This is a genomic window from Bacillus sp. FJAT-27231 (assembly GCF_001183975.1).
Taxonomy (GTDB): domain Bacteria; phylum Bacillota; class Bacilli; order Bacillales; family Domibacillaceae; genus Pseudobacillus; species Pseudobacillus wudalianchiensis.
Genome location: NZ_LFZU01000001.1, coordinates 1,073,448 through 1,131,118 on the forward strand (window position 1 = coordinate 1,073,448; position 57,671 = coordinate 1,131,118).

The following is a 57,671-nucleotide window of genomic DNA, read 5'->3' on the forward strand; positions in this document are numbered from 1 at the left end:
TATGACCAATTTACATGAAGTCGCCTCCAATATAAAAGAAAACACAAAATTAATTTACATGGAAACACCGTCTAACCCTTTGTTAAAAGTGACGGACATCAAAGGAATTGTTAAATTGGCAAAAGCAAACAACTGTCTGACATTTGTCGATAATACATTTTTGACACCAGCTTTACAGCGTCCGCTTGATCTTGGTGTTGATCTTGTTCTGCACAGTGCTACGAAGTTTTTATCCGGTCACAGTGATGTACTAGCTGGACTTGCTGTCACAAAGGATAAAGAGCTTGGCGACCGCTTGTACGCTCTGCAAAATTCATTCGGCGCTGTACTTGGTGTTCAAGATGCTTGGCTCGTGCTTCGAGGGTTAAAAACTCTTCACGTGCGTCTTGAGCAATCTTCTAAATCAGCGCAAGCCTTGGCCGAATTTTTACAACAACATGAGCTAGTAGAAAAAGTGTATTACCCTGGATTGTCCGATCATGAAGGGCATGTTGTTCATTCTTATCAATCCACTGGACCCGGAGCTGTCCTTTCCTTTGAATTAAAGGATGAAGGGGCCGTACGGAAGTTTGTTAATCATGTGAAAATCCCGGTGTTTGCGGTGAGCCTTGGGGCGGTAGAGTCAATCTTATCTTATCCGGCAAAAATGTCCCATGCTGCTATGCCGAGAGAAGAGCGATATAAAAGAGGGATTACGGATGGCTTGTTAAGGCTGTCAGTCGGCTTGGAATCGGTGGAAGATTTAATCGCTGATTTTGAAGAAGCCTTTAAAGCAGTAGAATCACCTGTTTCTTTATAATAGAAAAAACCGGAAAGCCGATGCTTTCCGGTTTTTTCTATTATCATTATTAAGCACGGTCACGGCTCATACTTCTCATAATAAAGCTAACAACAAACACAAGGATAATCGCACCGATTAACGCTGGGATAATCGCCATACCGCCGATATCTGGACCCCAGTCGCCAAGAAGTGCACCACCGATCCAAGCACCGATAATACCAGCAATAATATTACCAATAATACCTCCAGGAATATCCTTACCTAAGATTAGACCGGCTAACCAGCCGATAATTCCTCCAACGATTAAAAACATTATAAAGCCCATTTTGTTTCCTCCTTACTTTACTTTATTAAAATAGTTAAGCACGGTCACGGCTCATACTTCTCATAATAAAGCTAACAATAAACACAAGGATGATCGCACCGATTAACGCTGGGATAATTGCCATACCGCCGATATCTGGACCCCAATCGCCAAGAAGCGCACCACCGATCCAAGCGCCGATAATACCAGCAATAATATTACCAATAATACCTCCAGGAATATCCTTACCTAAGATTAGACCGGCTAACCAGCCGATAATTCCTCCAACGATTAAAAACATTATAAAGCCCATTTTGTTTCCTCCTTACTTTTTTTATTATTCCGTGCTTGGTTTATTTATTCCCGAATAGATGCATATGAAACATGAAAAGTCAACTAAAAGAATAAAAAACTTTTCCAAAACTGGTTTATTATTTCACAAAGTGGGAAGAAACAACGGATTTATTTCCTGTAATCGTATAATGGAGGAGATGACTGCTTTTGCAAGAAAGTAGAATGAGATTGTAATTCTTCTGCCAATTCAAAAATAGAGAGCCATTCATAAAGAAGAGAAATCTCAATAGAAAAAAGCCGGTTCATTTCCCCAGATTCAATTCCTGCCTCTGCCTTCGCATACCAAAATTCTTCCATAATAGGCTTCATGCTTTCATGTAGAGAGACGTCTGCCTGTTTATTAGGATGCTCAATAAAAGAAGCTAACATCCGTATGGATTGTCGAATACGATCTTTTTGCTCTGGACTCCAGAAGAGGGGATCAGGTTCCAAAGAAATCATGTTCCCAAGATGAAAATGAATTTGCTGTAACGTTTCTAGTTTTTTGAAGTTAAAATGAACGTTACGCCTGTCTTCTTGTGTAAAGCGATGATAGCGCCACTCTTCTCTTTGAAAATGGCACAGTGCTTCTGCTTTTTCGAATAAATGCTGATCCGACTGATAGTTGAACTTAAAATGATCGGCACTTTTTTCCTCTAAAAGAGCACTAGTTACATCTATTAAAAGCTGTGCTGTTCTCGCATGGAGCATATCCACCTTTTTTGCAATTTCTGTTGAATAATTAGGCGGCATGATCAATAAGTTAACAAGCGTAGAAACGATCAGACCGATACTGGTCGTGCCTAATCTTGTGAAGAAAGCATAAGCAAAGTGGGCCTCTGTTACTTCAATCATCGCAATAGCTGACAAGGTAGCGACAAGCAGGCCAGCATCCAGCTTTAGTTTTGAACACGTAAAAATAGTCAGTACGGCTGCTAGTGTAAAGGTAAGAGCGCTGTGCCCAAATAAGTATGTAAACAGCATAGCGTAGCCGGCTCCAATAATAGAAGCGGGAAAGCGAATGAAGCTTTTTTGAATTGAAGCAGCTGCTGTTGGTTCAATTGTGACGATTGCCGTAATAACAGCAAAAACGGGCGGCCAGCCGAGTGCTTCACATACAAGAGCAGTAATGAAAACAGCTGCCCCTGTTTTAATGATCCGGCTGCCGGGAAGTCGGAAAATATGCATAAAACCACCTGTATTCTTTTATTTCTTTCGTATATCCGAGTATAGCATACAGGCAAGATTGTTTTGGAAGGAAATATAACTGTCCAGAAAATACCACGAAGATCATTTATTTTTCCGTTATCTTTTCTTGCCAGCCCTGCAAGTGTATAGTTTATAATGAAATAATGAGTAAATAGCCCGGCAAAACATCAAGTTTCCTATATAATAGACAGGGCAGAGTCTTAATTGAGGGTGGTTAAACATGAAAATCAGAAAAAGCTATTCAGATGGTCAGGAAACCAAAGTATTTATTTATGAAAATAAAAAGGAGGAAACATTTGTAGTCGCAGTTCCTTCTATTGAATGGTCTAATTCTTTTACTTATGAGGAGGCAGGAGAGAAGCTGATCGATCGTCTGGCTGCTTCTTTGAATAAAACAGCTTTGGACGAACAAGCTGCCTCTGAAATGGCTCATCGTATCTATCAGTGGACTTGTGAAATGTAATGGACGTATAGCACTTTTTCCGTTATATTAATTTTTTAGAGAAAGTGAAACGACAGGCGAACGGATTTTATTTTTGAAAGGATTGGCTGCCATATGGCTTCATTAAAAGAAGAAGTTCTCTCCAGGAGAACATTTGCAATTATCTCCCACCCGGATGCAGGGAAAACAACATTAACAGAGAAGCTGCTCCTATTTGGAGGAGCAATTCGTGATGCGGGTACAGTTAAGGGGAAAAAAACTGGCAAGTTCGCTACATCTGACTGGATGGAAATTGAAAAACAACGGGGGATTTCAGTTACCTCTTCTGTTATGCAATTTCATTATCATGACTGTCACGTTAACATCCTTGACACACCAGGACATGAGGATTTCAGTGAAGATACGTACCGGACGTTAATGGCAGTAGACAGTGCCGTGATGATCATTGATGCAGCAAAGGGGATTGAGGCACAGACCAAGAAATTATTTAAAGTATGTAAAATGCGGGGTATCCCGATTTTTACGTTTATTAATAAATTAGATCGTCAAGCAAAGCCGCCGCTTGAGTTATTGGCGGAGCTTGAAGAAGTGCTTGGTATTGAATCTTATCCGATGAACTGGCCGATTGGGATGGGGAAAGAGTTTTTCGGTATTTATGACCGTTTTAATGAACGGATCGAGCAGTTCCGTACGGAAAAAGAAGAAGACCGCTTTCTTCCGCTTAATGAAGAGGGAGAATTAGCGATTGATCATGAGATTAAAAAATCTGCTTTGTATGATCAGATGCTTGAAGAAATCATGCTGCTAGAGGAAGCTGGCAATGAATTTTCTGAAGGGAGAATTGCGGAAGGGGAGCTGACCCCTGTCTTCTTTGGAAGTGCTTTGACAAACTTCGGTGTTCAGACGTTTTTAGAGACGTATTTGCAATTTGCTCCTCCTCCTCAGCCGCGCCAGTCGGATCAAGGAGAAATTGATCCTGTTAATGAACAATTTTCTGGATTTATCTTTAAGATCCAAGCGAACATGAATCCTGCTCACCGTGACCGGATTGCATTCTTCAGGATTTGCTCTGGAAAATTTGAACGGGGCATGAGCGTCACGCTGACAAGAACGGGTAAAACATCAAAGGTATCTCAATCAACACAGTTTTTAGCAGACGACCGCAGCACGGTAAATGAAGCAGTTAGTGGGGACATCATTGGTTTATACGATACAGGAAATTATCAGATTGGCGATACACTTGTAGGCGGAAAACCACTTTTTCAATATGAAAAGCTTCCGCAATTCGCTCCTGAGCTGTTCGTTAAAGTAAGCGCTAAAAATGTGATGAAGCAAAAAAGCTTTCATAAAGGAATTGAACAATTAGTGCAAGAGGGAGCCATCCAGCTATACAAGACGCTGCATACGGAAAATTATATTCTTGGCGCAGTTGGCCAGTTGCAGTTTGAAGTATTTGAACATCGGATGAAAGGTGAATATAATTCTGAAGTCGTTATGGAGCCGATGGGCTCTAAAATTGCCCGCTGGATTGAGAATGAAGAGGATGTTAAGGAAAGCCTATCAAGCTCACGCAGCTTGCTCGTAAGAGACCGGCACGGAAAGCTCGTCTTTTTATTTGAAAATGACTTTGCGCTTCGCTGGTTCCAGGATAAGAATGAACACATTAAACTTTATCATCCACTAGATGAGAAATCATATTAATTATAACGTTTTATTAAAAACCAGTTTGTCTTTAGGGCAGACTGGTTTTTCTAAAAGTTATTATGTTGAAAAAATGATTGACAGTGAAATCATCGTCGTTAATAATGAATAGTGTTACTTCAACGCATAAAAGCGTTCAAGTGAAAAAGTTAGTGACAACATTGAGGTGGACATAATGTTTAAGATTCAACCAAGAATGAGGCCTTCTTTGCCAGCGGCACTTTTTTTAACAGCTGTTATTGTGGCCTTGATTAGCTTCTCCATTATAAAGCTCGAATCGGTGCCCCATATTCCTATTTTGCTGTCTATATTTGTTCTGTTATCATTCGGTGCTCTGAAAAAAGTTCCGTTAAAAACGATGGAAGAGGGCATGATGGAAGGGGCAAAAAGCGGAATAGGAGCTGTTTTCATCTTTTTTCTTATTGGCGTATTGATTAGCAGCTGGATCATATCGGGAACCATTCCTACGATGATTTATACCGCTTTCGGTCTCGTCACACCGAATTTTTTTTATAGCATCGTTTTTATCGTGACGGCTATTGTTGGACTTGGGATTGGAAGCTCTTTAACAACGGTCGCAACGATAGGGGTGGCTTTTATCGGGGTAAGCCAGGCAGTGGACGCTTCAGTTGCTATTACAGCCGGAGCGATTGTGTCTGGAGCTTTCTTCGGTGATAAAATGTCCCCATTGTCAGACACAACCAACTTGGCGGCTTCGATCGTCGGCGTTGATTTATTTACACATATTCGAAACATGTGTTGGACAACCGTTCCGGCTTTTCTGATTACGCTCGTCTTATTTGGGATTGTTTCTCCAGAAGTTGAACAGACACAGTTTCCAAAAGTAGAAGCGATTAAAGCCGCATTAAGTGAAATGAATTTAATTCACTGGGATGCATGGCTGCCGCTCGTGCTGCTTTTCTTCTTATCTATAAAGAAGGTATCGCCGATTGTGACACTTGCCTTAAGTTCAGCATTTGGTGTCCTTTTATCCTTTTTTCATTCTGACAGGACGCTTGCTGAAATATGGAATATCTTGTTTTCCGGTTTTGTTTCTAAGACAGGCAATGCAGAGGTTGATGCTTTGCTCACAAGGGGCGGAATGGACAGCATGATGTTTACTGTTTCACTCGTTTTGTTATCTTTGGGTCTCGGTGGATTGCTATTCTCCCTTGGTATCGTGCCCCGTCTTTTTGAAGCGATTGAACATTATTTAAGAAAAGTCGCCAGCACGGTAGCTGCCGCCGCCTTTGCTGCCATTGGTATTAATTTTGTTATTGGTGAACAGTACCTATCGATCTTACTGACAGGAGAGGCTTTTCAGCGGCAGTTTGAAAAAGTCGGATTGGCTCGGAAAAATTTATCTAGAACACTAGAAGATGCTGGGACAGTGATTAACCCGCTTGTTCCTTGGGGAGTATGTGGTGTATTTATCACAAAAATGCTTGGCGTGGCTACGGTCGATTATGTGCCATTTGCCTTTTTCTGTTTGCTAAGCCCGCTGCTCACTATTTTATATGGAATGACAGGGTGGACATTAACGAAAAAGGAATAGTTTTAGTGAAAAGAGAATGTATTTGAATGAACTGCACCCGACACAACAGTTGGAGGGGCAGTTTTTTTATGATCTTTGAAGTAAATCCTTTTTCTTCCGTTTAAAGTTGAACAGTGAATAGCGGTGCATTATAGTTAAAAGGGTGACTATAAAAAAGCGAAGAAAACCGTGAAAGGAGATTTATTTTGAGAATCAGTAACTTTTCTATTAAGAGGCCTGTTTTTACAACAGTTGTGATGTTTCTAGTTATTATTCTCGGTGTGGTCTCTTTATTAAAAATACCACTTAAATTGATTCCGGATATTAATCCCCCTGTTGCTGTTGTCGTCACTTCTTATGAAGGGGCTAGTCCGGTCGAGATCGTTGAAAAAGTGACAAAACCTCTGGAAGAAAGTTTATCTACACTCCCAGGAATTAAAAATATTACATCGACAACGAGGGAAGGCTCTAATTTAATTTTAATGGAATTTTCCTGGAGTACTAAAATTGACGATGTTCAATCAGATGTTCTCCAGCGAATTGACCAAACACCTCTTCCAAAGGATGTACGCAAGCCGCAATTTCTGAAGTTTGACCCTTCTCAATTCCCCATTATTCAATTGTCTTTGCAGTCTGTTAAAAATGAAGATGAATTGCAGAAACTAGCCGATCAATTAGAGAAAGATCTTCTGACAGTAGAAGGAGTCGCCAGTGTAAATGTTTCCGGTACGCTAGAGGAAGAAATTGTGATTCAGCTTGATGAGCAAAAGATGAAACAATATAACGTAGCTCAGTCGGATATTGTACAACTGATCCAGGCTAACAATGTTTCGCTTCCGGGAAGTCCTGTTGAATCGAACGGCATGTCCTTAACGACGAGGATTGTCAGCCAGCTGACAAGCATGGATGATGTGAGAAAATTAGTAGTGACGGTTAACCCGCTTACTGGAGAAGAAATTACTGTTGGCGATGTAGCTGCAGTGGAGTCGAAAAGAAAAGACACTGGCAGTTTAACAAGGGCTAATGAGCATCCAGCTGTTCTTTTGAGTGTCTTGCAGCAGGCGGATGCTAATACCGCAGAAGTGTCCAAGCAGTTTCAAAAGAAGTTGGATGAATTGATGAAAGAAAAGCGCTATGAAAGTATCCAGTCAGATATTCTATTTGACCAAGGGGATTACGTTCGTCTTGCGATTGGAAATATCGGCAGCTCGCTTCTTCTTGGTGGATTGTTAGCGATGCTCGTGTTATTTGCCTTTTTAAGGAATGTAAAAAGCCCTCTCATTATTGGTGTCGCCATTCCTTATTCGGTCATTGTCACGTTTGTACTAATGTATTTCGCTGACTTTAACTTAAATATTATGACGCTCGGAGCGCTGGCATTAGGGATCGGAATGCTTGTGGATAATGCGATCGTCGTCATTGAAAATATTTACCGCCACTTATCGATGGGAAAAGACTCCCGGCAGGCAGCCCGAGACGGTGCCAAGGAAGTAGGGGCAGCCATTACGGCTTCCACCTTAACGACAGTAGCCGTCTTTTTACCGGTTGTTTTCATTTCCGGGATTCTTGGACAAATATTTAAAGAATTCGCTTTAACGATTTCTTTCAGTCTCGCGGCCTCTTTAATTGTCGCTTTAACCGTTATTCCGATGATGGCAAGCCGCTGGCTGAAACTGCCTGAATCCCAACATAATGTAAAGAGAGAACCGAAGATTGCCCAGCGTTATGAATCAGCGATTCGCTGGTCATTGCATCACCGGCCGCTCGTTATTGTCGTATCCCTTGTCATGCTGATTGCTGGGGGATGGGGATTGACAACGGTTGGATCTCAATTTCTCCCAGCAACAGATGAAGGTTTTTTTAACATTAGATTGGACGTTGAGCATGGTACTTCTTTAAAGGAAACGAATAAAGTCGTAAAAGCAGTGGAGAAAGAGCTTGGCAAGGAAAAAGACGTAGACGTATATGTCAGTCTTGTCGGTTCGACTCAAGAAGATTCGTTTAGAGGAACCGGCTCATCTAATAAAGCAGAGCTATATGTAAAGCTAAAGCCGCTTGGAAAAAGAGACCGTTCTGTCTTTGCGTTTGTTGACGATGTAAAGCCGGATGTTGAAAAAGCAGCCCATGAGGTAAATCCTACGGCAGAAGTCACTTTTAACATGCAGTCAGCTTCTGGGTCTAGTCCACAAACGTTAACGTTTAACGTACGGGACGTCGATCCAGAACGCTTTAATAGGACCGTTAAAGAGGTCGAGAAAGCAGTTAAGGATATAGATGACATAACAGAGGTGTCAACGAATAGAGAAGAAACGGTAAAAGAAGTACAAATAAAGGTAAAACGAGATCAAGCACTCGCGGCCGGTCTTGCTCCAGCGCAGGTAGCTTCTATTGTGAATGACGCGACAAGAGGGGTGCCCGCTACCCAAATTATTAGTGAAAATTCAGCCGTCCAAACCGTTGTTGTCCGTTATGATGAACGAATAACAAAAAAGATAGAAGCATTAAAGAAATTACTTATAAAAACGCCGGCCGGCAATTTTTATCCGCTTGAGCAATTGGCAGATATTGAAGTGAAACAAGGACCGGTCGTCATCCAGCGTATTAATCAACAGGAGGCTGTCCAGTTTTCGACGAAATATCTATCCGACACGAATTTAGGAGCCGTTTCGGACAAGGTAGATGAAAAGATTGCTGCACTCGACTTGCCTGAGGAAACGACCATTACGTTTGGCGGTGACCGAGAATTGCTGGAAAGCTCTATTGATGATATGATGTTGGCGCTTGTTTTGGCTATCGTCTTGATTTATATTGTAATGGCTGCTCAATATGAGTCGTTTAAATATCCATTTGTCATTATGTTCACCGTTCCATTGATGGTCGTTGGCGTTGCGCTTGCACTGACGATTACGAGAACGCCTATTAGCATACCAGCTGTAATCGGTGTCCTTATCCTTGCTGGTATTGTTGTGAATAACGCGATTGTGATTGTGGATTACATTATTCAAAGAAAACGAAGCGGCCTGAGCAGTTACGAGGCGATTATCGAATCAGCTAAAGACCGGGCTCGCCCTATTTTAATGACTGCTTTAACGACTATTCTTGGCCTCGTGCCGCTCGCAGCCGGCATTGGCGGCGGAACAGAAATTAATCAGCCGATGGGAATCACCGTGATTGGCGGACTGCTGTCAAGTACGTTTCTAACGCTGTTTGTCATTCCTGTCGTCTACAGCTTTTTTGATAAAGAGACAAGAAAGATAAATAAAAAGGCAAATAAGTAGATGAAAATTGTTTACAAGCTGGGCAGGAAGATTTATACTAAAGATACAAACAACAGAATCTTCAATGACGAAAGTCAAAGGGGAGTAGCGTTAGGTATTTTACCTAAAACAAAGTCGTCAATTCATGGATCGTATCCATCGGCTTTGTTGACATGAGTGTAAGCATGTCCAGCAAGACCTTTGCCTATTATAGGCAAAGGTCTTTTTTGTTGTTTAAATTTGGTAAGCTTGGAGAAAAATACTAAAAGATTACAGGAGGAGATTTACTTATGGATGCAGCAATGTTACTAGAGTATGGCTGGGTGCTGCTCGTGCTAATTGCACTTGAGGGCATTCTGGCCGCTGACAATGCCGTCGTTATGGCGGTGATGGTGAAGCACTTGCCAAAAGAACAACAAAAGAAAGCTTTATTTTATGGATTGCTTGGGGCCTTTATTTTCCGTTTTATCGCTTTGTTCCTTATTACATTTTTAGTGAAAGTGTGGCAAGTTCAAGCGATTGGTGCCCTTTACTTATTCTTTATCTCATTTAACCATCTCTATAAAACATGGAAGAATAAAGGGAATGATGGAATAGAGGAGCATGAAGTCAAAGAATCGAAAGGCTCTTCTTTCTGGGTGACTGTGTTAAAGGTAGAAGTAGCTGATATTGCTTTTGCCATTGATTCCATGCTTGCAGCTGTCGCTTTAGCGGTTACATTGCAGCCGAGCGGCTGGTTCCATATCGGCGGTATTGACGCTGGCCAGTTTCTCGTTATGTTCCTTGGCGGATTAATAGGGGTTGTGATTATGCGTTTTGCCGCTACTTGGTTTGTTAAATTGCTGCAAAGCTATCCAACTTTAGAAACAGCCGCCTTTATGATTGTCGGTTGGGTTGGTGTTAAATTAGCGGTATTTACTTTATCTCATCCGAAAGTTCATATTTTGGATGAGCATTTTCCTGAATCTACACCGTGGAAATTAACTTTCTGGATCGTGCTTGTAGCTCTGGCTCTTGGTGGATACCTGCTTGCTAGAAAAAAAGGACCGGTTAGTACAGCGGTAGAATAATAAAAAAGCGCAGCAGATTGCTGCGCTTTTTAAATTACTTGACGATTCTTTTCGCACCTACAAATTTTGTTTTCCAATAGTTATTGTTCATATCAATAATCGTCACACCGCTCTTTGTAGAGACGCCGATCATTTGAGTTTTATCTAAATAGATCGCTACAAAGCTAACTGTGTTGCCTTTTTTGCCTGTTGTATTATAGAAAACCAAGTCGCCTTTTTTAAGTTTATCTTTCGCAACCGGTACACCATTTTTATAGATTTCGGCTGAGTTGCGTGGCAGCTTCACGCCATGTTTTCCAAATACGTGTTGAACGTAGCCAGAAGCATCAAAGCCTTTAATAGTTGTTCCGCCCACTTTAAAAGGCACACCTTTCAGCTTGAGAGCGTAATCTGTAATGTTTTTAATTTGTTGCTCTGGTGTAAGTTGTGGAGTTGTTTGTTTTACCGGAGCAGCTGGAGCTTCAGCAAATACAGAAGTTCCTGCAGAGCATACCATCATTGTTGCTAACCCTAATCCCATTAATTTCTTTTTCATTGTAATTCCTCCATTTTTAAAATAATTGTGGCTCCGTATGAATTTTCCAGCCACTATTCGTTTTTTTATAGACAATATGAACAACTTCAACATTTGGGCCTTCTCCTATAGGCACATATGCATCATATTCTTTCTCGGTCTCTGATTCTTTTGTTAACTGTATTCTCGCTTTACTATAGTTAGCTAAAGATCCGCCATCTGCATTTGGCTGAGCAAGTCGTCCGTGATATTCGACGATTCTGGCTCGCTCAATCATTTGGCTGATCGCCTCTGAAGTGAAATCAGTTTCGAGATAGGAGAAAAGCTTTTTCTGTGTATCAAGATCTTTTCCTACATAACGGTAATCGGTGTTATGGTAGGGGAAGGAATAGATTGGTTCCTCAGATGCTTCTGGTTCTCCACCCGCCATGACGTACCAATATTTTCGCTTGGCCTCTTGCATACTTTTTCTAACCATTTCTTCTTTTAAGCTTGATAACTCTTTTTCCTGTTTACCGAAAGCAAAGCTTTGGATCATTTCATCTATATAAGCCAGACACTCATTGTAGACTTGATAAGAGGTGCTATCCGGCTGTGAGGAAAAAGGATGTTCATTCGTTAATCTTGCTGTATAGACTAAGCCATCTCTTTCTGCCAGTTTCATTAAAGGAGCATCTTTTCCTAAGCCTAGCCATGTTTCCTTCGGATACACTTCGATCGCAAATAGCAAACCTTTCTGGAGATGATCGGCAGTAGCATAAATGTTGACTTGTTTTTCCGCTGTCAGCCCTTCATCCTCGTCGGCAACGATCTTTCCTTCAAGCTTTTGCGGGATGCTTAATGAAAAATCTAATGCTTTGTTGTAGTACTCGAAAGCAGGCTCCTGTTTGTTCTTAATGCTTTCCTCGATCTCTTTTTTGAGCTTTTCAAATTGCTCAATTCTTGGCTCAACAGGCTGAGCTTCAATTCCTTTATTAATAGCTTTTAAGGCTTCAGGGCTTTTGCCTGATTTTAATAAAGAGTCAGCTAAATAAAACCAATAATAAGCAGCATTGGGGACTTCCGTCGCCCGCTCTTGATAGTAAGCTGCCACTCTTGGAAAGTATTCCTGATCAATGGAGCTGTCAGGTGCAAAGTGTGACTGATGCCATCTTTGGATGGTGACTTGATAGATGTCTGCCATTTGTCTTTGCCAAAGAGCGAGGTAAATTTTATTTTTATGCTGTTCGTTGGTTGTAATGAGATCGAGCTCATGAAAATTAAGGGAACCCATTTTATAAAAAGCATTCTTTTTATAGGAGTACACTTCTAAAATGTTTCCTGCTGACTCACCGATCTTCCAGCCTGCCAGCAGCTCAGCTTGCCCGTCTCCATTTATATCAGCGGCGGCGGCCCAGCTGACCGTATAGCCGTTTCCTTTCTTTTCCCATAACTTTTCCCAACGATGATTCTTTTTCTGCAGCACTAGCAAATAAGGAAGAGAGGACTTTGATTTATAAAAAACAAACAGCTCATCTGTCCCGTCTCTGTTAATATCAATTGTTTGGATCGCTTTGCTTCCTACAGGCTCCGTTGGTGTAACAATAACGGCTCCAGAAGGTAAAAAGGGCTTTACAATTGAAAAGAAATTTTTTTCATTGGCTTCTGCTGCTTTGGCAACTTGCGGTGCCTGAATCAAGCCGGCAGGATCAGGCAAGAGATTGCATCCACTTAGAAGAAGAGCCGAGAGAGCGAACAGGCTTGTTATCTTTTTATAACCAATGGCACTCACCTCCTTTTTTGGTGCTCCTTTATGTTCTTACTATAGCGCATAAAAAGGAAAAAATAGTTATAAAAAGGTTAAAAATAGTTACGTAATCGTTACAAGGGAAGAAATAAATGGACTGTTGTTCCTTGAACTGGTCTGCTTTTAATTTCTATTTCTCCGCCGTGTAAGTGAAGAATTTCCTGGCAAATGGCTAAACCGAGACCGCTGCCAGCTGATTTTGAATGTCCTTTATAAAATTTATCTTTTACCCATTCCAACTCTTCTGCAGGGATTCCCGATCCTGTATCGGAAACACTGATTTTAATGTTTTGATCCTCTATTCCGACATGAACAGAGATCGTTCCTCCTTGCGGTGTGAATTTAAATGAATTGTCTAACAGGTTGATCAGCACTTGCTTCATTCGGTTTTTATCTAGAGAACTAATTGGAATAGAAGATTCACAAGTAAGCTGCAGCTGGATCATCTGTCGTTCTCCGCGAGGCTGCATTTGTTGGACCACTTGCCGGCAAATGTCAACGAGAGAAGCTTGTTCGATCGTTAGTTTGATTTTTCCTGATGTCAGGCTGGATAAATCTAATAAATCGCCGACGAGATGAGTGAGACGGTCGCTCTCAGCTGAAATGATTTCAAGACCTTCTTTTGTTGTTACATCATCCGTAATCTCCTTGAGTGTCACCGCCCATCCTTTAATCGAAGTCAGGGGAGTACGCAGCTCATGTGAAATCGAAGCAATAAATTCATTTTTCAACTGTTCGTGTCTTTCTACTTCGCTCGCCATATAATTTAGTGTATCGGCTAACTTGCCGATTTCATCATCCTGTCTTTTATGAACCCTTGTGGAAAATCGACCGCTCGCCATTTGTTCAGCCGCTAACGTGATTTCCGTGATCGGCCGTTTAATAGAGCCTGCTAAAAAATAGCTAATCCCAGCAGAGACCGCTACAACGACGGCACCGATAAGAGAAAGAAAACCTACATTTTTGTAAAAGATGTGTTTCATAGGCTCTAAAGATGTAGTGAATCTGATGATGCCGACGGCTTGTCCATTTTTCTTAAGGGGCTGTGAAATAGACATGACCGCTTCTTTATTTTGTTTTGTCTTCCATACTCCAATTTGTCCATTCTTCGCTGCTGTGACATCTGGATCCTGAATCCATTGGGCTGAGGGTTCATAGTTATCGGCCAGGATTTGCCCGTTCAGTCCAATGATTTGGGTTCTTGTACTCACAAGAAAGTTATACGTGTCAAGCATTTCTTGAGCATGATCCTCTAGCTTATGGCTTTCTAAATAATGGTCATAAAAGTTGGAAAACACGATGCCTTGATCACTTAATGTTTGCTCCACGCTGTCCGTATAGTAGAAATGCAGGGAGAAAATAATGATGGCCTCAAAAATAAAGACCGTCAAGAGAATCATGAAGAAATAGCTTAAAGTAAGCCTCCTTTTAATCCCTTGTTTCATGTATAGATCCTTTTAAAGCGATAGCCGCAGCCCCACACGGTTTCAATGAAAACAGGATGGGAGGGATCATCTTCAATTTTTTCTCTGAGCCGTCTAATATGAACATCTACTGTTTTGGTGTCACCAAAATAGTTTTCGCCCCACACCTCATTTAACAATTCATCTCTGCTGATCGGTTCATTTATTTTTGAAAAGAATACTTTCAGTAAATGAAATTCCCGCATCGTCAGTTTAATAGGCTGTTGATGTTTGGTGAGCGTTTGCTCTTTTAAATTGAGCTGAAGGGGACCCGATGTTAAGAGTGGTTCAGGCTCTCGTATACTCTCTGTACGTCTGAGAACAGAACGAATCCGTGCCACAAGTTCAAGCGGATTAAAGGGCTTAACAATATAGTCATCAGCCCCAAGTTCAAGACCTGTAATCCGATCCATATCCTGCCCGCGAGCAGACAAAATGATGACAGGAAGATGGGGATGGGCAGCCCGCAGCTTTTCACATACTTCAAGACCGTCTATGTCAGGTAAATTTAAATCCAAAATGACTAAGCCGATTCTTTCCTTATCAATGATCGATAAAGCCTCTTTTCCGTTCGGAGCTTCCGTTGTAGAAAAGTTGGCCCGCTGTAAATTTAAAGCGATAAATTTCCGGATGGATACTTCATCTTCTACAATTAAAATAAGTTGTTCGTTCATGAACTCCTCCACAAAAATAGTCTCATAGATTTAATAATAGCTATTTTTTGCCAAAGATCAATGAATTTTGACGAGCTTGAATAAGAAGTTTTTATCGTACTGGATGAATGAGAAGCGAATCATATAAGCGAATGACTGCTCTTGCCGGACTATCGGTCTAGAAGGGCATTTGTACAAAAGATAAAGAAAAATAAAAAGATTCAAACCGTTCTTTTGTTGAGTTCGTTATTTAATATAGACGGAGAGAAAAGGCAAGGAGAGTGAAGTGGATTGAAGAAGAAAACAATGTTAACCGCAGTCTTCGTGATGATCGTCGCGTTATTTGGAGGGCTATCGTCTGCTTTTTTACAAAAGGGGGAGGCGATGAATCCTGACGACATTATAAAGGTTTACGGTCCCGGCGGCCCTCTTGCCCCAATGAACGAGCTGGCGGAACAGTTTACGAGAGAAACAGGGATAAAAGTGGAAGTAACAGGCGGCCCGGAAGAAAAATGGATTGCCCAAGCAAAAGAAGATGCTGATCTTATTTTTGGCGGCTCCGAGTATATGCTGACCAATTTTACGATCCATCATCCGGGAATCATTAACGAAAAAACACGAACTGAACTTTACGTGCGGCCAGTGGGGATTCTAGTTAGAAAAGGAAATCCTAAAAACATTCAATCACTCGAGGACTTAACAAAAAAAGGTGTGAAGATTATCGATGTAAATGGAGCAGGGCAGCTTGGGATGTGGGAGGATTTAGCGGGAAGAAAAGGGCTGATTCCCGGCATTGAAAGAAATATCTCTTTATCTGTTAAAACGAGTGCCGAAGCTATTGATCTTTGGAAAAAGAACGCTAAATATGATGCTTGGATTACTTACGAGTCGTGGCACTATCGGCTGCCTGATGTAACAGATTTAGTACAGCTGCCCGTTCAGGACAAGCTGTACAGAGGAACACCGATTAGTATAACGAACAATTCTGATAACAAGAAAGAAGCAAAAATGTTTATCAAATATTTGAAGAAGAAAACCTCTCATCAAGTGTTTCAAAAATGGGGTTGGCAATAGATTTAAAAGGGAGTGAGCAAAGATGAATAAAAAACTATGGATGGTATTTCTATTTTCAGCTCTTATTCTTTTAACTGCCTGTGGAAAAAGCGACAATGCCGCTGAACCGGCAAGTGATAAAGGCAAGCATGCGGCGGTCGAGACCGCTGCTGAAGAAACCCAGAACTTGCAGTTGCTCAAAGATCAATCAGCAGGTGAATATCTTGCTGATTCTAAAGGAATGACCCTTTATTATTTTAAGAAGGATGAAGAGGAAAAGAGTCATTGCAACGGTGAATGCCTGGAGAAATGGCCTCCATTTACAGAAAGTAATTTTGAGGTGCCAGCAGGATTCGAGAAAGAAAATTTTGGGACTATTACAAGGGAAGATAATGGCCAGCAACAAGTTACGTATAAAGGCTATCCGCTGTATTACTTTGCCGGTGATAAACAAGAAGGGGATCTAAAGGGACAAGGAGTGAAAAGTGTTTGGTATATTATAAATAAAGATACAAACTTTCAGTAAATCACTCTTTTAGGGAACGGCCGCCATAGCGGCGGTTCTTTATTATGTAACGAATAAAATTTAGCTTCATTAAAGGTGAAGGTTGTTTTCACAATCAACTATAACAGAGCTTAAGATGTAAGAATTATGATGGCAAGGAGGGCGGGGCTGTTTGAAGGAAAAAAGTGATGAAGAGTTAATCATGCTAGTGATGAAAGAACATCGGTCTGCCCTGGAAGAGTTATATGACCGTTATATAAAATTGATCTATAGCTTTGCCTTTAAATTTTCAAACGGTGATGCAGACTCAACGAGGGAAATGGTTCAGTTAGTGTTTTTGAAACTATGGACAACGAAAAGCCCATATGACTCTTCAAAAGGAAAATTTGTTAATTGGCTTTTGACCATTACGCGAAACGTGTGCTTGGATTATATTCGAAAAAATAGTCTCCGTGTAAAACATACTAAACAAATCCAGGCGCATGCTTCTGCTGAATTGACCAATCCGGTGGACGAAATTGAACAGAGGTTAACACTTAATGCCGTATTGGCTGCTAAAAGCAAATTAAGCACTGCACAAAAGAGATTGATTGATTTATTTTACTGGAAAGGGTTTTCTCTAACAGAAATTGCCGAAATAGAAAATGAACCCGTGGGCACAGTGAAAAGCAGGCTGCATCAATCTTTAAAACAATTAAAAAAGCATTTAGAAGTGGAGGATTTGTAAATGGACAGGGAATGTGATCACCTGCTTTCATTTATGGCGGAGGACTTAGATCAAGGAGCTAAAGAGAAATTCGAACAGCATTTACACCATTGTCCTGACTGTTCAAAGGAGTATAAAATCATGACAGATATCTGGCATTCCTTATACTTAGATATAGAAGAAAAAGAGGTACCGAAAACGTTAAAATCGGAAGTGATGGCATTTGTTTTTGACAATCAGGAAAAAAACGAAAAGACATCCTGGCTGGCGCGTATCAGCCAATGGAGGAGATGGCTTTCCGGGCAGTTTTCCCCTGTAGCGAGCATAACGGTTTTGTTATTGATTGTTGTTTCGGTCGCTTTAATTATCTCTAATAATCAGCTGAGACATGAAACTATCCAAGGGAACCTTCCTGTCGAAGTGGTCTCCACTTTTTCCTTGCAGGCTGCAGAGCTAGGGAATCCGTTAAATACAGATGGCTCTGCGATTGTGTTGCAGCAAGGAGAAAAAAAAAGGTTAGTTGTCCAAGTAGATGATCTGCCGAAGCTGAACGGTTCAGAGGTCTATCAAGTGTGGCTGTTAAGAAATGGAAAGAGAGAAAATGCCGGGATATTTAAACCGAATAAAAGCGGAGAGGGAGTATTAACGTACGAGCTTGCACACGATACGCAATTCGATCAAATTGGCATTACAGTGGAGCCTGATCCGTATAGCACCACGCCAAGAGGGGAAAAGATTGTTGGTTCTTCTTGAAGAGATCAAAATAGGCTGATTCGTCCGCTAAGGGACAAATCAGCCTATTTGTGTTCAGGTTACATGGCGTTTGCGGCTGCTTCACTTTCCATGAAAAAGAAAGTAGGACGCCCGCTTGTTGGCTCAAAGTAGGCAACAAGATAATTAGGGCGTTTCAACCAGCTGCCTTCTGCAAACGACATCGTTAATGGCTCGATCATCGTGTGTTTATAGACGTCTCTCTCTGTTAATCCAAGATTGACAAACTCCTGACCAAGAAGGAGAGGGTTTTGTAAAATATTTTGGTATAAAGAAGAGCGTTCTTGTCTAGTAAGTGCAGGTTCCCACCAAGGCTTCCGAGGCTTGTACCGCTGATTCAGCAAATAATCGTACTTCATAATGCTTTCGAGCTCTGGGTACTGATGAGGACGGACTGCAAGCAAAAATTCTCGAAGACGTTTGAATAAATCCTCTAATTGATGACCAATTCTGCCCCAGCCTTGTTCTTCCCAATAAGCTCCGAAAGATTGGAAAAAGTCAAATGGTGTTTCAAAGCAATGAGTGACAATGTATTCAATCGTTTCATTCATCCGATGGTCGTTCCAATACTTTTCAAGGACATCTTCAACTTGTTTAATTTTTACGATATCGGCAAAAGATAAAAGGTTATTCCCTAAAATCTCGTACGGTGCATGGTCCATGTACACATAGTCATGTTCAGCTGCACGTATACGCAAGCCGGTGCCGCGAAGCATTTTTAAAAAGCCAAGCTGAAGCTCTTCCGGTCGGAGCGCAAAAACATCATTGAACGTTTTGCGGAAGGAATGATAATCCTCTTCCGGTAGGCCGGCAATTAAATCGAGGTGCTGATCGATTTTTCCGCCTTCCTTGACCATCGTAACGGTACGTACGAGCTTCGACCAATTTTGTTTCCGCATAACGAGTTCATTTGTCGTGTCATTTGTTGATTGTACGCCAATTTCGAAGCGGAACAATCCTTTCGGTGCATTTTTGTTGAGAAAATCAATAACTTCCGGCCGCATGATGTCAGCGGTAATTTCAAATTGAAAAACCGTTCCAGGAACGTGCTCATCAATGAGAAATTGAAACATTTCCATTGCATAGCTGCGGCTAATATTAAACGTCCGATCGACAAACTTGATCGTCTTGGCACCGTTTGCCATTAGATAGCGGATATCTTCTTTAATGGCTTCCCGGTTAAAGTAGCGGACACCGACCTCGATGGAAGAAAGGCAAAATTGACAACGGAACGGACAGCCGCGGCTCGTTTCGAGATAGGTGATTCTTTTAGACAAATGGGCTTTGTCTTCCTCAAATCGAAATGGCGAAGGCAGCTCGCGCAAGTCCAACTTGTTCCGCTGCGGGTTGATTTTTGGCTTTCCATTTTCTAAATAACCAATGCCGCTTACTTTATTCCAATCCTGCTCACCACTTATTTCATCAAGCAGCTGCTTGAACGTTTCTTCTCCTTCGCCGATTACGATAAAGTCCGCCTCTGGAATTCGTTCAAGCCAATAAGGAACGTCATAAGTCACTTCCGGACCACCGAGAACAATAATTGTTTCGGGAAGAACCTTTTTCATCATTTTAACGACAGCAAGTGTTTCTTCGATATTCCAAATGTAGCAGCTGAATCCTAGTATATTTGGCTGGCGTTTATAGAGGTCCGTTACAATATTAATAGCAGGATCTTTAATCGTATATTCGGCCAGGTCTACTTGATAATCCGGCTCCGCAAAAGCTCTTAAGTAACGGATAGCCAAATTGGTATGAATATATTTAGCGTTTAATGTGCTTAGAACGACGTTCATGAATCAACTTCTCCTTATAGCTTTTCTGATATATTGCCTTGTTCATATCGATTGGAAAAGAGCTTTTTAAGCTTGGACCATTTCGTCTCGATGAACGGTTGAGCCACCGTTGTCACTACCGTCGAAGAAAGAATCATTGTTAAAAATAAAGATGCAATCAACAAGAGAAGGATTGACTCAGCTGAGTCTTTCACTTCACTTTCACGGAAGGTTTTAATGACAAAGCCGTGCAGTAAATAAACGTACAATGTATTTCTGCCCCAATCGGTAAAAAAGAACTTTTTCTTCGGTACAAAAGCAAAAAAAGCAGCAATCATCATAAAGCTTACCATATAAATGACCGTGCGGTGGATTATTCCCGAGAAGTTTGAAGCCTCTAAGTCTGCAAAAGAGAAAGAGCCAAGCAGCCATCTCTGGTCAAAATCTGGGAAGCTAAGTGCCGTGTAAAAGACAGCAAGTGCGCTAAAGAACAAGACGATACGAACGGATTTATGAGCAAGCAAATTGAAATGCTCTTTTTTCAAATAGTATCCAATTAAGAAAAATGGGAAGAAAATAAACGTACGAGCAAAGCTTAACACATCTAACTGACGATCGATACAGCCAATCGCAATTCCGATAGCGAAAGAAACGGTCAGTAAGACAACTGGTTTGAGTTTTAGCCATTTAACCGAAATGACCAGCAATAAGTTCCAGAAGAACAAGCTGAGCAAAAACCATAATGACCATTGAGGTACGAGCAAATCAAGATGCAGTGCTTGATCTTCATACAAATAAAAATAAAAAAAGGAATAAATAATTTGGAAAATAAAGAATGGCAGCAAAATTTTTTGAGCCGTTTTTTTAACGTATCCTTTTTTATAAAAGCTTTTGGCAAAAAAACCTGATACTAAAATAAACCCTGGCATATGAAACAAGTAAATGGTTGTATACAAGGCAAAGATAACAGAGTTATCACCGATATACGAGCGAATAAAATGACCGAATACAACAAAAACAATTAAAATAAACTTTGCGTTATCAAAATAATAATCTCTTTTAGACATAAAACCTCACCTTAAAAGTATGATGTAGCAACTGGCTGCAGTATTATTTTAAACACAACATGACATTATACAGGAAAACCGCCAACCTCGCCATTATACAAAAATAGGAAGCGTCGTCTGGAAAACATGATTCTATGTAAAAGTAGGATGCGTAAAGTACGTCGCTTATAGGTTTTTTTAAAAAAACGCCGGCTGTCAAGCCCGGCGTTTTAAGCTTTCTCCTATATTGAAATAATCTTCAATTTTGATTGATAGGCGAATTGCTTCATGATAAATATCTGTTTTGATCCCGTTGATCGACTGTGATTTTTTTCCGGCTTCCAATAGATGATCAAGCAATTCCTTGGAAAATGTAGAATAGGCCAGCAATTGTTTTAACTGACGTGATTCTTTTTCGAGTTTTGCGATAAAAATCTGTATTTCTGTATAGGGAGAGCGTACAGCAGTCAATGAAAATGCATAAATAGCTGCGGCTGTACGAATAAAAGGTTCTGATGATTGTTTGATTAATCTTTTTGCCTCAGTAAGGGAGGCAATTTTTCTGTATGTGCGAGTGGACGGATCATAAATTTTTAAAAAGTCTGTATGCCATTCTAGTGCCGCTTCATTCCATACTGTATCAGCCATGTTTCTTTCTCCTTTAGTTCTCTCTAGTTGTTTTTCTAAAGACGACATCCTCATGTTATATAACCTATTTAAGGAGAAACTAAACCTAAAAACTGAATCCAATCATAAAAGACTGCTGTAGACGCATATATAGGGGCGCTCACAGCAGTCTTTGCTATTTATTCAACGGGCTCATGAAATTGAAGAGGAAGGGTAATGCTGACGACAGTGCCAAAACCATGTTCACTATCTATTTCAATAGAGCCATCGAATGATTCGATAATTCTTTTACATACTACTAGACCAAGACCCGTTCCATGTTCCTTGGAAGTAAAGAATGGCTTGAAAATCAAGTCCAGATCTTCTTTCTTAATGCCGGGACCGGTATCAGCAATGGTAATATAACAATTTTCTTCGCCTTTTAAAACATTTAAGCTTAATTGTCCGCCATCACACATCGCTTCGAAAGCATTTTTTGTCAGGTTTAATAAAACTTGTTTCATTTGATCGGTGTTGACACGAACCCATATCTCTTGTTCAGGAAGGGTTAATTCATATTCAATAGAATATAAATTGGCTTCGGAACGAATGAGCGGATTTAAATCAAAGACAATTTCACGTATGTCAACCGTTTGGATTTTTTGGGCAGTCGGCTTTCCTAAAATCAAAAATTCACTAACAATTTGATTGATACGTCCAATTTCTTTATTGATGACACTAAAATAAAATTCATCTTCCGGGTGATTGTATTTTTCATTTAATAGCTGGACGAGTCCTTTTATTCCGGTTAGCGGGTTGCGTATTTCGTGGGCTGTACTTGCGGCTAACGTTCCGATGAGTTCAAGCTTTTGAGCCTCCTGCTGCATTCTCTCCAGCTTTGTTTGCCTCTTTAGCATCATATATTTAACGAGTAGAAAAACGATGTGAAGAAGGACAATAATAGCTACACCAAACAGTAAGGTAAGGGCAAGCAGATGATTTTGGCTGGATTGCCTAGCCGTAACGATTAAATTCCATGGAAGCTGAGCTAGAGGATATTCAACAGTATGCCGGTTCTCTTCGGCGTCTACTTTTTCATTAACAGAAAAAATCGGTATCTGCTTGGCATTTTCGACTGAGATAGAATATTCGGGTGTCAGCATCCTCATAATATTTTTCATGTAATCTAATCGAATATGTGAAACGATAATAGCTTCCACATGTTCATCTTTCATTACAGGTGTAGCGATCGCTATAACAGGCTGATTATTAGATAATGTTTCAGCTTCATCGGAAACAGCTGTGTCTTTCGTTAAGAGAGCTTCCTTAATATAGGGTTTGTTTCTAAGGTTGTATTGTTTTAATAAGTCATTCGTGCCGGTAAGTAAGTTGCCTTCAAAGTCGAGTATATAAATTCCCCCGTAGCGTGGATCTTTTCCGGCCATTTTTTTTAATATGGCCTGAACTTCATTGGGGATATGTCCGCCTTTACCCAAACTTTGCACCTCTTCTTCCGTGCTTACAGCTAGAATATCCATACTGACTTTTGTTTCATTAATAAATTGATCTAATTGGTTGCGATGAAGAGTCGCTGCCCATTCCAATTTTTCGCGCTGCTGTTCATCAGCACGATCAGCTAGAAAATGATAACAGCCAAAAATAGCTAGAATGGCAGGGAGCACGACAATGAAAAAATAGATCGCTCGTTCACGTTTATTCATCTAGTTTCGTCCTTTTAAAAAATTCATTGCTGTTTCATTATAGCAAACTATTATTATTTTCTCTCCCCTGTATGTATACTTAGGAAAAATTTCATTAGATAAGCCCTTTTAAAACAGAGGAAAAACGTGGTAAGTTGAATAAAAAGAATTAATAACTGGCATAGGGGGATAAGAATGAAAAAAATTAAGCTGAACATCCTTGAAACGAGTGATGTGCACGGAGCGATATTTCCTATTCATTATGGAACGAACAAGACAGCTGATCATGGTCTGGCTCGGCTTTCAACGGCTATTAAACAAGTACGGAAAGAAAATGATCATGTCTTGTTAGTAGACAATGGAGACTTTCTCCAAGGCACACCGTTAGCGAGCTTTTATTACCGCTCCCTCCGTCACGGCGTCCATCCGATGATCAAAGCGATGAACTATTTGCAATATGATGCGGCTGTGCTTGGCAATCATGAATTTAATTACGGAATGGAGATATTAAGTAAAGCCGAACAAGATGCTCATTTCCCCTTTTTAAGCGCCAACATTCTACATAAGGAATCAAAATCCCCTTATTTCGGACGTCCTTACTTTATAAAGAATTTTGCTTCTGGAATTAAAGCCGCTGTGCTTGGCATCACGACGAGTTACATTCCTAACTGGGAAAAACCGGAATATATTTGCGGATTGTCTTTTACCGATGTGGTCGCTGCGGCTCAAAGGTGGGTTCATTACATTAGAGAAGTAGAAAAACCAGATATTATGATTGTTTCTTATCATGGTGGATTTGAAATTGACCTCTCCAATGGAGAAAGAATCGAAACAAAAGAAAAAGGGGAAAATCAAGCTTATCGGATATGTAGGGAAGTAGAAGGGATTGATGTGCTGCTTACTGGACACCAGCACCGAATAACAGCAGAGTTTATAAACGGTGTAGCCGTTGTTCAGCCTGGATTCAGCGGAGCAGCTATGGGACAAGTGACGGCAGAGTTTACTCTGTCGGAAGAGTCGGTGAAGCTAAGTGATCTTTCTGTTGGCATAATAGAGGCTAAACACTTTATAGCGGATAAAGAAATTCTTGAATTAGTCAAAGAAGAAGAGCAGCAAACGCAAAAATGGCTGGATGAAGTCATTGGGACGATAGAGGGGAATATGGAAATCAATGATCCTTTTCAAGTCAGGTTAACAGAACATCCGCTTATCGAACTCATTAATCGAGTACAGATGGAGGCATCCCAGACAGACATTTCTTGTACAGCGCTTTTTCATAACGGCTCGCGCGGCCTCCCGACTGAAGTGACGATGCGGGATATCGTATCTAACTATATCTACCCTAATTCATTGGCTGTTATTGAAATTACGGGCGAGGAAATGAAAAAGGCATTGGAGCGTTCAGCCTCTTATTTTACGCTGCTTCCGAACGGAAGACCCGGCGTCAGCCCTAAGTTTTCTTATCCTAAACCTCAGCATTATAACTATGATATGTGGGAAGGGATTGGGTATACAATTAATCTTCAAAAGGCACCAGGCAGCCGGATTGAGCAATTAACCTATCATGGGGAACCGGTTGAAGCTAATGGTCTCTATCAGGTTGTGTTAAATAACTACCGTGCAGGAGGCGGCGGGGATTACTTAATGTTTAAAGGGAAGAAAGTAATAAAAGAAATACAGACAGATATGTCAGAGCTGCTCGCTGATTACATAAAGAAACAGGGAACGGTTAAAGCAGAGGTCAATCACAATTGGAAGGTGCTATATTAAATTTTGGGCGGTGGAGTGGAGTGGAAGCCGAATACTTAAGAAAGGAGAAGCGGCCCAAGGAAAAATCAATCCTTATGGTGAACAGAACCACATTAAAAGAGTGAACGGATAGAAAGGAGAATCTAGATGAAATTTAGTGAATATAAGTATGAGCGCCCGGATGTAGAAAAGGCTGAAAGAGAGATTAGTCAAAGCCTGAAGCAGTTTAAGGAAGCGGATTGTGTAGAAAAGCAAGTGGATGCATTAAATAAGATGAATGATATTCGCAGCCAGATAAGCACAATGATGGACCTTTGTCATATCCGGCATACAATCGACACGAATGACTCGTTTTACAAGCGGGAGCAGGATTACATGGACGAAGTTTCCCCAAGGATGGAAGGGATTGCTGCACAGATCAACGAAGCGCTGTTAGCTTCTTCTTTTCGGGAGGAGCTTGAAAAGAATTTCGGCACACAGCTGTTCCTTTTAGCGGAAGCTCAAGTGAAAACTTTTTCACCAGAAGTGCTGCCGCTGCTTGAGAAAGAAAATAAGCTCGCCTCACAATATACACAGCTCGTGGCCTCTGCTCAAATTGAGTTTCAGGGGGAAACGCTGACGCTTGCTCAAATTGAGCCTTTCACGGAGTCCGCAGACCGCTCTGTACGGAAGGAAGCAACCGAAGCGCGCTTTGCTTTTTTTGCCCGTCACGAAGAACAATTTGATGCTATTTATGATGAATTAGTAAAAGTTCGTACAGATATCGCCCGTAAGCTCGGATTTCAAAACTTTGTTGAGCTTGGGTATGGCCGTTTAAATCGGGTGGATTACAATGCGGAGATGGTCAAAGGATATAGAGAACAAATAAAGAAATACATTGTTCCGCTTGCGACTAAGCTCAGAAAGACCCAGGCAGAGCGGATTGGATTACAGGAATTAAAGTTTTACGACGAGGGCTATCAATTTACGACAGGCAATGCGAAGCCGAAAGGGCCGGCGGAGTGGATCGTAGAAAATGGACAGAAGATGTATAAAGAGCTTTCCCAGGAAACGAACGAGTTTTTTCAATTTATGCTTGACCACGAATTGATGGACCTTACAGCAAAAAAAGGAAAAGCAGGCGGGGGATATTGCACGTACCTTTCTGGATACCGTTCCCCATTTATCTTTTCTAATTTTAACGGGACATCAGGAGACATCGATGTGCTCACACATGAAGCGGGGCATGCCTTTCAAGTATATTCAAGCCGGGATTTCACGGTCCCTGAATATCTATGGCCGACGTATGAAGCGTGCGAAATTCATTCGATGAGCATGGAGTTTTTTACATGGCCGTGGATGGAGCTATTCTTTAAAGAAGACACAGATAAGTACAAGTATGCTCACTTAAGCGAGGCTATTTTGTTTCTTCCATACGGAGCCGCAGTAGACGAGTTTCAGCATCGGGTGTATGAAGAACCGGAGTTAACCCCGGCAGAAAGAAAAGCCGTGTGGAAAGAGATCGAAAAGGCATACTTGCCTCACCGTGACTACGACGGCATCCCATATTTAGAAGCAGGGGGCTTCTGGCAGCGTCAGGGGCACATTTATGAAGTGCCATTTTATTATATTGATTATACCCTCGCCCAAGTGTGCGCCCTGCAGTTCTGGAAACGGATGCAGGAAAGTCGGGAGAAAGCCTGGGAGGATTATGTGAAAATCTGCCAGGTTGGCGGCAGTTTGTCTTTCACAGATATTGTTAAGCTGGCTGGATTAGCTTCCCCATTTGCAGAAGACTGCATTGGAAAGGTCATTGAACCGATTGAACAGTGGCTGGAGCAAGCGGGAAGCAAATTAATATAAAAAAAGAAGCGTCTGAGCTATTCTCAGACGCTTCAGGCTGTTGGCAAACGTTCACTTTCTTCGTTGCTCGCCTGCCTGCGGTGCTCATGACCCTGATGGTCACTCCGCTTCTCGCCAGGTGTCGCGCCTCGAAAGACAAACGTTTTCAATCAGCCTGATGATATATATGGTAGACTTTTTCTATAATCTAAGCGTTCAGACGCTGGATGATGGTTAGGCAGCTACAATCTGAATATCGTTGTCTTGTAATACCGCTTTTAGTTGTTTTGTTTCTGGATGATCGAGGATAAAGTCAGCGATGCCATCCTCGAGCTGTTCTTGAATGACACGGCGGAGCGGACGAGCACCGAATTCTGGATGGTAGCCGAGTTCACCCAATCGTTCTTTGACTCCATCTGTTACGTGAAGTGTAATCGATTGCTCCGTAAGAGTGCTATTCAATTCAGCAAGCATTAATTCAACGATTTGCTGTAAGTCCGCTTTTTCGAGCGATTTAAATTCAATAATGTTGTCGAAGCGGTTCAAGAATTCTGGCTTAAAGAAGCTGCCGAGAGAATCTAAGATAGAGCTTTCTTTGAGAGCATTATTTTTCTCAAAACCGACAGTAATCGTTTTAGTAGCTGTTCCGGCATTGCTTGTCATAATGATGACGGTGTCTTTGAAGCTGACTGTCCGTCCTTGACTGTCAGTAAGACGGCCATCTTCAAGAATTTGCAAAAACATATGCTGCACATCTGGATGAGCTTTTTCAATTTCATCAAGCAGAATAATGCTGTACGGATTGCGGCGCACTTTTTCTGTTAGCTGTCCAGCTTCTTCGTGGCCTACATATCCAGGAGGTGAACCGATTAATTTAGAAACGCTGTGTTTTTCCATAAATTCGCTCATGTCAAGACGCACCATCGCATCTTTAGAGCCGAATAATTCTTCAGCGAGTGATTTTGTTAGTTCGGTTTTCCCTACACCCGTTGGGCCGACAAATAAGAAGGAGCCGATTGGACGATTTTTTGATTTCAAGCCGGCGCGGCTGCGACGGATCGCTTTAGCCACTTTTTGAACAGCTTCTGCTTGTCCAATGACTTTTTTCGCTAAGTTCTCTTCTAGGTGTTTCATCGCTTGTTGTTCGTCTTCTTGAAGTTTGCCGACAGGGATGCCTGTTTTTTCCTCAATTAATTGTTGAATGTGTTCTACTGTTACGACTGGACGCTCAACAGTTTCCTCTGTTCCTTGCAGTTTTTCTTCTAATTTTAGTTCCTCATCACGCAGTTTGGCTGCTCTTTCATAGTTTTCTTCTTGCAAGGCTGTTTCTTTTTCTTTTGCAACTTGAGCAAGACGCTCGTTAATGGATTCTTTATCTTGTGTATCGATTGTTAAATTCAGTTTTGATCCGGCTTCATCGAGCAAGTCGATCGCTTTGTCAGGCAGGAAGCGATCTTGAATGTAACGGTGAGACAATTTCGCACAAGCTTCAAGTGCTTCTGTTGTAAAGGCTACTTCATGGAAGTCCTCGTAGCGTTTTTGCAAGCCAGCTAAAATTTGGATCGTTGCTGCTACTGTTGGTTCGCTTACTTGAACGGGCTGGAAGCGTCGTTCTAACGCGGCGTCTTTTTCAATTTGGCGGTATTCTTTTAAAGTTGTCGCACCAATCAATTGCAATTCACCGCGAGCAAGTGCTGGTTTCAAAATGTTGCCGGCATCCATTGAGCCTTCGGCAGAGCCAGCGCCAACAATTAAGTGAATTTCGTCAATAAACAATAAGACGTTTTTACGTTGCTGCAGTTCGGTAATTAATTGCTTCATTCTTTCTTCAAATTGGCCGCGAATGCCGGTGTTTGCTACAAGGGACGCCACATCTAGCAAGTATACTTCTTTTTCTTTCAGTTTGGCAGGTACATCGCCTTCCGCAATTTTGAGAGCGAGGCCTTCTGCAATCGCTGTTTTACCTGTACCAGGTTCACCAATCAAGACAGGATTGTTTTTGTTGCGGCGATTCAATACTTCAATAATGCGATTTATCTCTTTATCTCGGCCGATAACTGGGTCAATTAAACCGGCTTTAGCCATATTGGTTAAGCTGCGGCCGAATTGATCAAGAAAGCCGTTTCCACCATTGCCGCCGTTTTGCTGCGGTTGCATTTTAGGGGAAGGAGCTGCTTGGCCGTTCATATTAGAAAAGCCGAAGCCTTTCATTAAGTCATCAAAAGGAAATCCTCCAAATTGTTGAAAGTTCATCGCACCATCTCCCATTGATTGTTTATTTTTTTGATAACAATTTGAACATAGGTAAAGCTGTTTTGTTTTTCCGTTAATATTCATACGGAATTGAACATTAGCTTGATGTTGATGACAATGTTGACACAACATACACTTCATTCCTTTCCGTTCATTTTTAGAGATTCAATAGTTTAGTAGGTTAAGTTTTGTTTTGACTTTGACTAACTTTGACCTTTGATCTCATTATACTCTGACCTTCTTTGACTTTCAAGTGTTTTGTCAAAAAAATTTTTTCTTCTTGAAAGCGGAAGACAAGCATAAGGTGAACTAACACGTATAAAGCGGGGGATGGCTTTGAAGACATGGGTTGGAGCCTGCCAAATAGCGGCTGTTTATGTTGGAACTATCATTGGTGCAGGTTTTGCGACCGGAAAAGAAATCGTTCAGTTCTTTTCACAATTCGGTTTTTATGGACTGATCGGAATTGTTATAAGCGGTTGTTTGTTTATTTTTCTTGGAGCGAAAATTATGCTGGTCGCAATGGATGTACAAGCAAAGTCTTTTGAGGAATTTAACGTGTACCTCTTTGGTGAAAGGTTTGGGCTAGCGGCTACTTTTATTCAATTTTTTATGTTAATTGGAGTTACTGGTGTTATGCTTTCGGGGACGGGAGCCTTATTTGCAGAAAGATTTCATATCCCCGCAAATGCCGGCATTCTGCTAACAATTGTGATCGGTTTTTTAGTGATGAAAAAAGGGGTAACAGGGTTGCTGGCTGTCAATGTTTTCGTTGTCCCGCTTATGATTGTGTTTCATTTGTATACTGCGAGTGAAGCAATGGCACAGCCTGACTTTTTACAAAAACTTTTTATGAAAGAAACATCTCATCATACATGGAAGGTCTGGACTTCGCCATTTAGCTATGCGGCTTTTAATTTAGCTTTGGCACAAGCCGTGTTAGTCCCGCTTGCATTTGAAATAAAGGATCGGCAGACGATTAAAAAAGGGGCTTTTTTAGGGGGAGTCGTGTTAACATGCTTGATGATCGCGAGTCATATCAGCTTAATTCAATTAGCAGATGTTACGAAATATGATATCCCGATGGCTCAGATTGTGGAAAAACTGATTCCTGCCTTTCATTTTATTTATGCTTTTCTTATTTATGGAGAGATCTTTACATCGGTGATTGGGAATGCCTATGGCTTGAAGCAGCAGCTTGAGAATCATATCCGCTGGCCAGCTTCTCTTTTGTTTCTTCTTATTTTCTCTGCTGGATTTTTATTAAGCCAAATTTCCTATGGCACGCTGCTTGGTTTCTTATATCCGTTGTTTGGAATGATTAGTTTATTGTTTCTTCTACTGCTTTGGAAAAAATAAAACGAACCGCGACGGTTCGTTTTATTTTCCTAGAAAAACGGAAGCAGGACGATTAAGAGTACGTCAAATACGAGATGAGAAATAATGAGCATTGGCACGCTGCGTTTCCATACGTACAATGATCCCCAGAATAAGCCAGCGATAAAAGCGGCAAGTACCCAGATGAATTTGTCTGAGTAAAGGAAGATAGAGGCGTATAACACGGAAGCGGCAATAATCGCTGTTAAGTCATTGAAATAGGTAGAAAGACGTTTTTGAATAAATCCACGCCAGAATAATTCTTCTCCGGGGATAAAAACAAGTATTAAAACGATATAGTGCCAAGAGAACTGCGGAGAGTACCACCGATAAATACTTGCTACTTCTTTTTCCAGGGAAAAAGGCAGGATGGGGAGGAGAAGGTGACCCGCGAAAAAGAGTGCGTATAAGAGTAATCCTGATAGAACACCATATTTTAAATAACTTCGTGTCTTCTGCTTATCATCTATTTTTTCGCTAATAATAGCAAAGCTGATGAAGAAAAGGTTTGCAGCTGTGTATAAATACCAAAAAATATCGCGATCTGAAAACGTCATGTAGAGCAATACATGCGCCAGAATGATACTTAAAATCAGCCGCCAATCCTTAATAAGTGCCATCTTTCTGAACTCCTTTCTTTCACTACAGCACTTATTTTAACAAAAGCCTATTAAAAATAGAATGGAAATCCCTTAAAATGAGGAAAAGAGGGAATATTAGGCGAATAGGAATGAGAGCAAAGCTGTAACACGATCAGCTTAATGAAATAAAGAGAGAAGGTAACATGCTCAAACTATTAAAAACTGCCGCGTATAAAGGAGGTTTACACACGGCAGTTTTTAGCGTAATGAAACTATGCATTGATAGAAGGTTGGATAATAGTATAGTTTTTGTGGTTAACAACCGTTTTTTCTTCGATTTGTAAATCTCTAAAATTCTCCATAATGGTTAGGTCGACGATGACCGAGTTTTCATTCACTTTTTCAACAATTCCTTGAAGTCCATCTTTAAATCTAATCACATTCCCCACTTCTGCTTTTGTCATTTTTCTCTCTCCTCCATAGTTTAAATTCACACAGCTTTACTTGTTGTTTCTTTATTGCTTTTATATTAAGCTTTTGAAAGTAAGGCCTAACAGGAATCGATTTTAAACATTTTTGCGTTATAATAAATGGTAAAATGAATTACTTTACAGTTTGCCTTATTTTTGAAAAAGAGTAAAGTGATTTGCCCGATAAGATAAAAAATTCAGAAAGAAGGATAGATATGACGGCAGCGGATGCAGAAAATCTTATGAACCAACTGAAAAATGGTGAAATTGATGAGTGTCACGTTAGTAAAGAGCATTTCCTCATTTTTCAACGTGAATTGGTGAAAAGAGAAGATTTTAAACATTTTAGAGGAATTGCCCAACGGGGCGGCTCTGTTATCTATCACTATATGGCAGAACCGAGAAGCTAATGAACGTTTCTTTATTAAATAGCTCGGTTAAAGAAGGCTGGTTTTTATAGGTTGTTTAAATAAAAATATGAAAAAATGTTTAAATAAGGGAACTTGGGTAAATAATAAATAACAGTACATGATGAGATTTACTTAAGCCTTTTCATTCTCATTTTTCCCCCACTTGAATCCGGACGGTGATCGTCCGGATTTTTTTATTTAGGTTCTGTGAAAGATGAAGTGGTTTTTTCAATAATTGATTAGAGCGAAAATTAACAACTAAGTATAACAGCCCTTTTATTTATGGAGCGGCTTCAACCATTTCTTAAGTAAGCAGAGAAATAAAAAGTGAAGGAAAATTCTAAATATACTATAATAATATGCAGATAAAGGAAAAGGAGGTTGTTAAAGTGGATCAAACTTTTCAAGGAAAAACAGCCGTCGTTCTTGCTTCAAGTCAAGGGCTCGGAAAAGCGATTGCAGCTAAACTGGCAGCAGGAGGGGCAAATGTAATGCTTGCCAGCAGAAATAGCAGCAAGCTGGAAGAAGTAAAACAGGAGCTAGAGAGAGAGAATCAAGGAAGAGTCGATTATACAGCTTGTGATATTACAAATTTGGAAGATATTAAGGCAGTCGTCCATAACACTGTGGAAAAGTTCGGGGCCATTCATATTTTAATCAATAATGCAGGAGGACCACCTGCCGGTTCATTTGAAGATATGAGTGATGAACAATGGCAGCAAGCCTTTGAACTAAATTTATTATCTTATATTCGGTCGATAAGAGAAGCTTTGCCACATCTAAAAAAACAAGGCGGCAAGATTATCAATATCGCTTCTTCTTCTATTAAAGAGCCCATTTCAGGATTGATTTTGTCAAATACGTTCCGTACTGGAATTGTCGGTCTTTCTAAAACGTTGGCGGAAGAGTTTGCCCCGTATGGAATTCTAGTTAATACAGTAGCTCCGGGCCGCATTGCGACAGACCGTTTGAAGTATCTTGACAAAATAAACGCTGAAAAGCAGGGGATTTCCGTGGAACAATTGGATGAGCAAATTAAAAAAAGAATCCCGCTTGGCCGTTATGGGCAGCCGGAAGAATTCGCTAATGTCGTTGCTTTTTTAGCTTCTGACGCTAATACATATATGACAGGCAGCAGCTTTCTAGTAGATGGTGGAATGATTCGTTCTATTTAAAAACAAGGCTCTGTTGAGAAGGAAGGATGTTTTTAATCGTTGATTCTAACGGAAGGCGTCCACCTATGGTGAATACCAACAATCAAGTATGATAGAGAAAAAACAAAAAGATTTCTTTTTATGGTTTAATTCGGCAAGAGAGTGGGAAGTATATAACCAAGCATGATCAATTGGAGATTCTCACTCACAACCCCCTTTTCTTGAGGCCTGCCGATAAGCAGGTCTTTTTTTGTGTGTGCACGAAGCATAATAGAGCATAAAGATGAGAATCAAAGTCTATTTTTAATTTTTTTCATTGGGTGTTTGTATAAATGTTCAGAGGAAAGTAACTTATTTTATATATAAGTGGGGAAGGTAGTGAAGGAAATGAAAATTGGATTTATCGGTACGGGAGTAATGGGAAAAAGCATGGCGGGCCATCTGCAGAAAGCCGGACATCAATTATTCCTTTATACACGTACGAAGGAGAAGGCAGAAGAGCTATTAAATAAAGGCGCTGTATGGTGCAAAACACCTGCTGAAGTGGCCCGTCAAACAGAGGTTGTGTTTACCATTGTTGGCGAGCCGCATGATGTAGAGGAAGTCTACTTAGGAGCGGAAGGGATTTTGGCAGGCAGCAGTGAGGGGCAAATGGTGATTGACATGACGACATCCCAGCCAAGCCTTGCTCGAAATATTTATGAAAAAGCACGCGAAAAAGGAGTAGAAGCGCTAGATGCTCCTGTATCCGGCGGAGACACAGGGGCGAAAAACGGAACGCTGGCTATTATGGTGGGCGGCAGCAAAGCGGCATTTGAAAAAGCCTTGCCGCTTTTCGAAACGATTGGCAGCAATATCGTCTATCAAGGAGAAGCCGGAGCAGGACAGCATACAAAAATGAGCAATCAAATTGCCATCGCAACGAATATGATTGGGGTTTGTGAAGCCTTGCTATATGCGCAAAAAGCGGGACTAGATTTAGATAACGTGCTAAAAAGCATCTCTACAGGGGCAGCAGGAAGCTGGTCTCTATCTAATTTGGCGCCAAGAATGATTCAAGGAGACTTTGCTCCGGGCTTCTATGTTAAACATTTTATAAAGGATATGAAAATTGCCATTGAAGAAGCGGAAAAAATGGGGTTGGAATTACCGGGGCTATCTCTTGCGAAAAGGATGTATGAAGAGCTCGCTGCACGAGGAGAGGAAAAGAGCGGCACACAAGCTTTGTTTAACTATTGGAACTAGCTTCAAAGAAGGCTCTGCTAAAGAGGAGTGGTGATTTTATTATTACACTAATGGCTTGATGATGAAGGGTAGATTAAGATGGGGGTAGGAAAGGTCATGGGCTCACAAAGCAGCATCCAAAGTGAAGGGTATAGAAAGAGGCTACATGGTGGCTATTAGTTTTTCAGAAATCATCATTTTACTTATTTTTATCGGTGGTCCGCTGCTTTTTCCGCTTCTCACTAAAAAGTGGAAATGGTTAATCACGGTCATCATAGGGTATATCGTCTATATCCTCTGGGGAGTGTATCTCCATTTTACTTCTGACATTACAGAGTATGGTACAGGTTATGGCATGCTTATTGTTCCTTATTTAATCGGAATATCAATAGCAGGTGCTATCTTACAACGCAATACAGACAAAAATCAAAAAGAGAAGTAAACAAAAAAGCGCTCGGAGTCGGCTGGATTGAACCGGCTCCAAGTGCTTTTACTTTTTCATAGTAGTTAAAAACTTTTCAATGCGATCAAGCCCTTTGCGCAACTCTTCCATGGAGTAGGCAAAAGAAAGTCGAAAATATCCTTCGCCAAATTCAGAAAAAGCGCTGCCAGGAACGACGGCTACCCGCTGTTCCATCGCAAGTTTGTAGCAGAAGTCAAAAGAGGATTCGTGAATCCAGTTGGGAATCGCTACAAAGAAGTAAAAGGCGCCGTCTGGTTTTACTACATCTACTTCCATAACAGACAGTCGCTCAAATACATAATCCCGTCGCTTCTTATATTCTCTTTGCATTGGAAGGGCGTCATCTATACCGGCTGACACAGCTTCTAACGCCGCCATTTGTGAAATAGAAGAAGCACACGACACGTTATATTGATGTACTTTTAAAATGTGCTGGGCGATCATTTCAGGAGCAAATAAGAAGCCAATTCTCCATCCTGTCATCGCATGTGATTTGGACAGGCCATTTAAGACAATCGTCTGCTCTCTGAGAAAGGAAGCAATCGATACATGAGGCGCATCAAACGTCAGTTCACTATAGATTTCATCAGCGATCACAAAGACGTCTTTTCCCTGTAACAGGTCTGCAATCGCTTTTAGTTCAGCTTCTGTCAGACTGACGCCTGTTGGATTGGACGGGTAAGGCAAAATAACAGCTTTCGTTTTGTCTGTTAACGCATCGCTGATTAATTCTGCTGTCAGCTTAAATCCATTTGCCCGTGTATCGACGGTACGTACGTTAGCCTGGCACATTTGAATAATGGGCTCATAGCCAGGATACACGGGTCCTGGTAAAATAACTTCATCCCCCGGTGACAAAAGTGTGCGCAGGGTAATGTCAATTGCCTGGCTGGCTCCGACTGTTACGATCACTTCTGATTCTGGAGAGTACGTTAAATGGTATTTTGTATGTACATAATCAGCCGCCGCTTTCCGCAGTTCAAGGAAGCCAGCGTTATGGGTATAGGTTGTATAATTATTTTCAATCGCTTCTTTGCCTGCTTCTTTGACATGCTCGGGTGTGAGGAAGTCGGGCTGTCCGATTGTAAGAGAGACCATATCGTCAATCCCGCCGACTAGATTAAAAAATTTACGAATACCAGAAATCTGAATATTTTTTACCTGTTCATTGATCAAGTGTTCCAATAAGTTTGCCGCCTTTCTATATGGATATGATATATTGTAGCATTGAAATAGACAGACAGTAGCGAAAATGAAGAAACAATGGAGAAAAAAATGATTAAAATTTGCATGTTAAAAACAAATGGCCAATTAGTTTTTGATGCTCCTTTAGAAGAGACAAAAGCAAAAGATACGCTATGGTACTGGGTTGATTTCTTCAATCCGAAAGAAGAAGAGGCAAAGCTGTTAAAGCGTTTTTTTTATTTTCATCCTTTGGCGGTAGAGGATTGTCTTGATAACCAAAGTGGCCGGCCTAAGCTGGATTTTTATGAGAATTATGCTTTTTTTCTTGTTCATGCGCTTGATAAAAAGGAGTTTGAAGGAAAAGAAATAGGTGTGTTTATGAATAAAGAAATGATTGTCACAGTTCATCAGCGGCCTGTAAATGAATTAGATGAAGTATGGAGAAGTATAGCAGAAAATGAAAGACTGCGCCAAGGTCCGGCTTCTATTTTACATAGATTGATTGACAGGTTCGTGGATGAGTATTTTCCGTTAGTTTATCATGTGGAGGATGCATTAAACAGCATAGACGAGGAACTGGATACAAATCCGCGAAACAACTTAATCGACCGCCTATTTGATATCCGCCACCATATGTCTAAATTAAGGCGAACCATTATCCCAATGAGAGACCTGCTCTACCGGCTGTTGAACTCGACCCGGTTAGAATATATAGAAGACCGTCATATTTATTTTGGTGATATTCATGACCATCTATTGAAATTAGTAGAAATGCTGGAATCCTATCGCGAATTTTCTTCAGATGTTCGTGATAGCTACTTATCGGTCAGCTCAGATAAAATGAACAATATTATGATGACGTTAACGATTATTACCACTATTTTTATGCCGTTAACGTTTATTGCTGGAATCTATGGCATGAATTTCGATAACATGCCGGAATTGCACGCTTCTTATGGCTATTTTCTTGTTCTTGCTGTGATGGCGGTGATTGCCGCCGGGATGTTCTTTATGTTTGTAAAAGCAGGCTGGCTCCAGCTTCGCAATAAGAAAAAGCAGAAGTGAAATAAGGAGCTTTAGCTTCTTTTAGTGAGGGAGTTCGTTGAACATAAGTATAAAAATAAGCCCCTTCGATTTAGGGAAATCGAAGGGGCTTGCCTAATACATAAGAATAATCTAATTAGGAGCCTTTTCAAGAACTAGCTTTACACCAAATCCTATCAAGATGGTTCCGGTGATTCCTTCAATCATATTTTGTGTTTTAGGTTTTTTCATAAAAGCACTAATATGATGAATCAAATAAACATAAAGCAAAGACCATATGATAGTCAGCGCGGTATAAGTCATCCCCATCATGAGAAACGGCAAAAAAGTATGACTGCCAGGGTTAACGAACTGAGGGAAAAAGGTTAAGAACAAAATCGCAACTTTAGGGTTCAGAAGGTTTGTAAGGAATCCTTGTTTAAAGCAAGAGGTGCTTCCAAACTGGCTTTTTGTGTTTGCCTGAATGCTTGCTGCTGCTTCTTTTTTCTTTAAAGACCATAATGTCTTAACCCCCAAGTAAAGTAAGTAAACAGCGCCTGCATATTTAAAGACAGAAAATAATAACGCTGATTTCACAATGATAGCTGAGAGTCCAAATACGGCAGCAGAAGTATGGATAGAAAGAGCACAGCAAATGCCGAGGACGGTTTTAAGCCCCCCGGACTTTCCAGCAGTGATCGTATTTTTTGTAGTAATGGCAGTATCGGGGCCGGGTAAAATAATAAAAAAAACACACATAAGGACAAACAGATAAAAGTTTTCCACTTTATGATCACCTTCTCATTAACATAAGTTCTGTATCAATAATTCTTACAGTGTATTATATAGGAATCGTCTTATTGATTGAACATAAAGATGATATTTTTTAAAAATATTCTCATTAGTCTGACGGGGATGTTTAATAAGAAGACTTAGTAAATTGATCAAGCATTTTTCACGATATAGTCTTTCTATTTATCAACAAATTAAGAGGAACGCCAATAATTGGAGGAAACTTTATTCCAAATGAACATGTTACGCTGGTGAGCCTAAATATTCTCTAAAAAAGACCGACATTATTAATGATAGGGTAAATAGAATCGATAAGGGGACAAACGAATGAATAATGATAACGGGATCTTACTGGAAAGTGGAACAAATGAATTAGAAATTGTGGAATTCGAGGTATGTGGCAACAAGTATGGAATTAATGTTATTAAAGTAAAAGAAATTATTCAGCCGGTCGCTGTCACATTTATCCCGCACGCTCATGAGCATATTGAAGGGATTATCCAGTTGCGCGGGGAAGTGTTGCCGTTAGTGGATATGGCGAAGGTACTGGGCTTGCCAGGAGGCAAAACAGGAGAGACGGATAAATACATCGTTACGGAGTTTAACAAACAAAAGGTCGTTTTCCACGTTCAGAATGTTACACGAATTCATCGAATTTCCTGGGAAGATATTGAAAAGCCATCTGATATGTACCAGGGAGGCAGCAGTCAAGTCATCGGAGTGATTAAAATAAACGGAGAAATGATTTTGCTGCTCGACTTTGAAAAGGTAATTGTTGATATTAATCCCGAATCAGGTATCCACATAGGACAAATTAAACAGCTTGGCAAAAGAGAGCGGTCAGAAAAGCGTCTTATCGTTGCTGAAGATTCTCCGCTGTTAAGAAAATTAATTAGCGATACACTCGCGGAAGCGGGCTACGATGCAGTAGAATTCTTTGAAAATGGCAAACAAGCGCTCGAGTTCTTAGAAAACCAGGCCGATGAAGTCGCGGCTGGAAAGGGGGCGCAGCTTTTAATTACGGATATTGAAATGCCGCAGATGGACGGACATCATTTGACAAAGCGAGTAAAGGAACATGCTTTACTGAAGAATCTTCCAGTTGTAATCTTTTCCTCGTTAATTACGGAGGATCTACGCCACAAAGGGGACGAAGTAGGAGCCAATGCTCAAGTTAGCAAGCCGGAGATTGCCGAGCTTATTAAGCATATTGATCAATTTGTCCTCTAAGGTCATAATGAAAAAACACCGGTGCTTCCGGTGTTTTTTTTGTTTGTACGATCAAATTATAGAGTTTTATAAAAGATTGTTATTCTAATCAAGTCAGTTTTTTAAAAAGAATTTTTTAAAAAACTGACTTAAGAAGAGGAACGATCTATTTTAATAGGATTGGCCGAGCGGTTTAAATACCGGCTTTTGATATTGCTTTTTCTGAGGGAAAGTACGTTCACTCTTTTCAATAAATCCGGTATATAATTGTAAAATTCGTTTTGCTTCGGTTAAATTCATGTATGTCTTTGGATTCCGCTTTTTTTGGTCTAAGCTGCCAAAATGAGGGAGAGTGGCAAAGTCTTCTTTACAGGGCGGAATATGAAAAGTGTATTCACCGCACACGACGAGAACATCTGATTGTTGCTGACTGTTCTTTGGATTATTTGAAAAGTGAAGGCCGGCTTTTTCTGCCCGTCCTTCCTGGATCATCTTCAAAAGTGCTTTCTTTTTTAATAAATAAAGGTATTTAGGATTCGTAGCCGTCTTAGCATGCCGATTGACAGTAAAGATTGCTTTAGCGAGGTTTGAAGTAGATGGAGAATGGGCAGGAGATTCTTTATGCGTACTCAATTAAAGGACTCCTTTCGGACTAATTTTAACCCATTATACCCTTTTTTTAGTTGATTGAAAAGTATCTGAATTATTTTAATTTTTTAACTAAATGCTTTGTTAAATGATGAATGGGTGTTTAATAAGGAATTATAGTGAAAAGTATCTGACTGCAACAAAAATTAACAATCAAATGTCACAAACCTAACTAAAAAGAAGGCTGCTGAGATAGCCTTGCTAAAAAGGCAGGTGAATCTATTTCAAGCCCCTTTTCTCTTTAGCTTGGAGATTTTAAGGTAAACACCGTGATTTCAGGAATGGATAAAAAGCGAAAAGGCATCCTTGTTGTGCCAAGTCCGCGATTCACATAAAGAGTTAATCTTGTTTCTCCATCTACTATATATTGACCCTCTTTATAGATTTCGGCATAGGGTGGCGTGTACAGGGCTCCATACCAGGGGAGTTGGATTTGGCCGCCATGGGAATGCCCGCTCAATTGTAAATGAATACCAGCATTTGCGGCCTCTTTCGCTAGATCAGGTGCATGGGAAAGCAGGATAAGATAACGCCCTTCTTTTACTTTCTTTTTAGCCTGGCTGAAACTAGGCTGTCCGAGTGAGGCATCATCAATACCGAGCAAATAAATAGATTCGTTCAAATGACTTAATTCAACTGATTTGTTTTTTAAAAGTTGAAATCCAGATTCCTGCATAATAAATTTATAAAGGTCTGTTCCATAACCACCGTGGTCATGATTGCCATAAACAGCGAATTTCCCTAAAGGAGCTTGCAATTTTTGGAGAATAGAGGTAACCGTCTTTGTTTCTGCTGGACTGTATGTGTCTGGTCTATCCAGTAAGTCACCGGTGAAGAAAATGAAATCTGGACGAAGCGAATGGATCTTTTCCACATGTTCATTTAATTGTTTTACTGTATATTGAAAACCTAAATGAGTATCACTAAATTGAACGATTCGTTTATTATGAAAAGCGCGTGGAATTAATTCATGCGTAACGGCCACTTCATTGATTTGCAGGCGCTTTGGCTCAATGAACCTGGCATAGGAATACCCTCCTCCTGCCAGTCCGAGAAGAGAAAGCAAGAACGTGAGGGATTGTTTTAAAAACGACCGGCGAGAAAGTTTTTCTTTCATATTTTTCACTCTTTCAAATAGGGTTGGACATTATCAATAGTAATGGAAACAGAGATATTTATAAATTGTTTTGTATTGGATCATCAGGTTAATCGTTCCTGCTTTAAAGTGTGTTTTCCTGATTTTACCTTTTGTCCTTGCCTTATCTGCCGGCTATGTAACGGCAAAAAAGGATGGAAAGAAAAATCTTATGGCCCATCCTTTTGATTCTACATTCCATGTTTTTCTAATAATTTCGTTAAAGCATCAAGATCGAAGCCTCTCACCGCTTCATTTTGAACGACTGTTGTCGGAGTAGAAGAAGCATTCCATTTATTTCTCCATTCTTGCTTTGCGGATTCGTCCTCTGCAATATTTTTCTCTTCATAGCGAACACCGCGGTCATTTAAAAATAGTTTAACGATTTGGCATGGGGGGCATTCAGGCTGGGTATATAAAATAACAGGCATCATTTGGTTTCTCCTTTGTTCTTCTTGAATACAATATAAAAAATAAAATAGTTGGATATAAAATAGATGTATGGTATATTTCTTTTGCCTATTTATTTTATAACAAACAGATACGGGACAGTCAAAACCAAAATAAATATCGAATTAGCAAGGTGAAAGGAGCCAATCATTTTATGTCACAATTATCAGGCATTATTCAGCGATTGAAATCATTACAAGAAGGCGGAGAAAACGGAGAGGTTCAGCAACGGTTGTTTGAAGTAAACGGCAAAACGCTGTGCCAGGTTAAGTTCTTTCCAGGAAAAGATACATTTGAATTGGAAGTATACGATAAAGATGGAAAGGGCAATAAGTATCCTTTCGATGACATCGATATGACTGCCATTGAAATCTTCGAACTTCTTCAAGAAGAAAAACAGCAGTAATAATGATATTCTAGCCCTGCTTACAACGAAGTGTAAGCGGGGCTTTTGGGGAGTCATGGAAATGTATGGGGAAGATTTGCTATAATCAAAGAAAGTACCTTGGACAATGGGGAGTGCGAGATGCCTAACCACAAGAAGAAAGCGCTCAGAAAAGTGTAAAGGGGTAGTAATCAGATGATTTCTTTCGAGAGTAAAGATGTCCTTCATACGAATATTATGGATTATATTATTCCTGCCGAGAAAGTTGCCCACGTGCAGCCTGGGAATAATTTAGAGCATGCTTTGTTAATTTTAACGAAGAGCGGATATACAGCTATTCCAGTATTAGATGCTAAATACAGGCTTCAAGGATTAATTAGCTCACCGATGATTACGGAAGCGATTCTTGGATTAGAGAGAATTGAGTTTGAAAAGCTAGAGCATATGAAAGTAGAAGAAGTGATGGCTACTGATAAGCCATGGCTTACGATCCATGACCATTTTCGAAAAGCGCTCGGATTATTAATCAATCATCCTTTTTTGTGTGTAACAGATGAGGAAGGTGTATTCCAAGGTATATTGACGAGAAGAGTCATTCTTAAACATTTGAACTATCATGTAGATCAGCTTAAATAAACTACAATTTTTACTTTTGGCCGGATTCCCTTCATTAAGAGAAGCATGGGAAAGATGTGAGCTTCTTTTAATGATGGACCGGTTTTTTTGTAGTCTGCAGGGAGGAAATAGAAGTTGAACGATGCACTTCACAAGGAAAGAAAAGTGACGAAGCGTCCATTTGTGTTAGCAGCTGTTATCCTGGCTATGTTCATAGGGGCCATTGAAGCAACGATCGTTTCTACGGCGATGCCTGCTATTGTAGCGGACTTGGGCGGCTTTTCTCTTTATAGCTGGGTATTTTCTTCATATTTATTAATGAATGCGGCCACTGTATTAATCTACGGAAAGCTATCTGATATTTTTGGGCGCAAGCCTGTACTGATTATCGGTATTTTAATTTTTCTTATCGGTTCCTTTTTGTGCGGGCTGGCCACTTCTATGGAACAGCTTATTTTCTTCCGTCTGATTCAAGGTCTTGGTGCAGGAGCGGTAATGCCGATTGCCAGCACGATTGTAGGCGATATTTATACGACAGAAGAGCGGGCGAAAGTACAGGGATATCTTTCAAGTGTTTGGGGAATCTCAGCAGTGACGGGTCCTGCTCTTGGCGGATTGCTTGTAGAATTCGTCAGCTGGCGTTTTGTATTTTGGATTAATTTACCGTTAGGTCTATTAGCTATTGCTGGCTTACTATTATTTTTACATGAAAATATTGAAAAGAAAAAACCAGAAATCGACTATGCTGGCACTTTCGTATTTTTAATTTCTATTTCTTGCCTCATGTTTTTATTAGTGGAGGGTGGAGTGAAATTTCCTTGGTTATCTGGGGAGAGCGCCCTTTTGTTTGCTGCAGCAGTTATTACCTTTATTTCCTTTATTTGGATAGAGAAGCGAACTTCATCTCCTATGATGCCTTTTGAGCTTTGGCAAGTTCGTTCTATCTTGATCGCTAATATCGTGTCTTTTACAACGGGTGTTATGCTGATCGGGATTTCGAGTTTTTTACCGACTTATGTACAAGGTGTAATGGAAGAGAATGCGACGATTGCTGGGTTTACATTAACCGCTATGTCAATCGGATGGCCTATTGCTTCAACGCTTTCAGGAAGAATGCTTTTGTCTATCGGTTATCGCAAAACGACAATAATCGGCGGCATATCTCTGATTATTGGCAGTGCGTTGTTCGTGTTGATGAATGCGGAAAGTGGACCCTGGTGGGCGGCTATTTCTTCCTTTTTCGTCGGTGTCGGTATGGGTCTTACTTCAACTGCTTTCATCGTTTCGATTCAAAACTCGGTAGAATGGGATCAGCGGGGAGCGGCGACTGCGGCTAATATGTTTATGAGAAACTTAGGAAACACAGTAGGGGCTGCTTTGCTTGGCGGGGTTTTAAATGGCCGGCTGCAAGCTTTCTTGGACAGGCAGCCTAATGAAGAAATCCAGTCTTTGTCCATCGATTCGATTAATAAGCTGCTTGGCGGGGAAGGCAGCAAGCTTTCGGATGAGATGTTTCATGTTTTACAGGAAGGCTTATCGAGTTCACTACATTCCGTTTATGTAGTGGTGCTTATTTTCGCTGTGTTTTCTTTTCTCTTCCTATTACTGTTAAAAAAGGGTGAGTGATTCACTCGTAGTTTGGAGGGAAGCAGTATGATATTTTCGGAATTTCAACTATTAAAAGTTTTAGCGGAAGAAATGAATATGAGAAAAGCAGCTCAGCGTCTGTTCGTTTCACAGCCGGCGCTGTCACAGCGGCTACAAACAATTGAAAAAGAATGGGGCACAAAGATTTTCAACCGGTCGACAAAAGGGTTATCTTTGACGCCGCCAGGAGAAATGATCGTACAGTTTGCTGCAGAGGTTGTTGAAAAAAGAGAAAAGGTACAGGAAAACATTCAAGCTCTTGAATCAGAGGTATACGGTACATTAAAGATCGCCTGTGCCTCCATTGTCGGGCAAAAATGGCTGCCGAAAGTATTAAAGCGCTTTGTGAAAAAGTATCCCCACGCCAAAATATCATTAATGACGGGGTGGAGCAGTGAAATTTCTAAAGCACTTTATGAGGGGGAAGTGCATATTGGCATTATCCGTGGAATGCCAGAGTGGAAAGGCCGGAAAATTCACCTTTTTGAAGATAGTCTCTATTTAGTAGACAGAGAAATCCGGAATGTTGAAGAAATCCTGACAACTGATAAGCCATTTATTCAATTTAAGAGTGATTCCACTTATTTCCAAGAAATACAGGAGTGGTGGCATCGGCAATTTCAAATGGCACCTAAACAGTCTATTATTGTTGACCAAATAGAAACGTGTAAACAAATGGCTTTTAATGGGATTGGGTATGCTATTTTGCCAGCTATCACGCTGGATGAAGTAGAGGGAGATGTATATAAGCTGCCTTTGCTTGATGAGGAACAGCGTCCTCTTCGCCGGGATACATGGCTCCTTGGATACGATGCTGCCTTTGAACTAAGGCAGGTTCAGGCATTTCTTGAAGTAGTGGAAGAGTGCAAGTAAAGATAAAATATTCTTGAGAAATGTTCTTTACTCTGATAAATTAAGAAGAAATGCGAAGTAAAGTTTTTTAGCTGTTTCGCAGTATAGATGAAGAGTGGGAGGAATACATAGCATGAAAATGATGGATGCACATGAAATTATTTCTTTTATTAGCAATAGCACGAAATCAACACCAGTTAAAGTATACGTAAAAGGTGAACTTGAAGGAATTGATTTTGGCGCTTCTGCTAAAACATTTATTGAAGGCCGTTCAGGTGTTGTCTTTGGCGAGTGGTCAGAAATTTCTGAAGCGATCAAACAAAACGAAGGCAAAATTGAAGAGTATGTTGTAGAGAATGATCGCCGCAATTCAGCGATTCCTTTGCTTGATTTAAAAGGAATTAAGGCACGTATTGAGCCAGGTGCAATTATTCGTGACCAAGTAGAAATTGGTGATAATGCTGTCATCATGATGGGCGCTTCGATCAACATTGGTTCTGTTATTGGCGAAGGAACGATGATTGATATGAACGCTGTGCTCGGAGGACGTGCAACAGTAGGGAAAAACTGCCACGTTGGCGCTGGCGCAGTATTAGCAGGAGTAATTGAGCCGCCTTCTGCACAGCCGGTTGTTCTTGAAGATGATGTATTAATTGGTGCAAATGCTGTCGTATTAGAAGGGGTAAGAATCGGACAAGGATCTGTCGTAGCAGCAGGTGCGATCGTTACAGAGGATATTCCGCCGTTTTCAGTAGCAGTAGGGGCACCAGCAAGAGTGATTAAGCAAATTGACGATAAGACAAAGTCAAAAACAGAAATCATGCAGGAGTTACGCAAGCTGTAAGCAGCATGGAAGAGAAACCGAAAGAAGCACGGGCTGCAGCCCGTGCTTCTTTCTTAAAGAAAGCGAGTGGAAAAAATGGAATACAGTCCGTTTATAAGTATCCGAAGAGACCTTCATCAGATTCCTGAGCTTGGATTTAACGAGTATAAGACACAAAGCTATATTTTGGAATATTTGCGTTCTCTTCCTCAGGAACGTTTAGAAGTCAAAACATGGAGAACAGGCATTCTAGTCAAAATAAAAGGCAAAACAGGGCAGCGTACGATCGGCTATCGCGCTGATATGGACGGACTGCCGATTGAGGAACAGACAGGCCTTGATTTTCAATCCTCCCATCCAGGCTTCATGCATGCCTGTGGACACGATGTCCATATGAGCATCGCTTTAGGGGTGCTAACTCATTTTGTTCATCATGAAATTGATCCCGATCTGCTTTTTATTTTTCAGCCGGCTGAAGAAGGGCCTGGCGGAGCACAACCGATGATAGAGAGTAAAGAGATGAGTGAGTGGCTGCCGGATGAAATATACGCACTGCATATTGCTCCTGAGTATCCAGCCGGAACGATTGCCACAAAAGAAGGCATGTTGTTTGCTAACACCTCCGAATTATTTATTGACTTAACAGGAAAAGGAGGCCATGCGGCTTTTCCTCACGAGACAAAGGATATGGTTGTTGTGGCGGCTCATTTAATTACTCAGCTGCAAACGGTTGTATCTCGAAACACCAATCCGCTGGATAGTGCAGTTGTCACGATTGGCAAGCTAACAGGGGGAACGGTTCAAAACATTATCGCTGAAACCGCTCGCCTTGAAGGAACGATTCGGACGTTATCTGCAGAATCTATGTTAAAAGTGAAAAAGCGTATTGAAGCGCTTGTAAAAGGGATTGAAGTCGGCTTTGAATGCACGGCTGCCATTGATTATGGCTGCAATTACTATCAAGTAAATAATGATCCTGCTGTTTCAGAGCGTTTTATATCTTTTATGGAGCAGCAAGAAGACATTCAGCTCGTTATTTGCAAAGAAGCGATGACGGGGGAAGACTTTGGCTATATGCTAAAAGAAATCCCTGGGTTAATGTTTTGGCTTGGGGTAGGTTCTGATTATGGTCTTCATCATGCTAAGCTAAATCCAAATGAAGAAGCGATTACAGTCGGCATTGAAGCGCTGACGAGATATTTTCATACACTTTCTTAACTGGCTGGAAGTAAGCGTTTTTATTTCACCTGCTGCTCGCTTTTGGGAAAATTAGAACAGTTCTTTCCTTTCAGAGCAGCTGTAGAAGTTATTATTTGGTTGTCAGGAAAGATCATGTTACACTGGATATAAATGATAGCGTTTAAAAAAAGAACAGCAGGGAATAACAGTAAAGGGCATTTTTAAGTTAGGGTAACTAAACGTTTATATTAATTTCTTTTTTAAAATTATTATAAACAACTGTTGACGGTAATGCTTGTATCTATTATAATAATAATGTGATCAGGGAAGTAATTGAGAATAATCTTTTACTTTCTCATTTATAATGAATTTTAATTTTGGAGGGATTTTAGCGATGGCAGAACGCATGGTAGGAAAACAAGCTCCACGTTTTGAAATGGAAGCAGTATTAGCTAACAAGGAGTTTGGAAAAGTAAGTCTTGAAGAAAACATGAAAAACGACAAGTGGACAGTATTATTCTTCTACCCAATGGACTTTACTTTCGTATGTCCAACAGAAATCACTGCTTTATCTGATCGTTATGATGAGTTCGAAGATCTTGATGCAGAAGTAATCGGCGTTTCTACAGATACTATCCACACTCACTTAGCATGGATCAACACTGACCGCAAAGACAACGGTCTTGGCGATCTTAAATATCCATTAGCTGCTGACACAAACCATGTTGTAGCTCGTGAATATGGCGTACTAATTGAAGAAGAAGGAGTTGCACTTCGCGGATTATTCATCATCAATCCAGAAGGCGAGCTTCAATACCAAGTAGTAAACCACAACAATATCGGCCGTGATGTAGATGAAACTCTTCGTGTTCTTCAAGCGCTTCAAACAGGCGGACTTTGCCCTGCAAACTGGAAGCCAGGCCAAAAAACTCTGTAATCTTTCTTTGCGGAGACATCATTAAGCATAATAAATTTAGAGGCCTAACTTACTTGTTAGGCCTTTTTTAGAAACAAGGAGGCTATTCAAATGAAACTTAGAGAACCGATGCCAGAATTACAAGGTGCAACTGAATGGTTGAACGGTGAAGTAACGAAAGATGAGCTAGTCGGAGAAAAGCCAACACTTATCCATTTTTGGTCTGTCAGCTGTCATCTATGTAAAGAAGCAATGCCAAAAGTAAATGAATTCCGTGATGAATACAGTGACAAGCTTAATGTCGTAGCTGTACATATGCCTCGTTCTGAAGATGACCTTAATTTAGAAGAAATTAAGTCAGTGGCAGCAGAACATGGAATTACACAGCCGATTTTCGTAGACAGCGAGCATAAATTAACAGAAGCATTTGAAAATCAATATGTTCCTGCTTATTACGTATTTGATAAAGATGGCAATCTTCGTCATTTCCAAGCTGGAGGCAGCGGCATGAAAATGCTCGAAAAACGTGTAAATCGCGTGTTAGATGAAATGGAGAAAAATGCCCAATAATAAAAGAAGCCAGCTAATGAGCTGGTTTTTTTATTAAGTGAGTTTGTGAAAAAAGTCACAAAATCTTCATCAAGAAAGGGACTTTTCCTTGGGCCAAGCGTTTAGAATAGAGTGAATAGGAAAAATAAACTGAAGATGTAAAAATAAGGAGGGCTCTGTATGGAACTGGATAGTGTCATGCTCAGCCGGATGTTGACTTCAATGACATTAGCATTTCACATCATTTTCGCTACGATTGGTGTAGGGGTTCCGATCATGATTTCGATCGCTGAATTTATTGGGATTAAAAGAAATGATCCGTATTACTTATTGTTAGCACGGCGCTGGGCCCGGGGCTTCACGATAACAGTCGCTGTAGGCGTTGTAACGGGAACGGCTATTGGCCTTCAATTATCGCTCCTTTGGCCGAGTTTCATGGAAGTGGCTGGACAGGTCATTGCTTTGCCTTTATTTATGGAAACATTCGCTTTTTTCTTTGAAGCGATCTTTCTTGGCATTTATTTGTACACATGGGATCGGTTTAAAAACCGTATGACACATTGGATTTTAACAATTCCCGTGATGATCGGCTCTTCTGCGTCAGCTTTGTTTATTACGACAGTAAACTCATTCATGAATACGCCGCAAGGATTTGAATTGAAAAATGGAAAAGCGGTTAATATTGATCCGATTGCTGCGATGTTTAATCCTGCTACTCCATCTAAAGTCTTTCACGTATTAACTACGTCTTACATGACTGCTGCTGCTGTACTGGCAGCCATCGCTGCTTTTGCTATTATGAAAGGAAAACGCAGTCAGTATGAAAGAAAAGCTTTGCGGCTGACGATGATTTGTACCTTTATTTTTTCTATCTTGACTGCTGTTGCTGGAGATATATCAGCTAAGTTTTTGGCCGAAAAACAGCCTGAGAAGCTGGCAGCTGCAGAATGGCATTTCGAGACAGAAAAAAATGCCGATTTAATTTTGTTCGGTACGCTTGACGAAAACAATGAAATAAAAAATGAAATTCGTCTCCCGGGATTTTTAAGCTTTTTAGCTGGCAGCTCGTTCGATACGAAAGTCATTGGATTAAATGAATTTCCAGAAGATGAGCGTCCGCCATTATGGATTCATTACATGTTTGATCTGATGGTTTCAATCGGTTTCTTCGTTCTCGCCGTTTCAGGTGTTTATATTTTAATGGATAAAATTAAACGGTTTAACGAGTTAAACAAACCGTTGCTATGGATGATTACCGCTTCTGGCCCGCTTGCGATGCTTGCGATTGAATTCGGTTGGATCTATGCGGAAGTAGGACGTCAGCCATGGATATTGAGAGGGTATATGAAAGTATCGGAAGCGGCCACTACTGGTGACGGAGTCGGGCTTACGTTTATTTTGTTTGCTCTTCTTTATCTAGTGCTTGGCGTACTTTGTGTCATCGTATTAATTCGTATGTTTAAGAATACGCCGGCAGAAGCCGAACTGGAAAAACGTTTCCCAAACCTTTGAATAAATAGAGGAGGATAAGAGGCATGAATTTAGAACTTCTCGGTATTACAGTTCTCTGGACGTTTTTATATGGTTATCTAATCGTTGCGTCCATTGATTTCGGTGCCGGCTTTTTCGCTTATTATGGGAAAATAACGAAAAAAGACCATTTAATTAATGACTTAATCTCCAGATATTTATCGCCGGTCTGGGAAGTAACAAACGTCTTTTTTGTCTTTTTCTTTGTCGGAATAGTTGGCTTTTTTCCTAGTACGGCCTATTATTTCGGAACGGCCCTGCTTATTCCTGGCAGTATAGCGATCATTTTGCTGGCTATACGCGGGTCTTTCTACGCCTTTAACAATTACGGTTCGAAAAATAATATTGTTTACTTATTTTTATACGGAGCGACGGGTTTATTGATTCCCGCCTCACTTTCGACTGCTTTGACGATTTCTGAAGGTGGATTTCTTAACGTGGAAGGCAACAAGGTGACATTTTTGGCAAAAGAGCTGCTTACAAGCCCTTATTCTTGGAGTGTAGTCGCGCTGTCTATCGTGTCTGTTCTGTTTATTAGCGCTACTTTCTTAACTTACTACGCAGATCGGGCAAATGATAGGGGAGCGAGAGCTATTCTTCGTAAATTTGCTTTATTGTGGAGTCCTCCAACCATCCTGGCGAGTCTGCTCGTGTTTGTGTCCCTCCGGGAACATAACCCTGAGCATTTTCAAAAGGCTGTTAGTGGGTATTGGTGGATGTTTGCTATGTCTCTTGTTTGCTTTATGATGGCATCGTATTTAATTTATGTAAGAAAACATTTTGGGACGGCTTTTATTATGGTGATGCTGCAATTTTTCTTTGCTTTTTTTGGTTATGGTGCGTCCCATTTGCCTTATATTTTATATCCGCATGTTATCTTGCATGAGAGTGTCACAAACGAAACAATGGCGATGGCGCTTGTGATCGTGTTCATACTAGGGCTCTTGCTGCTAATTCCATCCCTTTACTTGCTGATGAAGCTATTCCTGTTTGATGCGGACTATGTAAAAGGGAAAAAACAATAAGTATAGGTATCGTATAGCGTTATCTTCTGTGTTAGAATGGTCAGGTAATGAAACTTCGATGAACTAGTGGGGGAATGTACGTGAAAAAAGAATTTGTCGTAATAGGTCTCGGTCGTTTTGGCGGCAGTATATGCCGGGCGCTTTCAGAGCAAGGAATGGAAGTAATGGCGATCGATGTGGATGAGGACCGAGTCAATGAATTTGCTGCTATTGCCTCACATGCCGTTGTAGCTGATACAACGGATGAATCGGTGTTAAAAAGTCTTGGTATCCGTAATTTTGATCACGTCATCGTAGCAATTGGTGATGATATTCAGTCCAGTATTTTAACAACGTTAATGTTAAAAGAAATTGGTGTGAAAAAGGTTACCGCAAAAGCGCAAAATGATTATCACGAAAAAGTACTTAGAAAAATTGGAGCCGATCACGTTGTCCATCCAGAGCGGGATATGGGACGGAGAATTGCCCATAATATGATTTCTAATAATGTACTTGATTACTTAGAGCTGTCTGATGAGCATTCTATTATGGAAATTGTAGCGAATAAAGTGTTGGCAGGAAACTCATTAATCGATTTAGATATCCGTGCACGATATGGTATTAACATTGTTGCGATTAAAAGAGGAAGAGAGATCTTTGTGTCTCCGCAAGCAGATGAAAAGATAGCCGAGGGAGACATCTTGATCGTCATCGGTGCTGACTCAGATATTAACCGTTTCGAACAAAAAGTAATGAATGCTTAATGGAAGTATCGATATAATCGTTCCATTTGTATAAATATATTACCTATAAAGAACTTCCGGCTATTCAGCTCGGATGAAACCTAAAGATGCAGCTGCGTGCTGCATCTTTTTTATAGGGAAATAAAAAGGCTGCCTCTCGTGTATGGCAAGAGGCAGCCTTAAATAGTAGATGATTGAATTAAACTTCCATAATGATTGGAAGGATCATCGGGCGACGCTTTGTTTTCTCATAAAGGAAAGGAGCGAGAGTGTCGATGATTTCATTTTTAATCTCCGACCATTGAGTTGTTTTTTGGCTGAGAATACGATGGATATGTTTGTTTAACATGCTTTGCGCCTCGTAAATTAAATCGCCTGATTCACGCATATAGACGAAACCTCGTGAAATGATATCAGGTCCTGCTTCTACTTTATAGGTTTCCATGTTAATGCTCACTACAACGATAACGAGCCCTTCTTCGGATAGAATACGACGGTCACGTAAAACAATGTTACCGATATCGCCAATACCGCTTCCATCAATATAGACGGAACCAGAAGGGACTTTGCCAGCGAGCTGAGCGGAATCTTTGCTAAGAGCCAACACTTCTCCATTATCCATAATAAAGCAGTGATCTTCAGGAACGTCGCAGTCAACAGCGAGTTGAGCGTGCATTTTCTGCATTCTGTATTCTCCGTGAATCGGCATGAAAAACTTAGGTTTGATTAAGCGCAGCATGAGTTTTTGTTCTTCTTGGCTTCCATGGCCGGATGTATGAATATTGCTTAATGAACCGTGAATAACATCAGCTCCTGCACGGAAAAGCGCGTTAATGGTCCGGTTTACACTGATTGTGTTGCCGGGAATAGGCGAAGATGAAAATACAACTGTATCACCTGGCTGAATTTGAATTTGCCGGTGAGTACCGTTAGCGATCCTAGATAGGGCAGCCATTGGTTCTCCTTGACTTCCTGTACAAAGAATGGTTACTTGATCAGCGGGCAGTCGATTGAGCTGCTGGTTATCAACAAAGGTATCTTTTGGACAGCGAATGTAGCCTAAGTCTTGTCCGATATTAATGGCGGCTTCCATGCTTCGTCCAAATACAGCTACCTTTCGGCCATTTTCAACAGCTGCTTCTACCACTTGCTGCAATCGATGAATGTTAGAAGCAAACGTAGCGAAAATAATCCGTCCTTCTACTTTTCGGAAAATGTCTTGAATGCTGTCACCGACCCGGCGTTCAGACATTGTAAAGTTCGGTACTTCACTATTTGTACTGTCGGATAGGAGGCAAAGCACGCCTTCCTTGCCGATTTCAGCCATTTTAGTTAAGTTAGCTGGTTCTCCAACCGGTGTAAAATCAAATTTAAAGTCACCCGTGTGTACAATGTTTCCCGGAGGCGTCTTCACGACAATGCCATAGGAATCTGGAATGCTGTGCGTTGTACGGAAGAAAGTGACCGATGTTTTTCTAAATTTGATGACATCATCTTCATGAATTTCATGCATCCTCGTTTGACGCAATAAACCATGCTCTTCCAATTTGTTCTTAATTAAGCCCAGTGCCAATTTTCCACCGTAGATTGGAACGTTCACTTGACGAAGTAGATAGGGAATACCGCCGATATGGTCTTCATGCCCATGGGTAATAAATAATCCTTTGATTTTATCAACGTTTTTCTCTAAATACGTGTAATCGGGAATGACGTAGTCGATACCAAGCAATTCGTCTTCGGGGAATTTAATGCCGGCATCGATTAAAATGATCTCATCCTGAAATTGTACTGCATAGGTGTTTTTTCCGATTTCACCCAAACCGCCAAGGGCAAAAACAGCTGTTTGATCATTTTTAACGGCTTTCATAAATTAAAGCTTCTCCAATCGGTAATTTGGCGACTGTTGTTCATAAGCTAGGTACGGTCCTTCAATCGCTTGGACGTATTCGATATTATAAGGGCGGTTTTTCAGTGACTGACGCACTTCCCGTTCTGAAGCAGCTTCTGTGTAAAGGGTTCTCGTGTTTTCACGTATCGTTACTTCACTTCTGTTTTCTTGATAATACACTTTAAAAATCATTTGGTTCTCTCCTTGTCCGATTAATATATCAAAACTGCACACCTAGAAAGATTCTAGGGCAGCTCCTCTCGTTTTTAGTGCCACATTTGGGCAGTTTGTTTTGCTTTTGGTGTTTCGTTGCAACGACCAGCGGCTAGTTCCGGCTCCTCTATGCGATAAGTCGACATCGAATCGCTTCCGCTTTTCGTGTCTAGCTCCGCCTCCTTGCCCCTCAAGGTCATAAACCGATCTGGCTGTGTGGCCGAAAAACGCCACTTCGCCATTTCGTCTTATGCTTGTCGGGGCAGGGCAGTCGGCTCTGCTTTTCTTGTCTAGCTGCAGCGGCCAGCCCGTACGGCGGTTTCGGTCTCTCTGTCGGAGTCAAAGGACGACTCCTTGTTGAGCCCTCCAACCTCCTATCGGGCTAATCAGGCCGCTTCCGCTTTTCTTTATTATAAAGAATGTTTGGTTTTTTTTCATGTTTTTCATATTCCTGCTTCTGCTTTAGATAGGAATAGACGATAATTTTCATATTTATACACAAAGACAGCCCTTCATAAAGGAAGGGCTACACCATTCTTTATTATGCGATTGATTTTCTTCTGAGCATGTCTCTCCACTGTTTGGCAAGCTTCTTTTTTAGCTTTTTTAACATAGTGGATCACTCCTTACGGTTATTTTAACATACATTTGTTTAAATAAAAAGAGAAATGGGAAGCCGTCCGTCACCTATTCGTTAGTATGGGTAGAATGGTCATTGATTAGGAGTGGTAATAAACTCCAAAGATACCGGTTCGTTGACTTTAATAAGGAGTTAAGGTAGCGTGAGAGGGGAAAATATGTGACAAGGAGCTGTTTGCGTGACAAAAATAGTATTTTTTGATATAGACGGAACCTTGCTGGATCATGATAAACAGTTACCGGCGAAGACAAAGGAAGCGGTTCAACAGTTAAGAGATAAAGGGGTTTACACAGCGATCGCTACTGGACGAGCACCGTTTATGTTTGAGGAGTTGCGGAAGGAGCTTGATATTCATTCGTTCGTTAGTTTTAATGGCCAATATGTGGTGTTTGAAGATCAAGTGATTTATTTGAATCCCCTGGCCGCTGACTCACTTGACCGGTTAAATCAATATGCAAGCGAGCAGGGGCATTCTCTTGTTTATATGACGGAAGAAATGATGAAAGCAAATCGTCCTGATGATACATATGTACAGGAAAGTCTCTCCACGTTGAAATTTCCTTATCCGGGGATCAGCCCAGATTTTCATAAAGAAAATGACTTATACCAAACGCTCATTTTCTGTGAAGAAGCAGAGGAAGAAAGGTATCGGAAGGGTTTCCCTGAATTCACGTTTATTCGTTGGCATCCTTACTCTCTCGATATTCTTCCAGCAGGAGGATCGAAAGCAGAAGGAATAAAAAAAATGATGGAACGTCTTGATTTTAAAATGGAGGATGTGTATGCATTCGGTGACGGATTAAACGACATTGAAATGCTAAAGCTTGTAGGTACTGGGGTAGCTATGGGCAATGCGCTTCCGCCTGTAAAGGAAGCAGCAGATATGGTGACAACGGATGTAGCAGAAGACGGCATTTACCTCGCTCTTAAAAAGCTAGAGCTTCTATAGAGCGCTGATCCAGCTCTAACATAACCCTTTATCACAACATAGCCGCAGGCCGTTAGTTGTTCAACGGCCTGCGGCTAGTCGTTTTAGCAGTTTATTGACATTCAGGCACAGAGAAGGCTCGGCTTTTAACGTTCAATCGGCACGGAGCCTTCAACGACTGAAAAAGGATTTTTCGAATCGATATGATCGTAAAACATAACGCCATTTAAATGGTCAATTTCATGTTGAGCTACAATAGCGGGCATTCCCTTTAAGCGAAGCTTTATTTCTTTTCCTTCAAGGTCAATGGCTTTTATCGTTACTCTCGCATATCTGTGCACATATCCAGGAACATCGCGATCTACTGATAGACAACCTTCACCAGAGAGTAAGTAAGCTTTTTCTACAGAGTGACTTACAATTTTGGGGTTAATTAAAGCGTGGCTGATCAGTTTCCCCTGTTCATCGTGAACTTGAATGGCGATGATGCGTTTTGTCAGGCCAATCTGTGGAGCTGCTAGTCCAACACCAGGCCGTAAACCGAATTTTTTGGCTGTTTCTGGATCTTGGCTGTTTTGTACATATTCGAGTAATTGTTGAGCGGTCTTTTTATCTTCTTCACTTGGCGGCAAAGCCACATCCACTGCTTTTTCCCTTAAAGCCGGATGACCTTCCCGAACAATATCTTTCATCGTAATCATCATACGTACCTTCTTTCTTTAAGACAATCTCTACGGAATAGTTTATCAAAAAAACAGGTCGTTGTTAATGAAACAGGCTAATGTTTTAACAGAGACAAATTAGGCTATGTAAGAAAAACAGATGAGTAATACATAAAGGCAGAGTGTGAATGCAGAGGGAGGGAGAAATGAAGAAAAAGTCGATTGTCTCTTTTATGATAGTGGTGATTTTGTTAACAGGCTGTGGAGGCTCACCTGAAGAAAAGGCGGTCGCAATCTTTGAGAAAACGGCAAAAAAAGAAGAGGAATCAGTGAAACAGCAGGAGTCCCTGAAAAAACTTGAGAACAAAGAGTTAAAGCTGTATGAAGAAATGATGAGCACTAGCAAGAAAGATAAAAAGCAATGGGGAACTTTAACAAGAAAAGCTGAAAAGAATTTGGAAGAGCGAAAAGAAAAAGTTTCAGCAGAACAGGAAGCCATGAAGAACGCCGCAGATGAATTTTCCCAAGTGCGTGAGCTGAAAAAACAAGTGGACGATAAACGCGTAAGGAGCCAGCTTAATGAATTAACTCGGATCATGAAGGCGAGGTACGAAGAGCATCAGAAAATAGGAAAGCTTTATTACAAGATTTTAGCGGAGAATAAAAAGCTTTATACGATACTTGGGAAAGAAAAAACAAATTTAGGGAAAGTTGAAGAGCGGGTTACTAAAATTAATCAAGATAGTGAGAAGCTAAAAGCAGCTAATAAACGCTTTAACGAATTAACGCAAACGGTGAACAAACAAAAAAACTTATTAGAGAAATTGATAAATGGGAAATAAATAAAAGGCCGTATCGCCAGGAAAAACACTTTAGCGTTACTTGTTCGTACTTTACCTCATCGCAGAGAAGCAACTGGGATACCTAAAATACCCGGTTTTTTTCTTTTTCAAAGGGAAAGGATATACATGTATTCAAGAAAGGGAAATTTACCCGGTGCAAAACTACTCTATAACAGTTGAGAGAAATTAGTTTTTTTATAGTACAGATGCGTTTCGTGGAGTAATACAGTTTTAATGAAGGGAATTGAGGGAAATCAACAACTCCCTTTTAGATAGGCTAATTTTATTTGACTTTCGGCCAATCATTATTATAGACTTATGTCTGTAAACAAGTGATTGTACTAGTGTATATGATGTGTATAGTAGTACAGAGCTGAAGATAAATCACTCCATCTGGAGAACATGTGCAAGGCAGAAGACCGAAGGATGGCTTATTAAGGTAGGAAGATTACGCACAACAAAAAAGAAAGGATAGGTGGCTTTCATGAGTGCTAAAAAGAAGGCACAATTCGATGCAAAAAAGACACTTGAATTGATTGAAGACCAATTTACAATGGTTCAGATTTTAAACGAAGAGGGCGAGATCGTTAATGAAGAGGCAATGCCTGAATTAACAGATGAACAGTTGGAAGAGTTAATGACTCGTATGGTGTATACGCGTATTCTTGACCAGCGTTCTATCTCTTTAAACCGTCAAGGACGCTTAGGTTTCTACGCACCAACAGCAGGACAGGAAGCTTCTCAAATTGCTTCTCACTTTGCTTTGGAAAAAGAAGATTGGATTTTGCCAGGTTATCGTGATGTTCCACAAATCGTTTGGCATGGCCTTCCTTTATATCAAGCCTTTTTATTCTCGCGTGGCCATTATCATGGAAACCAAGTACCTGAGGGCTTAAATGTATTAGCGCCACAGATTATTATCGGAGCACAATACATTCAAAATGCCGGTGTAGCACTTGGTTTGAAAAAACGCGGCAAAAAAGCGGTAGCGGTTACATACACAGGAGACGGTGGTTCTTCACAGGGGGATTTCTATGAAGGAATTAACTTTGCCGGTGCATTTAATGCTCCTGCCATTTTCATTGTGCAAAATAACCAGTTCGCC

General features: G+C 40.7%; 56 protein-coding genes and 1 riboswitch (2 of these 57 cut by a window edge). Of the genes, 33 read left to right on the top strand and 23 right to left on the bottom strand.

The window, feature by feature from the left end:
• A protein-coding gene (gene metC, locus AC623_RS05085; RefSeq protein ID WP_049661197.1) for a cystathionine beta-lyase crosses the window boundary here: on the top strand, positions 1-799 show its 3' portion. It extends 371 nt beyond the left edge of the window; only the last 799 of its 1,170 coding nucleotides appear in the window; its start codon lies beyond the left edge, outside the window; the stop codon is at positions 797-799.
• A 49-nt stretch (positions 800-848) separates the two neighbouring features.
• Here metC and AC623_RS05090 read toward each other — a convergent pair whose 3' ends face one another.
• From AC623_RS05090 to AC623_RS05100, 3 genes are all read right to left on the bottom strand, one after another.
• Positions 849-1,106 (bottom strand): GlsB/YeaQ/YmgE family stress response membrane protein, encoded by a 258-nt coding sequence (locus AC623_RS05090; RefSeq protein ID WP_049661200.1) that lies wholly within the window; start codon positions 1,104-1,106, stop codon positions 849-851.
• 34 nt (positions 1,107-1,140) lie between these two features.
• Positions 1,141-1,398, bottom strand: a complete 258-nt coding sequence (locus AC623_RS05095) for a GlsB/YeaQ/YmgE family stress response membrane protein (protein WP_049661203.1) — start codon at positions 1,396-1,398, stop codon at positions 1,141-1,143.
• A gap of 149 nt (positions 1,399-1,547) precedes the next feature.
• Entirely contained in the window at positions 1,548-2,606 is a 1,059-nt protein-coding gene (locus tag AC623_RS05100) for an FUSC family protein (RefSeq protein ID WP_049661206.1), read from the bottom strand.
• A 241-nt stretch (positions 2,607-2,847) separates the two neighbouring features.
• Here AC623_RS05100 and AC623_RS05105 point away from each other — a divergent pair, with 241 nt between their 5' ends.
• The 5 genes from AC623_RS05105 to AC623_RS05125 all read left to right on the top strand — a co-directional run bounded on the left by AC623_RS05105 (position 2,848) and on the right by AC623_RS05125 (position 10,631).
• Positions 2,848-3,090, top strand: coding sequence for a YueH family protein (locus tag AC623_RS05105; RefSeq protein ID WP_049661209.1), 243 nt, complete (start codon positions 2,848-2,850; stop codon positions 3,088-3,090).
• A gap of 93 nt (positions 3,091-3,183) precedes the next feature.
• Positions 3,184-4,770 (top strand): peptide chain release factor 3, encoded by a 1,587-nt coding sequence (locus AC623_RS05110; protein WP_049661212.1) that lies wholly within the window; start codon positions 3,184-3,186, stop codon positions 4,768-4,770.
• A 175-nt stretch (positions 4,771-4,945) separates the two neighbouring features.
• Complete coding sequence (nhaC, locus tag AC623_RS05115) at positions 4,946-6,325, top strand: Na+/H+ antiporter NhaC (RefSeq protein WP_049661214.1); 1,380 nt, start codon at positions 4,946-4,948, stop codon at positions 6,323-6,325.
• Between the two features lie 185 nt (positions 6,326-6,510).
• Entirely contained in the window at positions 6,511-9,582 is a 3,072-nt protein-coding gene (locus AC623_RS05120; RefSeq protein WP_049661215.1) for an efflux RND transporter permease subunit, read from the top strand.
• Between the two features lie 67 nt (positions 9,583-9,649).
• A riboswitch (yybP-ykoY riboswitch) is annotated at positions 9,650-9,752 on the top strand.
• A 99-nt stretch (positions 9,753-9,851) separates the two neighbouring features.
• On the top strand, positions 9,852-10,631 hold the full coding sequence (locus tag AC623_RS05125; protein WP_049661217.1) for a TerC family protein: 780 nt from the start codon (positions 9,852-9,854) through the stop codon (positions 10,629-10,631).
• A 34-nt stretch (positions 10,632-10,665) separates the two neighbouring features.
• Here AC623_RS05125 and AC623_RS05130 read toward each other — a convergent pair whose 3' ends face one another.
• From AC623_RS05130 to AC623_RS05145, 4 genes are all read right to left on the bottom strand, one after another.
• Positions 10,666-11,166, bottom strand: coding sequence for a C40 family peptidase (locus tag AC623_RS05130; protein WP_053104072.1), 501 nt, complete (start codon positions 11,164-11,166; stop codon positions 10,666-10,668).
• A 16-nt stretch (positions 11,167-11,182) separates the two neighbouring features.
• The gene (locus tag AC623_RS05135) at positions 11,183-12,916 is read right to left on the bottom strand and encodes a DL-endopeptidase inhibitor IseA family protein (RefSeq protein WP_082174332.1); all 1,734 of its coding nucleotides are present in this window, start codon (positions 12,914-12,916) and stop codon (positions 11,183-11,185) included.
• A gap of 89 nt (positions 12,917-13,005) precedes the next feature.
• Entirely contained in the window at positions 13,006-14,376 is a 1,371-nt protein-coding gene (locus AC623_RS05140; RefSeq protein ID WP_049661221.1) for a sensor histidine kinase, read from the bottom strand.
• On the bottom strand, positions 14,373-15,068 hold the full coding sequence (locus AC623_RS05145; RefSeq protein ID WP_049661224.1) for a response regulator transcription factor: 696 nt from the start codon (positions 15,066-15,068) through the stop codon (positions 14,373-14,375). Before AC623_RS05145 ends, AC623_RS05140 begins: the two co-directional genes overlap by 4 nt.
• A 270-nt stretch (positions 15,069-15,338) precedes the next feature.
• On the opposite strand from AC623_RS05145, the gene AC623_RS05150 reads away from it, so the two are divergent.
• The 4 genes from AC623_RS05150 to AC623_RS05165 all read left to right on the top strand — a co-directional run bounded on the left by AC623_RS05150 (position 15,339) and on the right by AC623_RS05165 (position 18,064).
• On the top strand, positions 15,339-16,121 hold the full coding sequence (locus AC623_RS05150) for an extracellular solute-binding protein (protein WP_082174333.1): 783 nt from the start codon (positions 15,339-15,341) through the stop codon (positions 16,119-16,121).
• A 22-nt stretch (positions 16,122-16,143) separates the two neighbouring features.
• The gene (locus AC623_RS05155; RefSeq protein WP_049661225.1) at positions 16,144-16,626 is read left to right on the top strand and encodes a COG4315 family predicted lipoprotein; all 483 of its coding nucleotides are present in this window, start codon (positions 16,144-16,146) and stop codon (positions 16,624-16,626) included.
• Positions 16,627-16,777: 151 nt separating this feature from the next.
• Entirely contained in the window at positions 16,778-17,332 is a 555-nt protein-coding gene (locus tag AC623_RS05160) for an RNA polymerase sigma factor (protein ID WP_049661227.1), read from the top strand.
• Positions 17,333-18,064, top strand: a complete 732-nt coding sequence (locus AC623_RS05165; RefSeq protein WP_049661229.1) for an anti-sigma factor — start codon at positions 17,333-17,335, stop codon at positions 18,062-18,064. It abuts the gene before it with no gap.
• A gap of 59 nt (positions 18,065-18,123) precedes the next feature.
• Here the strand turns inward: AC623_RS05165 and AC623_RS05170 are convergent, their stop codons facing one another.
• From AC623_RS05170 to AC623_RS05185, 4 genes are all read right to left on the bottom strand, one after another.
• A complete protein-coding gene (locus AC623_RS05170) occupies positions 18,124-19,875 on the bottom strand; it encodes a B12-binding domain-containing radical SAM protein (RefSeq protein WP_049661230.1) in 1,752 nt (583 codons plus the stop codon).
• 14 nt (positions 19,876-19,889) lie between these two features.
• Positions 19,890-20,921 carry an acyltransferase family protein gene (locus AC623_RS05175; RefSeq protein ID WP_049661231.1) on the bottom strand — a complete coding sequence of 344 codons (1,032 nt, stop codon included), beginning with the start codon at positions 20,919-20,921 and terminating at the stop codon, positions 19,890-19,892.
• A gap of 195 nt (positions 20,922-21,116) precedes the next feature.
• Positions 21,117-21,548: a hypothetical protein gene (locus AC623_RS05180; protein WP_049661233.1), complete on the bottom strand. Its 432-nt coding sequence runs from the start codon at positions 21,546-21,548 to the stop codon at positions 21,117-21,119.
• Positions 21,549-21,706: 158 nt separating this feature from the next.
• A complete protein-coding gene (locus AC623_RS05185; protein ID WP_049661235.1) occupies positions 21,707-23,227 on the bottom strand; it encodes a PAS domain-containing sensor histidine kinase in 1,521 nt (506 codons plus the stop codon).
• Positions 23,228-23,401: 174 nt separating this feature from the next.
• Between AC623_RS05185 and AC623_RS05190 the strand changes: the two genes are divergently transcribed.
• Complete coding sequence (locus AC623_RS05190; RefSeq protein WP_049661236.1) at positions 23,402-24,976, top strand: bifunctional metallophosphatase/5'-nucleotidase; 1,575 nt, start codon at positions 23,402-23,404, stop codon at positions 24,974-24,976.
• A 126-nt stretch (positions 24,977-25,102) separates the two neighbouring features.
• On the top strand, positions 25,103-26,797 hold the full coding sequence (locus AC623_RS05195) for a M3 family oligoendopeptidase (protein WP_049661238.1): 1,695 nt from the start codon (positions 25,103-25,105) through the stop codon (positions 26,795-26,797).
• A gap of 213 nt (positions 26,798-27,010) precedes the next feature.
• Here AC623_RS05195 and AC623_RS05200 read toward each other — a convergent pair whose 3' ends face one another.
• Positions 27,011-29,161 (bottom strand): ATP-dependent Clp protease ATP-binding subunit, encoded by a 2,151-nt coding sequence (locus AC623_RS05200; protein ID WP_049661239.1) that lies wholly within the window; start codon positions 29,159-29,161, stop codon positions 27,011-27,013.
• Between the two features lie 204 nt (positions 29,162-29,365).
• On the opposite strand from AC623_RS05200, the gene AC623_RS05205 reads away from it, so the two are divergent.
• On the top strand, positions 29,366-30,388 hold the full coding sequence (locus AC623_RS05205; RefSeq protein WP_049661241.1) for a YkvI family membrane protein: 1,023 nt from the start codon (positions 29,366-29,368) through the stop codon (positions 30,386-30,388).
• 29 nt (positions 30,389-30,417) lie between these two features.
• Here AC623_RS05205 and AC623_RS05210 read toward each other — a convergent pair whose 3' ends face one another.
• Both AC623_RS05210 and AC623_RS05215 read right to left on the bottom strand, forming a co-directional pair.
• On the bottom strand, positions 30,418-31,026 hold the full coding sequence (locus AC623_RS05210) for a CPBP family intramembrane glutamic endopeptidase (RefSeq protein WP_049661243.1): 609 nt from the start codon (positions 31,024-31,026) through the stop codon (positions 30,418-30,420).
• Between the two features lie 233 nt (positions 31,027-31,259).
• Entirely contained in the window at positions 31,260-31,451 is a 192-nt protein-coding gene (locus AC623_RS05215; RefSeq protein ID WP_049661245.1) for a YkvS family protein, read from the bottom strand.
• A gap of 221 nt (positions 31,452-31,672) precedes the next feature.
• On the opposite strand from AC623_RS05215, the gene AC623_RS05220 reads away from it, so the two are divergent.
• From AC623_RS05220 to AC623_RS05235, 4 genes are all read left to right on the top strand, one after another.
• A complete protein-coding gene (locus AC623_RS05220) occupies positions 31,673-31,867 on the top strand; it encodes a hypothetical protein (RefSeq protein ID WP_049661246.1) in 195 nt (64 codons plus the stop codon).
• A 389-nt stretch (positions 31,868-32,256) separates the two neighbouring features.
• On the top strand, positions 32,257-33,042 hold the full coding sequence (locus tag AC623_RS05225) for an SDR family oxidoreductase (RefSeq protein ID WP_442853525.1): 786 nt from the start codon (positions 32,257-32,259) through the stop codon (positions 33,040-33,042).
• A gap of 366 nt (positions 33,043-33,408) precedes the next feature.
• Positions 33,409-34,266, top strand: a complete 858-nt coding sequence (locus AC623_RS05230; protein WP_049666281.1) for an NAD(P)-dependent oxidoreductase — start codon at positions 33,409-33,411, stop codon at positions 34,264-34,266.
• 121 nt (positions 34,267-34,387) lie between these two features.
• Complete coding sequence (locus AC623_RS05235; RefSeq protein WP_156186997.1) at positions 34,388-34,687, top strand: hypothetical protein; 300 nt, start codon at positions 34,388-34,390, stop codon at positions 34,685-34,687.
• A 48-nt stretch (positions 34,688-34,735) separates the two neighbouring features.
• Here the strand turns inward: AC623_RS05235 and AC623_RS05240 are convergent, their stop codons facing one another.
• Entirely contained in the window at positions 34,736-35,893 is a 1,158-nt protein-coding gene (locus AC623_RS05240) for an aminotransferase A (RefSeq protein ID WP_049661251.1), read from the bottom strand.
• A gap of 90 nt (positions 35,894-35,983) precedes the next feature.
• Here AC623_RS05240 and corA point away from each other — a divergent pair, with 90 nt between their 5' ends.
• Positions 35,984-36,958, top strand: coding sequence for a magnesium/cobalt transporter CorA (gene corA / locus AC623_RS05245; protein ID WP_049661253.1), 975 nt, complete (start codon positions 35,984-35,986; stop codon positions 36,956-36,958).
• A 111-nt stretch (positions 36,959-37,069) separates the two neighbouring features.
• Here the strand turns inward: corA and AC623_RS05250 are convergent, their stop codons facing one another.
• Positions 37,070-37,702: a LysE family translocator gene (locus AC623_RS05250; RefSeq protein ID WP_049661255.1), complete on the bottom strand. Its 633-nt coding sequence runs from the start codon at positions 37,700-37,702 to the stop codon at positions 37,070-37,072.
• A 333-nt stretch (positions 37,703-38,035) separates the two neighbouring features.
• On the opposite strand from AC623_RS05250, the gene AC623_RS05255 reads away from it, so the two are divergent.
• Entirely contained in the window at positions 38,036-38,938 is a 903-nt protein-coding gene (locus tag AC623_RS05255) for a chemotaxis protein (RefSeq protein WP_049661256.1), read from the top strand.
• Positions 38,939-39,088: 150 nt separating this feature from the next.
• On the opposite strand, the gene AC623_RS05260 is transcribed toward AC623_RS05255, so the two are convergent.
• The 3 genes from AC623_RS05260 to AC623_RS05270 all read right to left on the bottom strand — a co-directional run bounded on the left by AC623_RS05260 (position 39,089) and on the right by AC623_RS05270 (position 41,134).
• Positions 39,089-39,550, bottom strand: a complete 462-nt coding sequence (locus AC623_RS05260; RefSeq protein WP_049661258.1) for a YkyB family protein — start codon at positions 39,548-39,550, stop codon at positions 39,089-39,091.
• Positions 39,551-39,806: 256 nt separating this feature from the next.
• On the bottom strand, positions 39,807-40,682 hold the full coding sequence (locus AC623_RS05265) for a metallophosphoesterase (protein ID WP_049661259.1): 876 nt from the start codon (positions 40,680-40,682) through the stop codon (positions 39,807-39,809).
• 209 nt (positions 40,683-40,891) lie between these two features.
• Positions 40,892-41,134 (bottom strand): glutaredoxin family protein, encoded by a 243-nt coding sequence (locus tag AC623_RS05270; protein WP_049661261.1) that lies wholly within the window; start codon positions 41,132-41,134, stop codon positions 40,892-40,894.
• Positions 41,135-41,304: 170 nt separating this feature from the next.
• Here AC623_RS05270 and AC623_RS05275 point away from each other — a divergent pair, with 170 nt between their 5' ends.
• The 11 genes from AC623_RS05275 to AC623_RS05325 all read left to right on the top strand — a co-directional run bounded on the left by AC623_RS05275 (position 41,305) and on the right by AC623_RS05325 (position 51,414).
• Positions 41,305-41,556 carry a YkuJ family protein gene (locus AC623_RS05275; RefSeq protein WP_049661263.1) on the top strand — a complete coding sequence of 84 codons (252 nt, stop codon included), beginning with the start codon at positions 41,305-41,307 and terminating at the stop codon, positions 41,554-41,556.
• Between the two features lie 174 nt (positions 41,557-41,730).
• The gene (gene cbpB / locus AC623_RS05280; RefSeq protein WP_049661264.1) at positions 41,731-42,171 is read left to right on the top strand and encodes a cyclic-di-AMP-binding protein CbpB; all 441 of its coding nucleotides are present in this window, start codon (positions 41,731-41,733) and stop codon (positions 42,169-42,171) included.
• A 186-nt stretch (positions 42,172-42,357) separates the two neighbouring features.
• A complete protein-coding gene (locus tag AC623_RS05285; protein WP_082174518.1) occupies positions 42,358-43,776 on the top strand; it encodes an MDR family MFS transporter in 1,419 nt (472 codons plus the stop codon).
• A gap of 27 nt (positions 43,777-43,803) precedes the next feature.
• Complete coding sequence (locus AC623_RS05290) at positions 43,804-44,670, top strand: LysR family transcriptional regulator (protein ID WP_049661267.1); 867 nt, start codon at positions 43,804-43,806, stop codon at positions 44,668-44,670.
• A gap of 112 nt (positions 44,671-44,782) precedes the next feature.
• Positions 44,783-45,493, top strand: coding sequence for a 2,3,4,5-tetrahydropyridine-2,6-dicarboxylate N-acetyltransferase (gene dapD, locus AC623_RS05295; RefSeq protein WP_049661270.1), 711 nt, complete (start codon positions 44,783-44,785; stop codon positions 45,491-45,493).
• Positions 45,494-45,568: 75 nt separating this feature from the next.
• Positions 45,569-46,690, top strand: coding sequence for an N-acetyldiaminopimelate deacetylase (locus AC623_RS05300; RefSeq protein ID WP_049661272.1), 1,122 nt, complete (start codon positions 45,569-45,571; stop codon positions 46,688-46,690).
• Positions 46,691-47,045: 355 nt separating this feature from the next.
• Positions 47,046-47,588, top strand: coding sequence for a biofilm-specific peroxidase AhpA (ahpA, locus tag AC623_RS05305; RefSeq protein ID WP_049661274.1), 543 nt, complete (start codon positions 47,046-47,048; stop codon positions 47,586-47,588).
• Between the two features lie 90 nt (positions 47,589-47,678).
• On the top strand, positions 47,679-48,137 hold the full coding sequence (locus AC623_RS05310; protein WP_049661275.1) for a TlpA family protein disulfide reductase: 459 nt from the start codon (positions 47,679-47,681) through the stop codon (positions 48,135-48,137).
• Between the two features lie 159 nt (positions 48,138-48,296).
• Positions 48,297-49,628, top strand: coding sequence for a cytochrome ubiquinol oxidase subunit I (locus AC623_RS05315; protein WP_049661277.1), 1,332 nt, complete (start codon positions 48,297-48,299; stop codon positions 49,626-49,628).
• Positions 49,629-49,651: 23 nt separating this feature from the next.
• The gene (locus tag AC623_RS05320) at positions 49,652-50,671 is read left to right on the top strand and encodes a cytochrome d ubiquinol oxidase subunit II (RefSeq protein WP_049661279.1); all 1,020 of its coding nucleotides are present in this window, start codon (positions 49,652-49,654) and stop codon (positions 50,669-50,671) included.
• 80 nt (positions 50,672-50,751) lie between these two features.
• Positions 50,752-51,414, top strand: a complete 663-nt coding sequence (locus AC623_RS05325; RefSeq protein ID WP_077247324.1) for a potassium channel family protein — start codon at positions 50,752-50,754, stop codon at positions 51,412-51,414.
• A gap of 178 nt (positions 51,415-51,592) precedes the next feature.
• On the opposite strand, the gene rnjA is transcribed toward AC623_RS05325, so the two are convergent.
• From rnjA to AC623_RS05340, 3 genes are all read right to left on the bottom strand, one after another.
• Positions 51,593-53,260, bottom strand: coding sequence for a ribonuclease J1 (rnjA, locus tag AC623_RS05330; protein WP_049661282.1), 1,668 nt, complete (start codon positions 53,258-53,260; stop codon positions 51,593-51,595).
• A gap of 3 nt (positions 53,261-53,263) precedes the next feature.
• Entirely contained in the window at positions 53,264-53,473 is a 210-nt protein-coding gene (locus AC623_RS05335; RefSeq protein WP_049661283.1) for a DNA-dependent RNA polymerase subunit epsilon, read from the bottom strand.
• A 74-nt stretch (positions 53,474-53,547) separates the two neighbouring features.
• Positions 53,548-53,736 carry a hypothetical protein gene (locus AC623_RS05340; protein ID WP_049661284.1) on the bottom strand — a complete coding sequence of 63 codons (189 nt, stop codon included), beginning with the start codon at positions 53,734-53,736 and terminating at the stop codon, positions 53,548-53,550.
• A 576-nt stretch (positions 53,737-54,312) separates the two neighbouring features.
• Between AC623_RS05340 and AC623_RS05345 the strand changes: the two genes are divergently transcribed.
• The gene (locus AC623_RS05345; protein WP_049661286.1) at positions 54,313-55,083 is read left to right on the top strand and encodes a Cof-type HAD-IIB family hydrolase; all 771 of its coding nucleotides are present in this window, start codon (positions 54,313-54,315) and stop codon (positions 55,081-55,083) included.
• A 125-nt stretch (positions 55,084-55,208) separates the two neighbouring features.
• On the opposite strand, the gene def is transcribed toward AC623_RS05345, so the two are convergent.
• Positions 55,209-55,763 carry a peptide deformylase gene (def, locus tag AC623_RS05350; protein WP_049661287.1) on the bottom strand — a complete coding sequence of 185 codons (555 nt, stop codon included), beginning with the start codon at positions 55,761-55,763 and terminating at the stop codon, positions 55,209-55,211.
• 167 nt (positions 55,764-55,930) lie between these two features.
• Between def and AC623_RS05355 the strand changes: the two genes are divergently transcribed.
• Together AC623_RS05355 and pdhA are read left to right on the top strand one after the other, a co-directional pair.
• Positions 55,931-56,566, top strand: a complete 636-nt coding sequence (locus tag AC623_RS05355) for a YkyA family protein (protein WP_049661289.1) — start codon at positions 55,931-55,933, stop codon at positions 56,564-56,566.
• Between the two features lie 484 nt (positions 56,567-57,050).
• Positions 57,051-57,671, top strand: partial view of a pyruvate dehydrogenase (acetyl-transferring) E1 component subunit alpha gene (gene pdhA / locus AC623_RS05360; RefSeq protein ID WP_049661290.1) — the 5' portion only. The gene runs 492 nt beyond the window's last position; 621 of the gene's 1,113 nt are visible here — the first part of the coding sequence; the start codon lies at positions 57,051-57,053; its stop codon lies off the right edge, out of view.

Bases quoted from the DNA above. Each gene is read 5' to 3' on its own strand.
- AC623_RS05090 (WP_049661200.1), bottom strand. From the start codon at position 1,106: ATGGGCTTTATAATGTTTTTAATCGTTGGAGGAATTATCGGCTGGTTA.
- AC623_RS05095 (WP_049661203.1), bottom strand. From the start codon at position 1,398: ATGGGCTTTATAATGTTTTTAATCGTTGGAGGAATTATCGGCTGGTTA.
- AC623_RS05100 (WP_049661206.1), bottom strand. From the start codon at position 2,606: ATGCATATTTTCCGACTTCCCGGCAGCCGGATCATTAAAACAGGGGCA.
- AC623_RS05105 (WP_049661209.1), top strand. From the start codon at position 2,848: ATGAAAATCAGAAAAAGCTATTCAGATGGTCAGGAAACCAAAGTATTT.
- AC623_RS05110 (WP_049661212.1), top strand. From the start codon at position 3,184: ATGGCTTCATTAAAAGAAGAAGTTCTCTCCAGGAGAACATTTGCAATT.
- nhaC (WP_049661214.1), top strand. From the start codon at position 4,946: ATGTTTAAGATTCAACCAAGAATGAGGCCTTCTTTGCCAGCGGCACTT.
- AC623_RS05125 (WP_049661217.1), top strand. From the start codon at position 9,852: ATGGATGCAGCAATGTTACTAGAGTATGGCTGGGTGCTGCTCGTGCTA.
- AC623_RS05130 (WP_053104072.1), bottom strand. From the start codon at position 11,166: ATGAAAAAGAAATTAATGGGATTAGGGTTAGCAACAATGATGGTATGC.
- AC623_RS05140 (WP_049661221.1), bottom strand. From the start codon at position 14,376: ATGAAACAAGGGATTAAAAGGAGGCTTACTTTAAGCTATTTCTTCATG.
- AC623_RS05145 (WP_049661224.1), bottom strand. From the start codon at position 15,068: ATGAACGAACAACTTATTTTAATTGTAGAAGATGAAGTATCCATCCGG.
- AC623_RS05155 (WP_049661225.1), top strand. From the start codon at position 16,144: ATGAATAAAAAACTATGGATGGTATTTCTATTTTCAGCTCTTATTCTT.
- AC623_RS05165 (WP_049661229.1), top strand. From the start codon at position 17,333: ATGGACAGGGAATGTGATCACCTGCTTTCATTTATGGCGGAGGACTTA.
- AC623_RS05170 (WP_049661230.1), bottom strand. From the start codon at position 19,875: ATGAACGTCGTTCTAAGCACATTAAACGCTAAATATATTCATACCAAT.
- AC623_RS05175 (WP_049661231.1), bottom strand. From the start codon at position 20,921: ATGTCTAAAAGAGATTATTATTTTGATAACGCAAAGTTTATTTTAATT.
- AC623_RS05180 (WP_049661233.1), bottom strand. From the start codon at position 21,548: ATGGCTGATACAGTATGGAATGAAGCGGCACTAGAATGGCATACAGAC.
- AC623_RS05185 (WP_049661235.1), bottom strand. From the start codon at position 23,227: ATGAATAAACGTGAACGAGCGATCTATTTTTTCATTGTCGTGCTCCCT.
- AC623_RS05190 (WP_049661236.1), top strand. From the start codon at position 23,402: ATGAAAAAAATTAAGCTGAACATCCTTGAAACGAGTGATGTGCACGGA.
- AC623_RS05195 (WP_049661238.1), top strand. From the start codon at position 25,103: ATGAAATTTAGTGAATATAAGTATGAGCGCCCGGATGTAGAAAAGGCT.
- AC623_RS05200 (WP_049661239.1), bottom strand. From the start codon at position 29,161: ATGTTGTGTCAACATTGTCATCAACATCAAGCTAATGTTCAATTCCGT.
- AC623_RS05210 (WP_049661243.1), bottom strand. From the start codon at position 31,026: ATGGCACTTATTAAGGATTGGCGGCTGATTTTAAGTATCATTCTGGCG.
- AC623_RS05215 (WP_049661245.1), bottom strand. From the start codon at position 31,451: ATGACAAAAGCAGAAGTGGGGAATGTGATTAGATTTAAAGATGGACTT.
- AC623_RS05220 (WP_049661246.1), top strand. From the start codon at position 31,673: ATGACGGCAGCGGATGCAGAAAATCTTATGAACCAACTGAAAAATGGT.
- AC623_RS05230 (WP_049666281.1), top strand. From the start codon at position 33,409: ATGAAAATTGGATTTATCGGTACGGGAGTAATGGGAAAAAGCATGGCG.
- corA (WP_049661253.1), top strand. From the start codon at position 35,984: ATGATTAAAATTTGCATGTTAAAAACAAATGGCCAATTAGTTTTTGAT.
- AC623_RS05255 (WP_049661256.1), top strand. From the start codon at position 38,036: ATGAATAATGATAACGGGATCTTACTGGAAAGTGGAACAAATGAATTA.
- AC623_RS05265 (WP_049661259.1), bottom strand. From the start codon at position 40,682: ATGAAAGAAAAACTTTCTCGCCGGTCGTTTTTAAAACAATCCCTCACG.
- AC623_RS05270 (WP_049661261.1), bottom strand. From the start codon at position 41,134: ATGATGCCTGTTATTTTATATACCCAGCCTGAATGCCCCCCATGCCAA.
- AC623_RS05275 (WP_049661263.1), top strand. From the start codon at position 41,305: ATGTCACAATTATCAGGCATTATTCAGCGATTGAAATCATTACAAGAA.
- cbpB (WP_049661264.1), top strand. From the start codon at position 41,731: ATGATTTCTTTCGAGAGTAAAGATGTCCTTCATACGAATATTATGGAT.
- AC623_RS05285 (WP_082174518.1), top strand. From the start codon at position 42,358: ATGTTCATAGGGGCCATTGAAGCAACGATCGTTTCTACGGCGATGCCT.
- AC623_RS05290 (WP_049661267.1), top strand. From the start codon at position 43,804: ATGATATTTTCGGAATTTCAACTATTAAAAGTTTTAGCGGAAGAAATG.
- dapD (WP_049661270.1), top strand. From the start codon at position 44,783: ATGAAAATGATGGATGCACATGAAATTATTTCTTTTATTAGCAATAGC.
- AC623_RS05300 (WP_049661272.1), top strand. From the start codon at position 45,569: ATGGAATACAGTCCGTTTATAAGTATCCGAAGAGACCTTCATCAGATT.
- ahpA (WP_049661274.1), top strand. From the start codon at position 47,046: ATGGCAGAACGCATGGTAGGAAAACAAGCTCCACGTTTTGAAATGGAA.
- AC623_RS05310 (WP_049661275.1), top strand. From the start codon at position 47,679: ATGAAACTTAGAGAACCGATGCCAGAATTACAAGGTGCAACTGAATGG.
- AC623_RS05315 (WP_049661277.1), top strand. From the start codon at position 48,297: ATGGAACTGGATAGTGTCATGCTCAGCCGGATGTTGACTTCAATGACA.
- AC623_RS05320 (WP_049661279.1), top strand. From the start codon at position 49,652: ATGAATTTAGAACTTCTCGGTATTACAGTTCTCTGGACGTTTTTATAT.
- rnjA (WP_049661282.1), bottom strand. From the start codon at position 53,260: ATGAAAGCCGTTAAAAATGATCAAACAGCTGTTTTTGCCCTTGGCGGT.
- AC623_RS05335 (WP_049661283.1), bottom strand. From the start codon at position 53,473: ATGATTTTTAAAGTGTATTATCAAGAAAACAGAAGTGAAGTAACGATA.
- AC623_RS05340 (WP_049661284.1), bottom strand. From the start codon at position 53,736: ATGGCGAAGTGGCGTTTTTCGGCCACACAGCCAGATCGGTTTATGACC.
- def (WP_049661287.1), bottom strand. From the start codon at position 55,763: ATGATTACGATGAAAGATATTGTTCGGGAAGGTCATCCGGCTTTAAGG.
- AC623_RS05355 (WP_049661289.1), top strand. From the start codon at position 55,931: ATGAAGAAAAAGTCGATTGTCTCTTTTATGATAGTGGTGATTTTGTTA.